Raw genomic sequence first — 57,671 nt, 5'->3', positions numbered from 1 at the left:
ACACATGCTGGCGATTGACGACAGTCTCGACATGCCCATCATGCTCTACAACTTTCCTGCACGCACGGGTACAGCAATCAGCGATCGCGTGCTCGAAGAACTGCTTGAGCGCCGGAATTTTGTCGCCATGAAGGAGAGTACCGGCGACATCGCGCATCTGCACCACCTTGCCACGCATTTCAAGGACAAGCTTGTGCTGAGTTGCGGCATGGACGACCAGGCGCTCGAATTCTTCGTCTGGGGAGCCCAGAGCTGGGTGGCCGGCGCGGCTAACTTTCTTCCTGAAGTACACGTTGAACTGCTCGAAGCCTGTGCCAAACGGGGCGACTTTGCAACCGGCCGCAAGCTAATGACCCAACTGTTGCCCGTGCTGGAATTGCTCGAACGAAGCGGTAAGTTTATCCAGTATGTCCGCTATGGATGCGAGCTGGCGGGCAAGCCGGTAGGCAACGCTCGCGCGCCGCTTGGAACGCTGACGGATGATGAGCGTCGCGACTTCGCGAAGCTGGTGCAGCCGCTGCTGCGCAACGGACGTTGATTTGCATGGCCTCGAAGCTTGAATTTGCTCGTCTTCCTGCCCCTGACGGTGTCAACGGCTGGTGGGAGAGTCTGCCTTCGCCACCCGCTGCGAAGCTGTTGCGCGGCGAGCGGCGATTCGATTTTGTGGTGGTCGGCGGGGGCATTACCGGACTTTGTGCGGCGCGGCGTCTGGCCGAACTGGCGCCGGAGGCGTCCGTTGCGCTAGTCGAGGCGGACCGCATCGGCCGCTCGACCGCGGGCCGCAATTCGGGTTTTTTCGTTGACCTGCCGCACGACATCAGCAGCGAGAGCTACTCAAGAAGCGTCGACGCCGACAAGGCAGACGTGCGGATGCAACGGCACGGGATTGACTACGTAAGGTCGGTGGTTCGTGAGCATGGCATTCAGTGCGATTGGCGCGACGACGGCAAATTCCACGCGTCGGTGAACAGACGTGGTAAGGAAGCGCTCAAGCATTTCGCAGATGGATTGCAACGCATCGGCGAGAATTTCGAGTGGCTCGACGAGGCTGGAATCGCGAAAGTCACGGGCACGTCGTTCTACCACGGCGCGATATTTACTCCCGGGTGCAGCACTGTGCAGCCGGCGGCATTGATGCGTGGTTTGTCGAGCACCATGCAGCCGAATGTCGAGGTGTTCGAGCTCAGTCCCGTCAGACGGCTGGAGCATATGTCTTCGGAGAAACTGCTCTCGTTCGCTGAAGGAACAATACGCGCCGGCAACGTGGTTCTTTGCACCAATGCCTATGCGGCAACCTTCGGTGACCATCCGAACGGTCTGCTCCCCGTGTACACCTTCGCTTCGTTGAGCCGCGTCATGACATCGGCCGAGGTCGAGGCATTAGGCGGTATCGATTCGTGGGCGTTGATACCGGCGGACCCGATGGGTACCACCATCCGGCGTCTCAGCACCAACCGCATCTGTATCCGCAATCACTTTGCCTTTAGACCGGGACTGGAAGTTTCGCAGGCGGATTTGCGCAAAGCAAGACATCTGCATCAGCGTTCCTTCGAGCGCCGCTTCCCGATGTTAAAGAACGTCGAGCTGGAATACACGTGGGGCGGTGCGCTATGCCTGTCCGCAAACAGCGGAGCGTTGTTCGGGAAGAGGGACGATGGCCTGTATCAGGCGATTGGTTGCAATGGACTGGGATTGAGCCGCGGTTCTGCGTCAGGAAAGGTTATTGCTGAATACGCGTTGGGAATGACGAACGACATGACTGAGCAGCTTCTGAACCAGACGAAACCGCGCCCGCTACCCGTACGCCCGATTGCCGACGTAGCAGTGTCAGCTGCCATATGGGTCAAGGAATTCTCGGCTGGTGCCGAACTTTAATTGAGTGAGGATAGATAATGGCGACATTTGAAGAGTGGCAACAACGAGCTGACGAACTCTCGCTGGACGGCCGCGCCTTTATCGGGGGGAAGCGCTCCCCGGCCGTTTCCGGTGAGAGCTTCCGGACCTTGAATCCGTCTAATGGCGAGGCGCTTGCCGATATCGCTCACTGTGACGGTAAAGATGTTGACCGCGCAGTCTGCGCGGCGAGAGAGGCTTTTGAATCAGGTGTCTGGTCGAAGGCGACGCCGGCGCACCGGAAGTCTGTGCTGCTGCGGCTTGCCCAGCTGATTGAAGAGAACACCGACGAGCTGGCCGTGCTCGAAGCGCTCGAAGCGGGCAAGCCGGTTTCGGAGTGCATGGGACTCGACATTCCGGAATCGGCCGCTTGCATCCGCTGGCATGCCGAAGTCACTGACAAGCGATACGACGCGCTCTCTCCCTCGGGTGCGAGTGTCGTAAGCATGATCACACGGGAGCCGATCGGCGTCGTGGGCGCCGTACTTCCGTGGAATTTTCCTGTGCTGATGCTCGCGTGGAAAATCGGGCCCGCACTGTCGGTCGGCAACAGCGTGATCGTCAAGCCTGCTGAGCAAACGTCGCTTGCGACACTGCGCGTCGCAGATCTTGCGCTGGAGGCAGGCATTCCCGCTGGCGTGTTCAGTGTCGTAACAGGATTCGGAGAGACTGCCGGACAGGCTATCGGCCGCCATCCCGACGTTGATCTCATCGCCTTCACCGGTTCCACCGAGACCGGCAAGCTTTTCCTCCGGTATTCGGCCGATACGAACCTCAAGCGGGTGATTCTCGAATGCGGCGGGAAGAACCCCCAGCTTGTACTCCCCGATGTGGCCAATCTGGACGCCGTAGCAGAACAGGCAGTCGCAGCTGCTTTCTGGAACATGGGTGAAAATTGCAGCGCGGGTTCGCGTCTGCTGGTCCACGCCGGCCAGAAAGAGGTTTTGCTGGAGAAGATCAAAGGCGTTCTTGAAACGTGGAAGACCGGGAACCCTCTGGACCCGAACGTGAAGCTAGGCGCGCTGATCGAGCAAAAGCACTACGAAAAGGTGCTTGGCCACATCGAAAAGGCCCGTGCCGAAGGCGCACGACTTGTGTGCGGCGGGAATGCCATGTTCGCTGAGACGGGTGGCTGGTACATCGAGCCGACCATCTTCGATAACGTGACGCCTGAAATGAGCATTGCGCGGGACGAGGTATTCGGTCCGGTGCTTTGCGTTATCGCATACGATCACGTGGACGAAGCCATCCAGATCGCCAACAATACCTGCTACGGATTGGCTGCTTCGTTGTGGACCGATAATGTCAACCACGCGCACAAGGTCGCGGCCAGAATTCGCGCGGGCACCGTAACCATCAACTGTTTCGGCGAAGGTGACCTGTCGACTCCGTTTGGCGGGTTTAAGCAATCGGGCTTCGGCGGTCGTGATAAGTCGGTCTACGCACACGACCAGTATTGCGAACTGAAAACCACCTGGCTGAAGCTCGACTGACAGCAAAGCTTGGGGCACTGTAGTGATGCCCCAAGCACATCACGGACATCCTGGCGTTGCGGCGCCGGGATATTTCAGGGAGTGACAGGGCATATGCGGCTTGGCTTTATTGGAACCGGCACCATTACTCACGCAATCGTCACCGGGTTGCTTCGGGTCGGCGCATCTTTCGAAAGTATCTGCCTGTCGCCGCGCAATGCGCAGACGGCAGCCATGCTTGCCACGCTCGACTCGCGTATTGCCGTTTGCCGAACCAATCAGGAAGTGCTGGATACCTGTGACGTAGCGTGTCTCGCTGTGGTGCCGCAGATCGCATCGGATGTGCTGGGCGCTCTCACCTTCGAGGCGCGCCACCATATCATCAGCTTTATGGCAGGAATCCCGATTGCAGATGTGCAGCGGATGACTGGCAAAGCTACCGGGGTTGTCCGTGCGATACCTTTGCCTGCAGTTGCGGCTGCAAAGGGAAGTACCGCGATTTGTCCTCCGGACGAAGTGGTACGCCGGCTATTCTCGTGGGTGGGCGCCGCAGTCGAAGTGGACGACGAAAGTAAGTTCGATGCCTTGTCCGCCGTTACAGCGACCATGGCGAGCTTTTATGCCGTGCTTGAAACGCAGGCGGCATGGCTGGTCAAACAGGGTGTCGACTATAGCTCGGCGAGAGCGTATCTCGCAGCGTATTGTATGGGGCTTGCCATCGGTGCGGTCGAGGGCGGGCAACCGTATTCCACGCTGGTGCAGCAGTCCATGACGCCTGGAGGGATCAACGAGCAACTGCACGAGGAACTCTCGCGCCGGGGTTCCTACACCCACTATAGCGATGCACTCGACCGTGTTTTGACCCGCATCGCAGGACAGAAGTAGCGTCGCGGCGTTTCGTGGTGAGCGAGGCGTGCCGCTGAGGGCGCTGGCCAAGGCGGGTTGACCGCAATTGCCGATAAGAACAGATACGCCCAAAATGTTGGGACTACAGTAACCGAGCGCCAACGGCGGTAACGAGTCGCGACTATTGTCGGAGTAAAGTCTAAATAACGCCGCTGCCGGTTCGCGGTCTGCCCTGGTTTGGCCGCACTCAAGGTGAAGAACATGCAGAAGAAGCAACTGTTTGCTGACAGGCTACTGGCTCAAATGCCCTCGTTACGCGCATTGAAGTGCTTCGTAACGGCGGCGCGCTATGAGAGCTTCACGCAGGCGGCGGAAGTTCTGTGTGTGACGCAGGCGGCCATCAGCAGGCAAATCAAGGAACTTGAGGATACCCTGGATGTTGCGCTATTCGAGCGGACAGGCCGGCACATCGCGTTGACCGACGCAGGCCGCATTCTGTACAACGCGTCATACCTGTCGATCATGAATATCGCCGAGGCAGCCGAGGTTGTGCGGCGCTCAGACAAACTCACGTTGAACATCTGCGTTTCTCACACTTTCTCCGCACTGTGGCTGTCTTCGCGGTTGCCGCGTTTCCGGCGAAAGTATCCGGAAATCAGACTCAATATCACGGTGACCGAGCACTTCATGGAACTGGATGAGCTCATGCAGCCGGACGTCATCATCACCAAGAACCCGCCACGGGAACCCGAGTACGAAGTGGCGCCCCTGTTTCACGATGTCGTGTATCCCGTGTGCAGCCGTGCGTTCTTCGAAACTCACTTTCAAAGCAGGGAACTTAAGCCCCTGGACCTCCTCAAGCACCCCACACTCCATCTGTCTTTACTGGGGCGGGCACAGGTTTGCGAGCACGTCGACTGGCGTGTGTGGCGAAACTGGTTTCAGCAGGGCGATGGTTCTGAAAGGTATGCGCAGGGCGAGCATTTTGAAAGTAACGACTACCGGCTTCTGGTTTCTTTGGCGGAAGCCGGTGAAGGGACGCTTCTCGGCTGGCATCATCTGGTTCATCGCCAGATTGACCAGGGAACGCTGGTTCGCCCCGTGCAGGACGCACTGGTATTTCACGACAGGCATCATTACGTCATTACGCACAAAAACGCCAGGAGCCGGCCGGAATATATCAAGTTCCGCGAATGGATTGGCGAGGAGGTCGGCGAGATGATGAGAGACTGGCCCAATGTCCCCGCCGGTGCGACGCAATAGACTCTTCATGCGTCGAATCGCAGTCCATGGACCTGACGCGGGTGTCCCGCAACCCGAGTCTGAAATGCAGGGCATGACAACCTCACCGCGCACTGGATCTCCGGATGGGAGAGCATCGCCTGTCCGGTTCGGAATCGTATTGCTTCCGAATTTCACGCTCACCGCGTTCTCCGGATTTGTCGATCTGCTACGTCTGGCCAGTGACGAAGGGGACCTTAGCAAGCCCGTTCGGTGTGCGTGGAGCATCATTGGCGAATCGCTGACTCCGGTCCGCGCAAGCTGTGGCATCCAGGTCAGTCCGTGGACTACCTTCGAGGAAGCTGGCGAGCTGGACTATCTGGTCGTGGTCGGCGGGTTACTGCACTCAGGTCCATCGGCAAGTGAGGCAACGCTACGCTTTATTCGTGAGACTGCGTGTACTTCAGCGACACTGGTCGGAATATGCACAGGCGCGTTCGCCTTGATGCGGGCCGAAGTGATGGACGGTTATCGCATCTGCGTGAGCTGGTTTCACTATTGGGACTTTATCGAACGCTTTCCTCAAGCCGATGAGCGCAATCTTGTTGCAGACAGGCTGTTTGTCATTGACCGGCGACGCATCACCTGTTCGGGAGGGCGCGCATCAATTGACGTGGCCGCCGCTATCCTGCTGCGACATATGTATGCCACCATCGTAAAGAAGGCGCTGCGAATCCTGCTGGTTGACGACGCGGAAAAGGGGAATGCACCACAACCCCATCCTCCTGGCCTTGAACCGTCGACTCATCCTAAGGTAAAGCGCGCGATCCTTTTGATGGAGCAGCACATCGGGCAACCTCTCAGCCTTGGCGAACTCGCGCATCGACTTGATGTGTCGGTTCGCCAGCTTGAACGTTTATTCAGCAGTGAGGTGGGCGAAGCGCCGCTGTCCTATGGACGACAACTCCGTATTCGAACAGCAGCGTGGCTCCTGACCAGTTCAGACAGGACGGTGACCGACATTGCGTCCTCCTGTGGATTCTCAGATGCATCGCATCTGGGGCGGGAATTCCGGAAAGCATTTGGGGAATCGCCCAACGCCTACAGATTGCGCGGCGCGCATGCCGAGCCGGATGACAGTGGGTGCGCCGCTTCCCGCGATTCATCGCGCAGGGAGCGGCGCATCTCCCAACTCAAGACATAGTCACTGCGGCTTCATTTAAACCATCAAAACCGGTAAGTCGCGCCAACCTGGAAAAACCGCCCCAGGTCCGTATACAACGACTGATCGTACCCGGTGATATCCGGCGAAGCCTGCCACTCGACGTCAAACGGCGGCTTGCGATCGAACAGGTTCGAAATGCCACCGTAGATAGTCCAGTGCTTGATGCCGCGATAGCTTGCCATCAGGTTGAACTGGCTATACGACGCCACAGAACCCGTGCCGCCATCGCCAAACTCCGCCGCCACCGCGTTCGTGTACGGCCCCGTGTATTGCCAGGTCAACGAGGTCGTCAGGTCGTGGAAATCCCAGGACAGTGTCGTATTGCCTTTCCAACGCGGATCGCTTGCGCCGAACGGTTGCAGGAAGGCGAGGTTGTTGCCCGCGAAGTCCTGCGGTGCCGAACCCGGGCTGCGAAGCTTGAAGTGCCACATGTAGGCCCAGTCGCCCGTCAGCGTGAACGTGCCGTAGGTGGTGCGAACCGCCTTGCGGAAGTTCATGTCGAAGCCGTCGGTATCGAGCGAGCCGAGGTTGACGAACGGCTGCACGATATAGCGGATCGTACCGTCAGGATTGCGAACCACGGTCGACGGGTTGTTTGCCTGCAGCACTGCGTTTGGATCTGCCGTGCCGATCACACCGTCGATGTGCACTTTGTAGAACGCCGCGCCGATATCGGTGAGCGCATCGGGAGACAACTGGAAGCCGATGTTGTAGTTCTTCGTGTGCTCAGGCTGCAGATTCGGATTGCCGGTGGTCTGCTCGGTGGTGAAGTGCTTGGTCGGCTTGCCGCTCGGATCGTACGGATCGACCAGGTTCTGGTGACCGAGATAGACCGCCTGCGAGTTTTCAACGCCCGTCGGCGCACGGAAGCCACGGCTGTACGACGCGTAGGTCGTCAGCATCCGCACCGGCTGGAAGCGCAGTGCAAAGCTTGGCGAGAAGGCGCCGCCGAAGTCGCTGTAGTGGTCGTAGCGGCTGGCTTGCGTGAATGTCAGGTTCTTGAGGATCGGAATATCGACCTGGTAGAACACCGCTGCCACATTGCGCGAGCTGTCGACGGTCTGTACGTTTGCCGGTGCGGAGATGCCCTGTGCCGCGAGCGTCTGCGGGTTGATCACCGACGACTCATGGCGGAATTCCGTGCCGAGGCCTAACCCGACGTTACCGGTGGGCAGCGTAAACAGGTTCGACGTCGAGGTCTTGGCGGTGACGCTATCCACCTTCGAAATCGCCTGCTGATTGTCGTCCGTGAACACGCCATTCAGGCCGTTAGGCGTCGAGCTGGGATTCGAGAAGTTATACGTGCCGTTCATCAGCATGTTCTCGACGCCCGCCACGTTCAGGCGGTTCGTGTACGTCGTATCCACCGTGCTCTGGGAATGGCCGTAGTCGGCCGACCAGTCCCAGTTCCCCAGCTTGGCCGTGTTGAACGAACCTTTGACGCCGGTCGATGCCATCCAGAACGTCGACACCGTGTCCGCCACGCCGACGTTGTTCGGGAACGACAGATTGATCGGCGTCGGCACGCCAAACGGGTTGAACGGGTTCGACGCCGGCACGGTTCGCGAAAGCGGCGCGACGGAGCCTGCGGAAGGGTTGAATACGTTCGAATTGGCGGTGAGCGCAGCCGGGCCCTGCAACTGCACGTTCTCGTCGCGGCTTACCCAGAAGCCCGCGTAGGCCTCCGTGTTGTCGTCAACCCGGAAGGTGCCGCGTACCTTTGCATTCAGGCGCGTCACAGCCGGTGTCAGAGAGGTGGCGGCGGCGGTGTTGTACGTGCACGAAGCACCGTTCGTATTTGCCGGGGTGCTGCCCGGCGGGCAGGGACTAAGCGCCGTGTTGCCCCCAGGCGTGCCCCAGAACGACTGCTGGCCGGGGCCGAACGGCGCAGCATGGCCGCCCGCATATTGCGAGTAATCCTGCGACGACGTCATGTCGCGATCGGCAAGCGTCGAGCCGCTGTCGCGGTAGTAGCTTGCGGCGGCCGTGACGTTGAAGCGATCGGAGTTAAGGTCACCGAAGCCGCCCAGCACGCTGAAGCTGCCCTGGCCATTGCCGGGGTGCTGCGCCTTGCCCAATTGAGTGTCGAGCTGCAGACCCTGGAAATTCTTCTTGGTAATGATGTTGACGACACCGGCGATTGCATCGGAACCGTAAATCGAAACCGCACCTGTCTTTACGATGTCGATGTGATCGACGATGCTGAGGGGAATCGTGTTGACGTCGAAGAAGGTGTCAGTGAAGTTCACCGCTTGCGCGTAGTTGGCGACCCGTTGTCCGTCGACCAGCACCAGCGTGTACTTTTCGCTCAGGCCGCGCAGTGCGATGCCGGCTCCGCCCGGTGCCGAGCTGTTCATCGTGGACTGCGACCAGCTGCTGGCCGAGTTGGCCGCGGTGCCGCGCAGGAAGTCGGACACGGTGGTGTAGCCGCTCTGCTGGATATCCTTTGCCGTAATGGTCTGGACTTCAATATTGCCCACTTTGTCCGATGTGCGGATCAGCGAGCCCGTGACCTCAAATTTCTTGAGCTGCTTGACTCCCCCGGTGACCGCCGAATCGGCTGTAGCGGCGGGCGCCGTGGCGCTGTCCCGCGTACTGGCCTGAGCGACTGCCGTGGATGATGCGGCCGCAACCCCTGCTGCTGACGGTTGGCTCTGAGCGAATGCGGAGGTACCCACCGCAGCTGTCAAAGCCATTTCGGCCCAGACTATTTTTCGGATGGCCGATCCTAAATCCTTTCTTTTCATGCTTCTCTCTCTCGCCACTAACGCCAAGTTGTTATACGAAGAGACCTGGCTAGCCCCTTCGTTTGCGGCACCCCACCGCATGGATCCGAGTGCTCCGTTTTTCCTCGAACCTCAGACAACGATCACCTAGGTCGTTGATTTTTAGTAAATTTACAAAATGAGTAGTTATACTAATTAATAAGATTGGAGCCATTCTTAAAGCGGCAGAAATTCCGGGTTATATGAACGGAAGCCTCACATCAGCTCAATTTCCGCTTTGGCATCTTGTTAATTAGTACAGCGAAAATACATTTGTGCGTCTGGGAAACCCAAAACCCGGCATTTGGCACCATGACAAACTGCTCGGGTCAACGTCCGCGTGCCAGCGAACGCCTTTGAGTCCCCTTCATCCCGCTTCTTGCAACCGCGCCTGGCACTGCCCGCCAGGCGTCCCGCTCGTGCTGCCCAAGCGCGGTCGTAAGATTGCCTTTCATTTCGTGTACGGAAACATATCAGCACAGAAATGTTTCGTCAAAATTTGTTTGATATGGGTAACAAAAATGTGTGGAATTCGTAATTTGAGTTGCCAGGGTTTTTACTAGCATCGACGCGGTTTATCAGTCCCGGCGGCTCGCGGCCCCCCAGTCGACGGTTGTGCAAAAGGACGCGCACCCGCCTTGCGACTTGTTCTGCCGCGGCTGTCTTTTGGGCTTGCGTCGGCTCGGGTGTTGGGCGAATGGGCAAAAAAAGACCTGCTCGCCCAAGGGAAGGCGGCAGGTCGAGAACTGACAAGTGTACTTATCGGGGAAGATAAGTGATGCAAGTGTAATGTAAACGAAAATTAAATGTAAACATTCTTGTCGTCGTAACTGCAGAGCAACGCGCGGCGGCGCATCAACAGGGCGTACCGTCTCGATCCCACGGTGGCACATCGCCGAACGCATCGACGAGGAAATCGATGGCTGCGCGTATCCTGGCACTCAGGTGCCGGCGACTCGGATATAGCGCGAGCACGTCGATATCGGGCAAGCGATACTCAGGCAGCACCTGAACCAGCGTGCCGGCACGCAGGTCGTTGCCGACCAGAAACGTGGGTTGCCAGATCACGCCTTGCCCGCCGAGCGCTGCAGCCCGCGCCGTATCGCCATTGTTGGTACGCATGTGATAGTCCACCTTTACGGCGTGAGCCGTGCTCTCGCGGTCGATCAGTTGCCACTCGTCCCCGGTGGCGGCGTACGAATAGCCGATGCATCGATGCTCGAGCAGATCCGTCGGCGAAACGGGGTATCCGTAACGTGCGAGATAGACCGGCGATGCACACAGGATGTTTCGTGAGGTAGCCAGCTTGCGCGCCGCGTGACTGGTCGAACCGGTGCCTGAGATGCGAATGGCGAGATCGTATCCTTCCTCGACAATATCGACCACGCGGTCATTCAGCGAAACGTCGAGTTCCACTTCGGGGTACTTCCGCATGAACCCGGGCCATAGCGGCGCGAGATGCAGAATCCCGAAGGTCACCGGTGCATTGATGCGCAGCCGTCCACGGGGTTCGACCGACGCCAATGACACAAGCCCCTCAGTCTCGGCGACGTCGTCAAGGATGGACTTGCAGCGCGAGTAAAGAGTCTCGCCGCCCTCGGTGAGCGAAAGCCTGCGGGAGGTGCGATTCAGCAGGCGTGTGCCGAGATGCGCTTCCAACTCGTTCACATAGCGGGTCACGTTGGCGGGCGAGGTCTCCAGCGCATCGGCTGCACGTGTGAAGCTGCCGCGATTCACCACGGTCACGAAGACTTCATAGGCACGCAAGCGATCCATGTGTTTTCCCGATCATTCACAAATGCTGAATGATATACCCATGTTTTGAGCCTTTCTCAGTCTTAGGCTGAAGCATATATTGCGTCTCATGGGCCAAGGCATCGGGCACTGGCCGAAAAAACTGAAACAGGAGATTGAACATGCAACGCTTGACAGGAAAAGTCGCCATCGTGACCGGTGCCAGTGCGGGAATTGGCCGTGCCACCGCAAAACTGTTCGCCGCGGAAGGCGCAAAGGTAGTGCTCGCGGCGCGCCGCGAAGCCGAGCTTGAAACGCTCGTTGCCGAAATCGTCAGCGAAGGCGGTGAGGCTGCGTTTCTCGCGGGTGACGTGCAGTCAGAGGACTTCGCGAAAGCGCTCGTCGCGTTGGCCGTCACCCGTTTCGGACGCCTTGATATCGCCTATAACAACGCCGGCACCCTGGGCGAAATGGGGCCGAGCACAGGCGTGTCGGAGGCAGGCTGGTCGGCCGCGCTGGCGACCAATCTGACGAGCGCTTTTCTGGGCGCGAAGCACCAGATCCCCGAGATGCTGAAACAGGGTGGGGGATCAATCATCTTTACGTCGACGTTCATCGGCTACTCATTCGCTTTCCCTGGCACGGCGGCATACGCTGCGAGCAAGGCCGGCTTGATTGGCCTGACGCAGGCGCTTGCGGCGGAGTATGGGCCGCAAGGTGTGCGGGTCAACGCCATTTTGCCCGGCGCCGTCGACACGCCGATGTATCGCGACATGAACGACACCGCCGAGTCGCAGGCCTTCGTGACCGGGTTGCATGCGCTCAAGCGCGTTGCACGGCCGGAAGAACTCGCCCGCTCAGTGCTTTATCTGGCGTCCGATGATTCGTCCTTCGTGACCGGTACCGCCTCGCTAGTCGATGGCGGCGCATCGATTACGCGCACGTGAAATCCGCGGCGAGCAGCGAGATGGTAAGGGCGCACCTGCTAGATAAAAACAGGCTAGAGTTCCGTTTTGACTGGACACGTTTGTCCGCAATCGTGGAGCGTCCCTTTGGAAAGTCTCAATGTCCTTACCGACTTCCTGCATGAGTATCTGCAATGCTGATCGCCTTCGGAGGACTGCCAGGAACCGGAAAGACAACGGTTGCGCAAGCACTCGCTCGCAAGCTCGCCGCGGTGTATCTGCGTATCGATACATTGGAGCAGGCATTCATTGCGTCCGGGAACGGGAAGACGGATATTGGACCGGCGGGCTATCTGGCCGGATATGCCGTTGCGAGAGATAACTTGCGTCTGGGATTGACCGTCGTCGCGGACTCGGTCAATTCGTTGCACATTACGCGTCGCGCCTGGAGGAATATCGCGCTTGAGGCAGGTGTGCGGATCCTTGAGATTGAGTTGATCTGTTCCGATGCAACGACGCACCGTTTAAGGGTCGAGGGGCGGCGAGCCGATATCCCCGGTCACACGCTACCGACATGGAAGAACGTGCTCGACCGTCAATATGATCCATGGGAAGCGGAGCATCTGGTGGTCGATACGGCTAACGTTTCGGTTGAGCAGGCTGTGGAAACGATCATGCGTCAGCTATAGAGGCGAGCGTCATCCACCGCTCACGGCGTCCACCGGTAAACCACCACACTAGAGCCGTTGTAGTTATCCTTCGTGATCACATACTCTCCATCGGACCTCATATACGCCCTGAGCCCATACATCGAATCCACGTCGTTGCCCACATCCACCGTCGCCGGACTGGAGTCGATCAGCGTAGTGTCCAGCTGGCCTGTGGTGAGATTGAATGCATCCACATTCGGTACCGTGTGCACATAGCCGACAAAAAGATAATTTCCGGCCGCAGTAATCGACTTGGGATTGGCGCTGGTGAGGTTGATAACCGGATCAGGCTTGGTGGTATTGCCGGCGCTCCAGCCGTGATACACCTCGATCCTCGACTTTATCGCCGTCCAGTCCGGACTCCCGTCAATGCCCTGTGCGAGGATCATGGTGTCGCTGTCCGCCAGGTAGACGATGCGCGTCAATGGCCGGATGCTCTCCGGAATGGAGATGGTGGTTGCTGCTCCCCACAGCGGTTTTCCTTCGCCATCGAAGCCGGTGAGCGGGTAGTGGAAGATGTGATTCGTCCGGTTCAGACCGGCCCACACGCCTCCTCTGCTATCGATGCAGAATCCGCCCGTGACCGGTCGTGTCGTATCGAACGCGCGACCCGGAAGCGAGGCGTCCGGTATGGCAATGTAGCCGTTCGCCGCGTTGAAGTGGAAGAAGTAAAAGGCGGCGGGATTCTGGCCGGACGCCACGAGAATGCGATTCCCGCCGACCGTGACGAGTTGGCCGAAGTGCTCGTCGCGCTCCGTATCGTTCATGTTCAGGCGTGGATCGGACGGATACTCGAACGGATCGACGGTGTTCGCAACGAAGGTGCCGCCGGCGCTGCCTGTGTAGATGTTGGTGCCGCCATAGAAGTAGGCGGCGTCTGTGGACGGATCCGGCGCTGCGACCCCCTCGAAGTTGAGGGACTGGAGCTTCCACTGCAGGGTGCCGGCACTGTTGTACGCGTGAATGTCGGTGCCGCCGTTGCGGCCGAGGTCCCAGCTTCCACCCCACGGGTTGTTGAGCACATACAGATTGCCGGCCGAGTCTTTGCCGATACCCACGATGCGGGTAAAGCGCTTGTCGCCAACCTGGCCTTTGATGCCGCTGGTAGTGTCGAGATAGCCGCCCTGTATGCCGAAGGTGCCGGCCAGTGTCGGCGTGCCCGAGATGTTGTAAAGCTTGATGTTCATGTCGGGGCCTTCGTCGCCCACCATGAGCCGGCCGGACGCCGCATCGAAATAAAGCGCGGACGGCCGCGAGGCTGCGGGCATCTGGATGGTGTCGAGCGGGGCGCCGGCCGCACTGAATTCGACGATTGCCGCGGCGTTCTTCTGGGCGACCCAGATATTTCCCGCGCCATCCAGCGCAAGCGCGCCGGGACTCGAGATCTTGATGTCCTGCTGCCAGACGCCATCGGTGGTGAAGACCCGGACGCGATTGTCAAAAAAGTCGCTCGCGTAGAGGAGTGAGCCCGCCGTTGCGAGTCCTGTGATGACATCGGCCTTGCTCACGGCATTCCACACGCTGACGTCGATGACCAGGTCGCGCTTCTGGGTGGCCCGGTTGTATCTTCCCACCGCAGCGCTGCCGTAAGGGGTGCCGGACTGCAACGCGGCGAAGATCGAAGTGGCATTGCCCGTAATGGCGCCACCCTGAAACTCGTTGTGAATGCCGATGGAACCGATGCTGACGCCGTTCTGGTAGATCGCGACTCCGCCCTCGTTTTCGTCCCAGAAAGATGCCGTATAGATAACACCCTCGGGCGCGACCCACATTGAACGCGCCGTGTTGCCCACATGCGCGGCAAGGGTTCCATATGTGTTCGCGATCCAGTCGGTGGTGTATTGCGCCTGACAGGCCGGTGCAATTGCCGCACTTACCGCAATCAATGCGCCAAGAAATGCGGCATGAATTGTTTTTCTGATCATGAGTGGTGCCCTCGGAATGGCAGTCACTCAAAATGTAACTCGTCTACCTCTGTAATGATCAGACAATTAAATTAAAAAAAATGGAGCACGAACGAATAGGCCGCTATTTGAGTGGATAGACCGCACCCAACAGGTTTTTCTCTCGTCGAAATATGCGGTGCGAATGCATCGCATATCGGCAGTCTCGGTAAATGGAACTGAGCTTGCAATTCTTCGGCAAGCTTTACCGGATATCAGGACTTTATGCGGGCCGCTCGTCTTTAGGCAACAAGGCGCCAATCATGAAACCTCGCGGCGTGCGATTCATGACAATGCGGCCGCGATGCTTGGCCGCGGTGAAATTGACAAACGCGAGACCTAGCCCGAATCCGCTCTCGTCGTCGATCACGCCCGAGGGCAGCCGGACGAAGCGTTCCGCAACCCGATCCGATTCCTTGGCGGGGATGCCCGGCCCTTCGTCCTCGACGCCTATCAGGATGCCCTCCGGCGTATCGGCCAGAATGCAGCGCACGGTTGCGGCTTCGGGGCCGTATTTCAGCGCGTTGTCGAGCAGGTTGGTGACGAGGCGGCTCAGTAGCAGCCGGTCGGCGAAATAGGCGAATGTTGCTTCAGGCGCCTCGACGTGGATCTGACACCCTTTGCTGACCGCCTTCTCCCAGAGCTGGTCGACCGCATCGATCACCATCTCGTTCAAGTCCACCATTTCGAACTGGCGCCATTCCGATTGCGCGCGAGCCAGATGAAGAAAGCCGTCCGCGAGTTCCAGTGCGTGGGTGGCGTGCGTGGCAATACGCTCGAGGAGCGGGGGCAGCGTCCCGTGTTCTGTGCGATACAGCGCAAGCAACGCCAGAATGGAGGTTTGTGGCGAGCGCATGTCATGAGAGAGAAAGTCCATGGCATCGTCGCGCTGGCGCAAACTAATGTAGGAGGCCGAATGGTAGCGAATGCGCGCGATCAGCTCGATTGCATCCGGCAGCTTGACCAGATAGTCGTTGGCTCCGGCAACGAATGCGTCGCTCTTGACGGTAGGCTGTTCCCGCGACGAAAGCACCACCACCGGCACGTTGGCGAGCGCAGGCGTCGCGCGATAGTTGCGCACCAGATCCAGTCCGTCCATGCCGGGCATGATCAGGTCCTGCAGAATCACAGTCGGCTTGACGCGGCAAGCCATCGCCAGCGCCTCGCGCCAGTCCGTGCAAACGTGCAGATGAACGCCGCTTTCGCTTTCCAGGGCACGTCTGATCACCTCGCCGACAATCGGTTGATCATCGACCAGGAGCACGGTTGCCGCGGGGGCCATGGAAGTCGGGGCTGTAGTCATGGTGACGATAGACAATCGGATATTGAGGCGAGCTGCTCGGTCACATCGGCACGCTCAACGCATGCGTCTGTCACCCATTTGGGCTATCGCCCGGGCGCGGCAGGAGCGGATCGTGTGTGGACCGGCTCGTCGCGTCGATATCCGCCACGGCGAGTGGTGCGAGTGGCTCGACACAGAGCAGGTGTGAGACGTCCACTGATGCGTCAAAATCGGGTGACTAAAAAGTCGATGCCGAGATTGCGCGGTTGATGTTTCGCGGCGGGCGGCCAATTTTAAGATAATCCGCGCCGGCCGGGAGATGGCGATTGTTAAGGATTGTCAACTATCGGAGGCGATTGCCAGGACGGTTGCCTTAAATGTCAAATGCCGCGATGTATTGTCATCGGGCTGAAAGCGGTGAGTGCGCTTGCTTTGTTTTCGGCAGTCGCCGGACTCGGATGTTGGCGAGAGAAGCGGCCGATAGGCAAGGTTTTAATTTTATTAGTTGCCTATCGCCGAAATTGGTCTGAACAATTCCTCTCGTTTCATTGAAGAAACTCAAGCTCAGAATTGTCAATTCAATAAGCCATTCTTTTTCAGCGCTGCATTCATTGCCGCGTAGACCCGGGCCTACGAATTTCCTTGTCCGGCATCGCGGCATGCGAACCCGCGTCGCGTTGTCTTTGGTTCTTCGGCGACCTCGCTCACGTCGCGCCACCACCGCTGGCCACGGTGCGGCGCGGCCAGGTCCAGCCGCTCGCCCATACGGGGTGTCGCGAGCAGGATGCCGCGTGCTGCGGCGAGTCCCATCACGCGTTCGAACGGTTCCTGCCAGCGGTGCATTGCCAGATCGAAGGTGCCGTTATGAACCGGCACGAGCCAGCGGCCGCGCAAATCCACATGGGCCTGCACCGTCTGGTCAGGCTGCATGTGGACGTAGGGCCATTGCGCGTCGTACGCACCGGTTTCCAGCAGCGTCACGTCGAACGGGCCGAGCCGCTCGCCGATGCTCTTGAAACCGTCGAAGTAACCCGTGTCGCCGCTGAAGAACACCCGCAGGTCGCCATCGACGATGACCCACGAGGCCCACAAGGTACTGTTTCCGTCGAACAGGCTGCGGCCGGAAAAATGCTGCGCGGGTGTGGCGGTAAACGACAGGCCGTCGATTTCAATGCCTTGCCACCAGTCGAACTGATGCACCTTGGAGGCGTCGATGCCCCACTCGACCAGCCGGTCGCCCACGCCCAGCGGCGTCAGAAATACGCCGGTCGTCTCGGCTAACGCAAGCACCGTCTCGCGGTCCAGGTGGTCGTAATGGTCGTGCGAGAGGATCACGCCACGCAGCGGCGGCAAGTCGGCAAGCGCAATCGGCGGCGCATGAAAACGCTTCGGACCGAGGTTGCGGAACGGCGATGCGCGTTCCGCGAACACCGGGTCGGTCAGCCAGAACTGGCCGCGCAGCTTGAGCAGCATGGTGGAATGCCCGAGCCGGTACAGGCTGCGCTCGGGCGCGGCGTCGAGCTGTTCGCGCGTCAGCGCATCGACGGGCAGGGCGCCTGCCGGCACGGTGTCGTCCGGCTTGTTGAGCAGCATGTTCCACATGATGCCCAGGGTCTTGCCGAGTCCTTCGACGGGACGCGGCTTGACGTTGCGAAAGCGCTCGCCGTCGTGCTGCTCCGATGCACTGAACGAGTCACGCCCGCGCCGGGCGGCGGTGAGGCCCAGAGTACGGCGAATAGAAGCGCCAAACGATGCCATGGGAGACGTCCCGATACGAAAAGTAGACTGTTCAGTGTAGTTTATCCTGAAAAAAAGTAAACTGCCTGGTGTAAAATTTATTCATGGACGACACTAGCCAATCCCTTCGCCTGACCGATCGCAAGCGCGCTGCCGTGATCGGCGCGGCCATCGAGGAATTTCTCGCCGCCGGCTTCGACGCCACCAGCATGGACCGCGTTGCCGCCCGCGCGGGTGTCTCCAAGCGCACCGTCTATAACCATTTCCCGAGCAAGGAAGCGCTGTTCGCCGCGATTCTGCGGCAGTTGTGGGACTCGAGCGACGCGGGCAAGGCGCCCCCTTACTCGGTCAGCAAGCCGTTGCGCGGGCAGTTGCTGCAGTTGCTGACGAAGAAGCTGAGCCTGCTGAACGACGAGGCGTTTCTCTCGCTTGCACGCGTGGCGATCGCGGCCGGCATTCATTCGCCGGAGCGCGCGCGCGATATGGTGGCGCGCATGGGCGAGCGCGAAGAAGACCTGACCGTGTGGATCCGCGCAGCGGCTGCCGATGGCCGTCTCAGGACGGCCGATCCAGCCTTCGCATCGCTGCAATTGCAAGGCATGGTGAAAGCCTTCGCATTCTGGCCGCAGGTGACGATGGGCCAGCCGCCCCTGACGAAAGAGCAGCAGAAGCACGTGGCGGAATCGGCGGCGGATATGTTCCTCGCGCGCTACGCGTCATAAACGGGCGGCGACGCGGCCGCGCCGTGGCTCAAGCGATTTACGCTGCCCGTTCCGGAAAAATCAGCCTGACCAGCAGGCCGCCATCCGGCGCGTTGGCGACGCACAGCGTGCCGCCGTTGCGGCGTGCCAGCCTGCGCACAATCGCGAGTCCCAGGCCGCAGTGGGCATCCCCGCCGCGAGCGTCGTCGAGGCGCACGAACGGTTGCAGCGCGTGCTCCATCTGATCGTCGGGAATGCCTGGGCCGTGGTCGCGCAGCGTCATGACCCATTTGCCGTGCTGCGTGGACGTGGTGATTTCGACGGGCGGTTCGCCATAGGTCATGGCGTTTTCCAGCAGGTTGACGAGGATGCGGTCGAGATCGACCAGCGGCAGGCGGAAGGCGCCGCCGGCCCGCAGGTCCAGTTTTACCAGCGAGTCCTCGGTGTCCTCGTCATGCGGCACGCTGCCGTATTGGCTTTGGCAGAAGGCGTCGACCGGGACCAGCGGGGAGCCGTCGGCGCGGTCGCGCACGAAATCCAGAAACTGCCTGACGATCCTGCCGAGCGATTCCACGTCGCCGATAAAGCCGACCCGCTCGGCGCCGGCGGGCAGCAGATCGGCCCGGACCTGCATCCGGGTGAGCGGGGTGCGCAAATCGTGAGCGACGCCCGCCAGCATCATGGCGCGTTCCTGTTCGTATTCGCTGATCTGCTGAATCATTTCGTTAAAGCTGACGATCAGCTCCGCCACTTCGCGCGGGCCGCTCACCTTGACGACGGGCGTGCTCACGCCAATGCGAAATTCCCGTGCCGCCTTGGCGAGCCTGCGTAGCGGCCGCTGCGCCTGCCACGCCCCGAGGAACGCGACGAGGATCGCAAGAGCAAGCATCAGGCCCAACGCGCTGTGCAAGCGGCCCTGGGTCAGGGTGGCGTCCGGTATGCGGATCCAGTTCTGGTCGCCGGCATAGCGCACCCAGACCGTGCCCGTGTCGGCTGCCAGCACGACCCGGCTGCCCGGAGGCAGACTTTCGCGCAGCGCGTTCTCGTACAGTCCGTGGGTCTCCCGCAGCGAGGGTGGCCCGTTGCCCGGCGTCGCATCGTTTGCGTTCAGGTAATTCACGCCGAGTGCCGAAGCAATATGCCTTGCCGCTTCGATGCCGTCGCGGCGGGCTTCTTCCACCACTTCGATGCCGCGAGATTCATGTTCGGCATGCAACTGATTGGCTTCGCGGCCGAGTACGAACAGCGAGGCAATGTAGGCCAGCACGAGCAGGCTGGTCGTCATCAGTGCTGCGCGCCCGAAGATCGTGTTAAAGGGGTTTCTCATCGTCGCTGTCACTCGGCACGAACATATAACCGACACCGCGCACGGTCTGGATCACGCATGGCTGCGAGGGGTCTTCCTCCAGCAGTCTGCGCAGGCGCCATACCGCGAGGTCCATGCCGCGCTCGGTGATGTCCACATCGGGGCCGTAGAGCAGGTCGAGCAGCCTGGCGCGTGACAGGGTTTCCATCGGATGTGTCACGAGCACTTCTAGCAGGGCGTAGTTCGTTCCGGTCAGCTTGACCCGTTTGTCGTCGCTATACAGGGCGCGCGCCGCGATGTCGAGACGGAACTTGCCGAACCGGTAGGTTCCCTGGCGCGCCGCGGCCGGCAGCGGTACCGGGTTCGAGTGGCGGCGCAGCACCGCCTTGATACGCGCCAGCAGTTCGAGCGGCATGAAGGGCTTGCCGAGATAGTCGTCGGCGCCGAACTCCAGTCCCACCACCCGATCCACATCTTCTGCAAGCGAGGTCAGCATGATGACCGGAATCCCGTCGCCCGCCTCGCGCAGTTGCCTGAGAGCGGTCAGTCCGTCGACGCCGGGCATCATCACATCGAGCACCACGATCGACGGCCGCTCGAGCGCCAACCGGTTTGCCAGATTGGTCGCGTTGTGCAACACCGAAAACTCGATGCCGCGTTGCTGGAAAAACGTTCTAAGTAGATCGCGCAATCCGGCATCGTCATCTACAAGCAGAACCTGAATTGTTTCACTATCCACGAACACACTCCTATCAGGTCCATTTGACATGTGAGCGCGCGAACAGGTCGCCCGGCGCGTGGTTCAGTGCTGCGTCAGACACTGAAAAGTCATGCCGACAATCCTACCGAGATTCAGTCGGGCGTTGTGTCTGCGCCTTAGCAGGTCTTTGCGAAAGACTCCTGTAAGCGTGGCGTGAATAAACAAGGCGGCTTGATACGCATCCAGATCGGCGGATAGCTGCTCGCGTGAAATGGCATGGCGCAGGGCCTGTTCGATCTGCATCTCGGCAAGCCGGCTGGATGCCCGCACGCGCCGCCAGAATGGAGCCGTCTCATCGCCGGACTCGCATCGCGCAAACACGATGCCGTAAAGGTGCCGCGTCTGCGGGTCGAGCAGTGCACGACGCAGACGCCATTCAAGTTCGGCGCGCAACGTGCCCAATGGATTGGGGTCGTCCGCCGGTGAGGAAACGTAAAACGGATCGAGCGGTAGAGCGGATCTTTGAACAATAGCGTCGAATACGGCATCTTTATTTCGGAAATGCCCATAGATCGCCCCGCGTGTCACACCGGCCGCATCAGCAATTTCATCCAGGGTGGTTTGCGTCACGCCGTGAATGAAAAACACGGCTTCCGCTGCATCGAGTATCGTTGCGCGCGTGCCCAGCGCTTGCGCTTTCGTCCGCCTCATATCTCTCGTCCGATGTCGGTTGCGTCTGGATGTCCCGCGACACACCGACCGCCCATTAGATCTGATGGCCCGATCATAGCTGCCGCAACAGGCGGCTGGCATTAGCACGTTTTTCGGATTATTTCAAAGTGAAATTTATCGAGCCGCGAATTCATTTATGGTTGCCGGTGCGTTCGAATTTCATTTAAGGTTGCCGCTGCGTTCGGATTTCGTTAAGGCCGTCGGCGCGTTCCGCTCGCCGGCCAGGATTAACGTGTATGCTCCCGGTGCGATCCAATGTTGCCGGGTCCAGCAGTCCTTGTGGTGCTCACCTGTTTGCGGATGCCATCGAGGTATTCGATGGTCTCCGAAGTTTTGTATACGTATACGGCTAAACGGAGTTCACTTGAGCAACCTGTCTCCACTCGGTCGACTCGCTCTCCATGTTGTGAAGATGAGCAGTCCTACCAGGGAAGCGTACCTCTCCCGGTCGACCTTAATGTCACGTGCACCCGGCGGCAGCCGCACGCCGGCGCCGCCTTCCTGGCGCGTCGTGCGAGCCGGTTGTGCGCTCGCTGCATCGCTTTTCGTGGCGGCATGCGCCGTTGGTCCCGACTATCGCAAGCCCGCGCAGGAGATTCCGGCCACCTTCAAGGAGGGGGCCGACTGGCAGCGCGCGCAGGCGAATCCGCAGGGTTCGATTTCAAGCACCTGGTGGCTCGACTACCACGACGATACGCTGTCCCACCTTGTGGACCAGTCGCTGAAAGCCAATCAGTCCATCGTCGCGGCTGAAGCGGCCTACCGGCTCGCCAAGGCCACGGTCGACGCCAATGTCTCGACCCTGTTCCCCACTGTAGGGGCTGGGCTGTCCGGATCGCGTAGCGGCTCGGGTCCCAGCGCCGCCACGACTTACCCGGGCACCATCACCAACCTGGCCACCGCGGATGTCTCGGCGAGCTGGGAGCTCGACCTGTGGGGGCAATTCCGGCGCGAGATCGAGTCGGCCAAAGCCAGCGCCCAGGCGAGCGACGCCCAGCTCGCCGGCGAGCGCCTTTCGATTGCGGCCAGTGTCGCCTCCGACTACTTCGCCTTGCGCCAGGCCGATATCGACATCAATCTGCTCAAGCAGCAACAGCAGATAGACGCCCGCATTCTCGAGATGACCCAGGCCGGCTTTCGCCAGGGCATCAACTCGAGCGACGACGTGCTGACGGCCCAGGACAACCTGGAAGTCGTGATTGCCGACCTGCAAACCACCGAGATTTCGCGCGAACAGGACGAGCATGCGATCGCGGTGCTGATCGGCACGCCGCCGGCCAGCTTTACGCTGCCGCCGCAGAACGACTATGCCTTCGCCACGCCTTCCGTGCCGCTGGGATTCCCGTCACAACTGCTGGAGCGGCGCTATGACGTGGTGAGCGCGGAGCGCACGGCCGCCGCGGCCAACGCCAAGATCGGCGTCGCCGAGGCGGCGTTCTTCCCGACGCTGACGCTCTCCGCGGAAGGGGGTTTCGAGCACAATACGCTCGCGCACCTGTTCTCGCTGCCGAGCCGCTTCTGGACGCTCGGCCCGGATCTCGCCGCGACGATCTTCGACGGCGGCGCGCGCAGCGCGGCCGTCCACGAGGCCGAGGCGACCTACGACGAACAGGTTGCAACCTATCGTCAAACCGTGCTGACGGCATTCCAGAACGTCGAGGACAGCCTGTCTTCGTATAACCACCTGCAATCGCAGGAGCAGTCGTTCGCCAGCATCTACCAGCGCAACCAGCAGCTTTTCTCCAGCCAGCAGGCCCAGTTGCAGGCCGGCACCGCGAGCGAGCAAAACGTGCTGAACCAGCAGCTCACGCTGCTGGAGGCCGAGCAAAACCTCAAGGACACGCAGGCGCTGCTGACGCAGAGCAGCGTGACGCTGGTCAAGAATCTGGGCGGCGGCTGGCAGTGGGATGACACCAAAGGGGCCGCAGTAAGCACCAGCGCGACCTCCGCGCAGCGGCCATCGGAACAAACATCAGGAGTCCTGTCGCAATGAAAGATCGCCATACACGTGATCGCTCGCGCGAATGGAATGTCCAGTACGCCTGCGCTTATGTGCAGCAACTGGCATCGGGGCATCGGGAATCGGGAAAAAACGGAGTCTCCATGAAGTCAATACCCTTGCTGGGCGTAGGCCTGTTCGCCATGTTTGCCCTGTATGGTTGCGGCGGGCACAGCCAGCCGCCCGCGCCGCCGCCGGCCCAGGTGGGGGTGCTTACTGTCCAGCCGCAGACCACTGCGCTGACGAGAGATCTGGTCGGGCGTCTTTCGCCTTATCTGAGCGCCAACGTCACGGCGCGCGTTTCCGGTGTTCTCACCAAACGCGTCTATAAGGAAGGCAGTGACGTTAAGGCCGGCCAGGTGCTGTTCGAGATCGACCCCTCTTACTATCAGGCGCAGCTCAACAACGACCTGGGCGTCCTCGGCGAAGACGAGGCGACGTATCAGAACGACAAGGTCAACGCGGCGCGTTATCACAAGCTCCTGCCGGTCGGCTCCGTGTCGCAACAGACCGTCGACAACGCCGATGCAACGGTTCGCTCCGATGCTGCCAAGGTCAAGGCCGATCAGGCGCTGGTGGACAGCGCGCGGGTCAACCTCGGCTACACGAAGGTGACCTCGCCGATTAGCGGCATTGCCAGCCAGCAGCAGGTCACCGTCGGCGCCGTGGTGGGCAGCAGCACGGCCGACGCCGGTTCGGGCGGAACCTTGCTCACGACTGTCAACCAGGTCGATCCGCTTTACGTGAATTTCACGATCAGTGCGGCCGATCTGCTGACGCTGCGCGAAGCAAGCGCCCGCGGCAACGTCGCGCTTTCCCAGCCGGACAAGACGACCGTGCAACTCGTCCTGCCCAACGGCAGCAAGTACAACCAGCTGGGCACGCTGGATTTCTCGGACGTCACCGTGAACGCCACCACCGGCGCCGTGAACCTGCGCGCGCTTGTGGCCAACCCGCAGCACACGCTGCTGCCGGGCATGTACGTGACGATGAACGTCAACCTCGGCCAGCAGAGCAACATCTTCCTCGTGCCGCAGCAGGCGCTGCAACGCGACACGGTAGGCGCCTACGCACTCGTTGTCGGTGCGGACAGCAAGGTTGCGCGCAAGGACGTCACGGCAACCGACAGCGCCGGCAACAACTGGATCGTCACCGGCGGCCTTGCGGCCGGAGACCAGGTGATCGTCTCGGGTCTGCAAGGCGCGCACGAGGGTGCTCAGGTCAAGGCAAGCCCGTGGCAGGCTCCCGCCGCTCCGCAAGGTGGTTCCGCCACGGCAGCAGTTGCTCAGAACTCCGGCAACGCACAATAAGGACGCCGTCCCATGCCAAAGTTTTTTATCGATCGCCCAGTCTTTGCCTGGGTGATCCCGATCCTGATCTGCCTGATAGGGGTGATTGCGATGCTGAATCTCGGCATCGACTCCTATCCGGACATCGCACCGCCTGAAGTGACCGTCACGGCAACCTACCCTGGCGCCAGCGCGGCGACCATGGAATCGACCGTCACTCAGGTGATCGAGCAGCAGTTGACCGGCATCGACAACCTGCTGTACTTCAACTCGGCCTCCAATTCCAACGGCACGGTCACCATCACGTTGAGCTTCGCTACCGGCACCAATCCGGATACGGCGGAAGTGCAGGTGCAGAACAAGGTTGCTCTTGCGCAGCCGCTGTTGCCGGCCGAGGTGACTCAGCAAGGCGTGGTGGTTGCCAAGGCGAGCCCGGACATTCTGATGTTCATCTCGCTGCAGTCGAGCAACCCTGCCATCGACGCCCCGCGTCTGAGCGACATTGTTGCCTCGCAGATCCAGCCGGTGATTGCGCGGGTGAACGGCGTGGGCAACACCTTCATGCTGGGTTCGGAATACGCCGTGCGTATCTGGCTGAATCCGGACAAGCTGCAGGGCTACGGCTTGTCGACGACGCAGGTGCTCAACGCCGTCAGTGCACAGAACGCGCAGTTCGCGACGGGTTCGCTCGGCGCCGATCCGGCGGTCAAGGGCCAGGTGTTCACCGCGACCGTGTCGGGCGACTCGCTGTTCTCCTCGATCAAGCAGTTCAACGACATCATTCTGCTCACCAACAACAACGGCACGGTGGTCAGGCTGAGCGACGTGGCGCGTATCAGCTTCGGCGCGCAGAGCTATGGCTCGGCTGCTGTCTATAAGGGCAAAGCGGCAGGCGGCATGGGCGTCTACCTGCTGCCGGGCGCCAACGCACTGGCTGTGGCCAAGGCGGTGAAGGCGGAAATGGCCGTGCTCGCCAAGGATCTGCCGCCGGGCGTCACCTGGAATGTGCCTTACGATACGACGCCGTTCATTACCGCGTCGATCACCGACGTGGTCCGCACGCTGATCGAAGCTATCGCGCTCGTGTTCGTGGTGATGCTGATCTTTCTGCAGAACCTGCGCGCCACGATCATTCCGACGCTCGTCATTCCGGTTGCGTTGCTGGGCACGTTTATCGGCCTTTCGCTGCTGCATTACACGCTCAACCAGCTTACGCTGTTCGGGATGGTGCTCGCCATCGGCATTGTGGTGGACGATGCGATCGTCGTGATCGAGAACGTCGAGCGCATCATGACCGAGGAGAATCTCCAGCCTCGGGAGGCGACCCGCAAGGCGATGGGCCAGATTACCGGCGCCATTATCGCGATCACCGTCGTGCTGTCGGCCGTGTTCATTCCTTCGGCCTTGCAGCCGGGCGCGACCGGCATCATCTACGCGCAGTTCGCGCTGACGATTGCAGTCTCGATGGCGATGTCGGCGTTCCTCGCCATGTCGTTCACGCCGGCGCTGTGTGCCGCGATTCTCAAGCCGACCGACCACCACAAGAAAAACATCGTGTTCCGCTGGTTCGACAGCGGCTTCGATCGGGTCAACAAGACCTACTTCAGGCAGATCGGCGGTGCGGTTCGTCATGCGCCGCGCTGGATGATTGTGTTCGTGCTGCTGGCGGTGCTGGCGGGTTTCCTGTACACGCGCTTGCCAACCAGCTTCGTGCCGGACGAAGACCAGGGCTTCATTCTCGCCCTCGTCAATCTGCCGACTGGCGCCACGCTCCAGCGTACGGATGCGGCGATGACCGCGATGTCGAACCGGCTCGAGCATAGTGCCATCGCCAAGGACATCGACAGCGTGTTCCAGGTCGAAGGCTTCAGCTTCGTGGGCAGCAGCGAAAACGTGGGCATGGCGTTTATCAAGCTGACCGACTGGGGCGTACGCTCGCAAACCGCGATGCAGCTGATTCCCCAGGTCAACCGGATTCTGCATGGCATGCCGGAGGCGCAGGTCTTCGCGGTGAACTTGCCGACGATCCGCGGCTTGAGCCAGTTCGGCGGCGTCGACATGTATCTGCAGGCTCGTGCGGGTCAGTCGCGCGCGGAACTGGCGCGTGCGGAAGGCCTCCTGCTCAGCAATGCCGCCAAGGATTCGACGCTGTACGGCATTCGTCCCAATTCGCTGCCTGAGGCGCCGCAGTTGCAGATCTCCGTCGACCGCGTCCAGGCGCAGGCCATGGGGCTCTCGCTCACGGATGTCTACAACTCCATCCAGATGGAGCTCGCGCCGTACTATGTGAATCAGTTCACCTACGGCGGCCGTGTCAAGCGCGTGTATCTCCAGGCCGATGCGCCGTACCGGATGGACCTGGACGCGTTCCAGCACATCTATACGCCAAGCGGCATTACCAGCGCGTCGTCGGGCACGACCAGCAGCGCCTCAAGTACCACCAATACCAGTGGCTACCTGACTCAGGTCAACTCCTCGGCAACCGATACCTCGCTCAGTCCGTACAACATGGTGCCGCTGTCGAGCGTGGTGAAGGCGCATTGGGATGTCGGCCCGGTGGCGCTGCCGCGCTATAACGGCTACTCCGCCATCGAAATCGTGGGCAACCCTGCGCCGGGTTATTCCACGGGGCAGGCCATGGCGACGGTCCAGCACATTATCGACACGCAGTTGCCAGCAGGTTTCGCCGCGGACTGGACGGGTCAGTCCTACCAGGAAATCATCGCGGGTAACTCGGCGACGCTGCTGATGGTCCTGTCGATCGTGGTGGTGTTCCTGTGTCTCGCGGCCTTGTACGAAAGCTGGTCGATTCCGGTCGCCGTGCTGCTGGTGGTGCCGCTTGGCATGCTCGGCATGCTGACGTTCTGTCTGCTGACCGGCGTGCCGAACGACATCTACTTCAAGATCGGTCTCGTGACCGTGATCGGTCTGGCGGCCAAGAACGCCATTCTGATCGTGGAGTTCGCCGTGGAAGGCCAGGCTCACGGCATGACGCTGTACGACGCCGTGCTGACCGCGGGCAAGCAGCGCTTGCGGCCAATTCTGATGACCTCGATGGCCTTCATTCTTGGGGTGTTGCCGCTGGTGCTCTCGACCGGCGCCGGTGCATCCTCCCGGCATGAGATCGGCACGGGGGTGATTGGCGGGATGCTGTTTGCGACCTTCTTCGGCCTGCTGCTGATCCCGGTGTTCTATGTGGTCGTGCGGCGTATGCTGGGTGACAAGCTTGACGAAGTCACGCACAAGATTCACCCCGCCCGCGATGAAGGTGCGAACGACGCAAGCACGTAAGTTCGTCGCTTTAAACGAAACTCACGGCAATGCCGCCGGCCCACTACGGGTCGGCGGCATTTTTCTTGAGTGGACGTCGCGGCGTGCCTTTCAGAACCGATAGGTCAAACCGATCTGGGCGACCGGATACAGCTTGTAGCGGTCCGCTTTGTTGTCCAGATTCTGTTCTTCCTGGTCGATATTGGCCTGAGTCGTGAAGAGCGTGTAGATCTGCGGCACGCTATACGACACACGCGGACGGCCATAAGCCACGCCGAGATCAAGCGTCAGACCAAAGCCTTTGGTGACCGGCTTGTGGCCATAGCCGATGCCGAGATACGGCATCACCCGCGGTAGCGTCGCGGTGGCGGATGGCGCGGGGCCGACTGCCGGCACATAGTCGTTGCCAATCTTGTAGTTGCCGTCCGCGTTGGGGACGGCGTGCGCCTGCAACTGGTCGTCATTGATTAGCGCACCGGTGGTCACGCGAAAGCCGCTCGACGAAAACGGAAACAGATCCAGGTACAGGCCGCCTTGCAACAGTCTGAGGTGGCCGTCGTATTGATTGCCGTCCACGTTCACCGAGTGCGAAAAGCCAAGGCCTTCGAGTTCGGCGTGCACCCCAGCCCACGAGTTGAGCGGCATTGCCGCGCCGACACCCGCGCCAAGCGAGCCACCCTGAACATACACTTCTTGCGAATGTGCGGCGCCTGCCGCGAGCATCGCGATTGCTGCGACCAGAGCCGCAATTTTGACCTGTTTCACCGCACCTTCTCCGTAAAGGGATCCACTCGTGGAGCAGACTTTACGGTTTGATCGAGCGGTTCAAATGCGCGAACAAGAGGGCATTCACGCAGCAGTTCGCAATTGTGAGCCGTTAGTTCGCGAAACCGGAATTTTATGCGGGTAAGTATTGCCGTATCGTCAGATGATTCGGTTTACTGAATAGATTTGAGCCGTTTTTTAAGGCCTATTCGTGAGATTGCCTGTCTCGCCTCGCTTCGATAATCGCTTCACCCATTGACCTGTTCGTGTTGCGCACGGAGCCGCGGGGCGGGTCGATTCATCTGATAAAAGAGGCGTGCGATGCGCCTCGTTTGCAAAGGGCGTAACCGTGTGCACGCCGGCATTTTTATAGAGTGGAGCAGGCATGTCTTGGTATCAGGCGTCACGGTCAATCGCTGCGGCGGCGCTCGTCGCAGCAACGGCCTTGTTGAGCGCGTGCGGCGGCGGAGGAAGCGGGTCGGGGAGCGCCGCGAGCAGCGCGGCTTCGAATCAGTTGAAGCTCTCCACGGCGGTGCAAAGCGAACCGGTTGCGCGCTATGCGGCGGCGTTTGGAATATTGTCCGGTCCGGGCGTCGCGGCCATCTATACATCGGTTGTGCAATCGCTGGTGAGCAGCGTGAGCGCGAGCACCGCCACGGCGACGACGGTGTGTCCTGCCAGCGGCTCGATCGTGGTCGCCACGCAAAATGCCGGTACGTCCGGGTTGCAAGGCGGTGAAACGGCAACAGTCAACTTCAATCAATGCGTGGGCCAGGTGAGCGCGCCCGGCGTGTCGAGCAGCGCCACGGTCAGCGGTTCGGTGACGGTGCAGGTGCAAAGCGCGCAAGGGGTGGTGGGTGACGATACGGCGAACTGGTCGTACACGGCGGTCGAGAGCGCCAACAACCTGACCTTGGTTTCGTCGAACGGCACCACGGTGCTAAACGGCACGGCTACCTTCACGATGAGCTATGACGCCGCAACCGGCGTGACGACGACCACCGCGAGTTCGCCGAGCGTGACGCTCAATATCACGCATGCGGCGACCTCGGGAAACGTGAGCGGCACGATCTCGATTACTTCGCTTAGCTACTCTCGTGTGCACGACTCCGACCCTTCCGGCGACACGGTGTCGACGAGCGGCGGGATCAGTGTGCAGGCGAGCGATGCGGTGATCGCATTCAACGTCACGACGCCGACGCCGGTCACCATCAGCAACGGTGTGGTGCAGGGCGGTGTGATTCAACTGTCGGGTGACAACGCGGTGGAGAGCATCACGCCCGGCGGCAACTCGACGGTCAATATATCGGTCACGGCGAATGGACAGACGGGCACCTATTCGGAAACCCTGGATAGCTTGCGTCAGTTGACGGGTAGCTGATTCGCAAGGGAGGGGGACGGCGGGCGCCGCGCAGCTTGCGGCGGCCCGCCAGTATCCCTGCATGGGTCAGCGCATCAGCGGCGCGCCGAGATCAGCAACATCATCGGCCGCTCGCGCTCTTCGGCGAGCTCCGGGTGGGCCGCGACCTGCTCTCCGGTGGGGCCCCATTCCTCGACGTGCGCAATGCTGAAACCCGTGTGGATCAGCAGATTGAGCAGTGTGCCGACCGTGCGGTGCTGCTTGACGACCCCGTCGGCTAGCCAGTTCGTCACACGCGCGCCTTCCTGCTGATAACTGTCGACGGGCCAGGTCTTGTGCCCGTCAGCACCGATGATCCAGCCCGGATGCCGCGAGGCCATATAGATCGGATGCTCGATCGAGAAGATGAGTGAGGCGTCTCGCCGCAGTGCCCGATGAACGGTTTTGAGCAGGCCCGCCAGATTGACGATGTAGTGAAAGGCGAGCGAGCTATAGGCCAGATCAAAACCAGCCTCCGGCAGTTCGAGTGCTTCGAGGTCCGCTTTGGCATAGGTAATCGCGCTATCCGCCGAGGATGCTTGCGCTTGCGTCAGCATCTTCTCCGAAACGTCGAGCCCAAGCACCGTCGCCGCGCCCTGTTCGCGCGCCCAGCGGCAAAACCAGCCGAAGCCGCAGCCGAGATCGGCCACGTCAAGGCCGTGCAGGGCGGGAAGCAAGGCACGCAGCGCGGGCCATTCCGCAGCGCCTGCCAGGCCGTGCACCGAACGCCCGAGCTGGCTGTATCCCGCGAAGAAGCCGGGATCGTCGTAGATATTCTGGGTCATTTTCGCCGCTGCTCCCGCAGCTATTTCATTGGAGCGCGCCTACGCCGGCGCGGTGTACGCATTACAGCACCCGGACATACCGGGCGCAATCCAGCGCAATCCGGCGCAATCCGGCGCAATCCGGCGACGCGGCACGATCGTCTCCAAGGGCTTGTGCTGTGTAAAGAGAGTCTCTATAATTCGCGCCTCTAAAGGCTCGTAGCTCAGTTGGTTAGAGCACCACCTTGACATGGTGGGGGTCGTTGGTTCGAATCCAATCGAGCCTACCAACGCATATCCGGCGCAGATAGAAGCTGTTCCATTGAGGCTTCAATGGCTTCAGTCTCTGTCTGCTGTCGTGTCTCGCTTCACTCTCCCGTTTCGTGTTTCCTCTTAGCGCTTCCGCCCAACGCGCGGTAAAGTCGGGTTCCCGCTGATCTGTTTGCAACTGTCCCATCACAGTCTCGCAACCCAGCCGCAAGGGACTCCTGGCGAAGAGCCCGCGGCTTTTAAGGAAGCTGGCGCACATGAAAAAGCTCATCAACGATGTTTCCGCAGTTGTCCCTGAGATGCTGGACGGACTCGCTGCGCTCAATCCCGGTCTTTCGCTGCTGCAGGGCGGCACGATCGTCGTGCGAGCCGACGGCGAAGCGGCAGCGCGGCGCGGTGAAGTCGCGCTGATTTCCGGCGGCGGCGCCGGCCACGAGCCGGCGCACGGTGGTTACGTGGGGCCCGGCATGCTAAGTGCGGCGGTGGCGGGAGAAGTGTTTACGTCGCCCTCGACGGATGCCGTGCTCGATGCGATCCGCGCTGTAGCCGGTCCCGCCGGCGTCCTGCTGATCGTGAAGAACTACACGGGGGATCGCTTCAACTTCGGTCTTGCAGCGGAGATTGCGCGCGCGGAAGGCATCGCGGTGGAGACGGTGATCGTCGCCGACGACGTGGCGCTCGCCGCGAGCGGCGACCACGCCGGACGCCGAGGTCTCGCGGGCACGGTACTGGTCCACAAGATTGCCGGGGCGGCCGCCGCGCAGGGCCATCCGCTCAACGAGGTGGCGAGGGCCGCCAGGGACGCGGCTGCGCAGCTCGGCACGATGGGCGTTGCGCTGACGCCGTGCACGGTGCCGGCGGCAGGCAAGGCCGGGTTCGAGCTGGCCGATGGCGAAATCGAATGGGGCCTGGGGATTCACGGCGAGCCCGGCGTTGAACGCGGCGCGCTCGAACCCGCGGATGCGATCGTGGCACGTCTGCTGACGAAGATCGTAGACGACCTTGCACTGCAAGCGGGCGAACGCGTGGCATTGCTGGTGAACAACCTGGGCGGCACGCCGCCTAGCGAATTGAATATCGTCGCCGCTTCGGCGCTGCGCTACCTTGCCGGGCGCAGCATCGCGGTGGAGCGCGCCTGGGCCGGCACCTTCCTGAGCGCGCTGGAAATGGCAGGCGTTTCGCTCACGCTATTGCGCCTCGACGATCAGCGCCTCGCGTGGCTCGATGCCGCCGCTCATACGTCCGCATGGCCGGCCTTGAGCGGCCGTGTGGCGCCCGCACAGATCAAGGATGCGCCGGCCGCGCCAGACGAGATACATGCTGCGCAACTGGGCCGCGACTCGGCGTTGCGCCGGGTGATCGAAGCGGTCTGTGCCTGCCTGATCGATGCAGAAGCGCTCTTGACCGAGATGGATCAGCGCGTGGGCGACGGCGATCTGGGTATCAGCCTTGCCCGCGGCGCACGCGGCATCCTGCACGAACTGGACCGCTATCCTGGCGAGGCGGCGCCGGGCGCCGTACTGCGGGCGCTGTCCGCAACCGTGCGGCGCGTCGTCGGCGGCACCTCGGGGCCGCTCTATGCAGTCATGCTGCTGCGCGCCGGCAGCGTGCTCGATCAGGCGGGCGGTGCAGATGCGCAGCGCTGGGCCGATGCGTTCAGCGCTGGTGTCGCCGCGCTGATGGAGCTCGGCGGTGCGCATGCGGGCGACCGCACCATGGTGGATGCGTTGCTGCCGGCGGCCGACGCTTTGCAAGCCGCCCTGGCGCGCGCAGTCGACGCAGATGGCGCGTTGCAGGCCGCGGTGGACGCCGCGACATCCGGCGCCGCGCAGACCGCGGCGATGAAGCCGCGCCTGGGCCGCTCCAGCTACGTGGGTGGCCGCGCGCTCGGTTTTGCGGATCCAGGCGCGCATGCCGTGGCATTGTGGCTCGCTGCCATTCGTGCGGCTTTACGTGCCTGAGCGGTCCTGCCTCTGAATTGCTGAATTCGCCTGAATGCGGCTGGCGCCCGGATTGCTTCGCGCGAGGTGCCAGCCGCATTCAGGCGGCGCGGCTCTTCAACTCAACCAGGAATCATCTCCGGAATTTCAGCCACGAGGGCGTCGATTGCGCAACGGGTTTTACGCGGCAAATAGCGGGTCTGCGGCCACACCGCGTGAATGTCCTGAGGCCGTCCGCCGCAGCGTTCCCTGACGTAGGCCAGTTCACCGCTTTGGACATGGCGCGCGAGCAGCCAGCAAGGCAACTGCACCAATCCAAAACCCGCAATCCCGGCATCGGCAATGGCCTGAACATCGTCGAGGCTCAATTGCGGCGTAATGCGCAACTCCTGCGCGTGGCCCTCGCTGTTCAGCGCATGCCAGGGCACGATGACACCGCCGCGCGAATACGCGATGCTCGCATGCCCATCAAGGTCTTCGAGGTCCACGGGTACGCCGTATTTCGCCAGATACGACGGCGCGGCGCCGATGCTCATATGCTGCTCGCCGAGGTGGCGTGCGGCGAGACTCGTGCTGTCGTGCAGTTCGCCGATGCGCACCGCGAGGTCGAAACCTTCCTCGATGAGATCCACCGCCCGATCCGTAAATGAAATGTCGATCTGCAGTTCCTTGTTCTGGCGCGCGAGTTCGAACAGGATCGGCGCGACGCAGTGATGGCCGAAAGCAATCGGCACGCTGACGCGCAGACGGCCGCGCGGCTCGGTGCGCTCGCTCTCGAGGTCGGCTTCGGCCTCTTCGAGTTCGGCGAGAGCCCGCACGCAGCGGTCGTAATACGCCTGACCGGCCTCGGTCAGCGTCTGGCTGCGCGTGGTGCGGTTGATGAGGCGCGCGCCGAGCCGCGCTTCGAGCCGCGTGATCACTTTCCCCACCGCCGAGCGCGTGAGATGCAGGCGCTCGGCCGCCAGCGTGAAGCTGCCGGCTTCGACGACCTGGACGAAGGTTGTCACGCCATCAAGCCTGTCAGTCATATTGGGTCCATAGGGGAATAATTCACGGGAAAAAGCCTCATCAATCGGGAAGCCTGTTCCCGATATATTAATCCTTGAAGTTGCGCGAATCGAGTGGCAGGTGCTTTGGTGAAGCCCGCCGGCGACGCGCGACTGGACTCCATCCACTTCAGGCGATATCCATGACGCTTTCCCGCTCTCCAAAAAACGCGCTCGCCCTCGCGGCGGTGTGCCTGACCTCACTAATGTTCGGCCTTGAGATATCGAGTGTGCCGACCATCCTGCCCACCTTGCAAACCGTGCTGCACGGCGATTTCAAGTCGATGCAGTGGATCATGAATGCCTACACGATTGCGTGCACCACCGTTCTGATGGCGACCGGCGCGCTGGCCGATCGCTTCGGGCGGCGCCGCATGTACCTCGCGACCATCGTGCTGTTCGCAATCACCTCGCTGTTGTGCGGGCTCGCGCAAAGCGTGTCCGTTCTGATCGTGAGCCGCTTTTTGCAGGGCATCGGCGGCGGCGCGATGCTGATCTGCCAGGTGGCGGTGCTGTCGCATCAGTTCCAGGAGGGACGTGAACGCAGCCGCGCGTTTGCCGCGTGGGGGATTATCTTCGGCATTGGTCTGGGCTTCGGCCCGATCATCGGCGGCCTGATCGTTGCGGTATCGAACTGGCAGTGGGTGTTCCTGATCCACCTGTTCGTCTCGATCGTCGCGCTGGGCCTGGTGCTCGCCGGTGTTCAGGAATCGCGCGACCCGCACGCGCAACATCTCGATGTGCCTGGGGTGGTCACGCTTTCGGTGGCGTGCTTCGGCCTCGTCTACTACATCACCCAGGGGCCGGACCTCGGCTTTGGCAGCGTTTCCGCCATGGCGATCATCGCGGTGGCGGCTTTGAGCTTCATCGCGTTTCTGCTTGTCGAAAAACGCAGCCCCCGGCCAATGTTCGACTTTTCGGTGTTACGTATCCGCAGTTTCTCGGGCGCGCTGTTCGGCTCGATGGGGATGAACTTCAGCTTCTGGCCGTTCATGATTTATCTGCCGATCTATTTTCATGGCGCACTCGGTTATGCGAGCGTCAGCGCGGGGCTCTCACTGCTCGCTTATACGCTGCCTACGCTTGTGGTTCCGCCGCTGGCCGAGCGGCTCGTGCTGCGCTTCGAGGCGCGCCGGGTGATTCCGCTTGGCATGTTCACGATTGGCCTTGGCTTCATCCTGATGAAATTCGGCAGCAGCGCGGAGCATGCCGATTGGCTCACAATGCTGCCGGGTTGCCTGTTGTGCGGAATCGGTCTCGGCCTGACGAACACACCGGTGACCAACACTGCCACCGGCGCGGTTTCGCCGGACCGCGCGGGCATGGCCTCGGGAATCGACATGAGTGCGCGGCTGATCAGCCTCGCCATCAACATCGCCGTGATGGGGTTCATCCTGCTCGAAGGCGTGCTGTCTTACCTGAAGCGTTTGTTGCCGGAGGCTGTGGACAGCGGACACTTGCGTCTATTCGCCGAGCAGGTGGCGGCCGGCGATATGAGTTCGCCAGGCCACAGCAGTCCGGCGCCAACGTCGCTCATGGCGCTGGACCCGCATGGCTCGATCGCTCATGCAGCGCTGGTGCACGGCTTTGGGCTGGTGATGCTGTATGGTGCCCTGGGTGCGTGGCTGCTGGCCATGCTTAGCGCGTTGACTTTCGGACCGCGCGCCCAGCCACGCGCGGCGGCGAACTACGTCGGATAGGTCTTCGCTCACGCCTCGGATTTGCTGGCGTAGGGCAGCATCGCGGTGCGCAGGAGCCGTCGCAGGTCGACTGGCCTGGCGCGCCGCGCTTTCGTTGGTTTTCCTAGCGCGAACAGACGCTCATCGCTTCAACGAATGCATCCTGTTGTGCGGGATTCTGAAAGAACGCTTCCAGACTGACGTGCTCGTCGTTGGCAAACTGCTGAAGACAGAGCCTCACGTTCGCGTTGGCGCTCGACGCCGCGAAATGGAGCGCCGTTGCAAGCAAGGCAAGCAGCACCAGCGTGATCGCGATGCCGACAGTCCAGTGCCGTTGTTCCTCTGCCTTGAGGGCGCGCAATCGCGCAACCTCGCAGGCGCTTATGCCCGATGCCGAAAGCTCTTTCATATAGGTTCCATTTTGATTAGCAAGACAACTATTTACCGCGCGTGATAGCAAGCCAGCGGAAACCGGCTTACTCAAGCGATTTTCTTACGTTGTGCATGTTGGAGACAGCGGATTCGAATAGATCAGCACCGACTTTTCTGCGCAATGCTTTAGCGATCTCTGCGCTGGCGTCATTGATGGGGCGCTCAAGCGCCTTGCCCGTGCGGGTGGGATAGACGCTCCATTCCCTGCCGTCTGTCTCGCCCTGACGGCGCTCGACCAGTTCCTTTTCGCAAAGATTGTCGATAAGACGGGTCGCGGTGGGGCGCGCAATGCCCAGTACATCAGCGACCTGGCTGCTCAGACAACCGGGCGAGGCCAGTACGACGCGCAGCACGAAGCCCTGCGCCGGCGTCAAGCCAAAGCGCGCATAAGCGGCCGTCCATTCCCGTTCGACCTGGCGAGCCAGTGCGACCGAGTTGAAGTAGAGACAGTGATCGAACATGACGCCTATTAAAGCGCAAGATGATTAGCAAGGCAACTAATATTTTCCGCGCTGTATGGCGGGCGTGCGGTTATGCGGCAGCGATACGCTTGTTTGCGCGATGCGAACTTTCAACGCGCAACCGCGTTAAGATCGAATGCACGCAGGTGATCCGGTTCTCGCGGGGCCGGCTCGTTGCGCTCCAGACATAAACCGAATCTATGCCAAATGCCTACACCTTCCATCTTCGTGACTGACGCACCGAGCCCGGATGAGATCGCGCTCATCGGCGATGGTCTTACCGAGTTCAACCTGCAGCACACCGGCTGCGACGACAATCTCCCGCTTGCGGTGCTGGTCAAGGATCCGGACACGCAGCGGGTGATCGGTGGCCTCACCGGCCGTACGTCGTTGGGGCTGATGTTTGTCGACTTGTTCTTCCTGCCGGCTCGATTGCGCGGCTCAGGAATCGGCAGCGAGATTTTGCATGCCGCCGAGGCTGAGGCCCGCAATCGCGGGTGTCGCGCAGCGGTCCTCTATACGATCAGTTTTCAGGCGCCTGACTTCTACAGGCGGCACGGTTGGCAGTCCTTCGGCGAGGTCGCATGCGACCCGCCCGGCACGAGCCGGGTATTCATGACAAAAGCGCTGGTGTAAAGGTTCTGGCTGCGGCGCTCAAGGCGATCGCCCAGCAGCGTCTGATCCCCTTGTTGGCTTTCCTCCCGGCCCATTGAACCCCGAGCTTCATCCCTAGCGCTTGGCGTTACCGTTGTAATAGCGCAGATCGCTGCTGGTCAGCAGTTGCTGCATATAGGGGCCGTGCCGTGTCAGCGCGGCGCTCTCCAGACATTCTTTCTTTCCGCGCAGCCTGTCGGCTGAACTCAGATCGGGATGGGTCTCGGCGGACGGTGCGTCCTCGGCGCTCGGCCAATGCTGGCAGAACAGACTAAGCGGCTCGCAGGCGTGGCGGTAACGGGGATGGACCGGCTCGCGTTCCGGCATGTTGATAATGGCTCGGCGTCCGAAACGTTCGACCACCGCGGCATACAGAATCTTCTCCAGAAAGTCGTCATCCTTCACGCGGATCGTGGACAACATCTGCAGAAAATCCGGAGTTGCCCTCGCGATGAAAAATTGCGTGGAGAGCGTTTTCGTTTCGCGAATCCCGTAACGTGAGCCGAGCGGCCTGAGCACGCTGGCCAGCGTGGCGCGCAGACGCCGCCCCAGTTGCGGCGAGCGTTTCCATGCCGGCACGCAATCGGTGCTCCATGATGACGCGGCGATCATGGCATGCGGATTTTCGGCAAGCTGTTCCAGATATCGCTTGATGACGTTCTGGTCGAAGATCCACGTGTCTGCTTCGAGATGAACGACATAGTCCGCCTTAAAGCGGGTCACGGCGGCACTGACGGATGCCAGCAACAGATCGGCGGCGCCGACGGTCAGTGGACGGGGTTCGCGTCTCACCAGCACGTCTTCGATGTAACGCGTGTAGCCGGCGCCGGAGCAGGCATGCACCACCGGCCACTTGTGAGCCCAGTTCAGCTTGATGATCTCCATGGAGATGCGCGCGCAATCAGTACGATTGAACGAGGTCAGGCACACGACGACTTGCATGGTTGGAATGGGTGGTCAGAGAATAAGCTGGACGACCCGGGGCAAGCAGCTTGCCTCACGGTCAGATCTAACGGCGGATCGGGTGTGTCTCCATTGAATTGGTTTCTGCTGTGCGCCGGTACGAGCGGCGGGCCCCGCACCCCGTCCGGCATTCAGGCGTAGACCTGGCGCGGTCAGCGCCGGCCGGCCGATTTCCCCGGCATAGTGCACGAAGACGGGCCGGATGCGCGGGGCCGACTTTTACGGAACGTTTCACGCACGGGCCGGAAAAACGCCGCACCGGAGAGCGAACGCATGCGCCGAACCGGCATGGGTGCTCGCTCAGCGGCCGAAGCCCGATTCTGCCCGCTAAGGTCTTGCGGGAAGCCAAAAGAAATGCTTCGAAACCAAATCGTCCAGACGGCGTGTCGTCGACTGCCACGCCTTGGCGATCTTTCGGGCAGAAAGGCGTTGCAAGACTTCGAAACCTGGGATCTACCGATTCTGTGGCAATATCCGGTCGAATTTACTTTGGCTGGATTGAGTGTATGGGCAACGATCAGGCGCATCAGGTCAATCGCACCGATTCGACTGGGGGCGGCGTGCCTGGCATCCAATCCGCCGGCAGGACAGCGGCCTTTGTGATGTCGCCGGCGCTGGGCGACACCCTGAACCTGCTGATCGTCGCTCACAACCTCGTGCGCGGCGGCTGGCGCGTCGATGTGTTTGGCGACCATGCCTATGCGCTTGCCGCATGGTTCCCCCATCTCAGCATCGCGCCTGCGCTGACGCCGGGCGAGGCTCGTGAGCTGCTTGCCCGCTACCCGTACGTGATCCAGATGCACCGGGACAGGCCACTCGCGCAACTGGGCGACTGGCATGCCGGCTTTATCAATTTGCATGAAGCCGAGTTTGCGCAGAACACGGATTGCATGGCGAAGCGCTTCGCCGATTTTGCCCGCAAACGCTTTGACCTCCACGATGTCGAGACGTCGAACGGCATGCTTGCGCCTGCTGGGCTGAGCTTTCGCAAGCACGCCTCGCGCGTGGCGATCCATCCCGAGGCCAGCACGCCCGATAAACGCTGGATACCCGAGCGCTTTCTCGAGTTGTCCCGCCGCCTGCATGCGAGCGGTCTGCAAGTGGAATTCGTCCTCGACGCGCGTGAACGCTCCAGGTGGGAGGAGCTTGCGGGCGACTTGCCGCCGCTGCGTTCATTTCCTTCTTCGTCTCAGCTCGCCGCATGGCTTTATGAATCCGGCTGGTTTATCGGTAACGATTCGGGCGTGGGACATCTCGCGTCGGCGCTAGGCATTCCGACTCTCACGCTGTTTCGCCGGCGCCGGGTGGCGCAGCGCTGGCGTCCGGGCTTTACGGTCGGGGACATTGTGCTGCCGTCGTGGTGGGTGCCGACGGCCGCTTTGAAAGAGCGCTGGTGGCGCGAAAGCATTGGCGTCGGGCGCGTTTTGAAGGCGTTTCGCGCCCTTCGTTTGCGGGTCAGCGGACACCCTACGCCGGCTGACAGATCAGAGAGGTTCGATGCATGAAGGCGAAGCTTGAAAGCGCCGTATCGATTGCCGTTGTGATGCCGGTGGCGATCGGCGATACGCTGCTGCTCATGGTGCTTGTCAATAATCTGATCCGCAATGGCTATCGGCCGACGGTCTTTAGCTGGGTGGTGAAGGACCTGAGCGACTGGTTCCCTGGTGTGGATGTGCGCGACGAGCACGAGGAGTCCGGACCGTTCGACCTGGTAATTCAGCTACGCGCGACGACGGCCGGGGTCTCGCGCGCCGTCGAGGGCGAGGTGTGCGAGCTGGTGAGCTTCGAAGCCTTCCAGGGCGGGCGCCATATGATCGACAAGGTGGCCGCGGTGGCGCACGAGGTATTCGGACTTGCCGACGTCACGCGGCATAACGGTATCACCGTGCCGCACTGGATCCGGTTTCGCGCAAATGAACGCCGCGTGGCCATCCATCCGACGGGCAGCCACATCGAGAAAATGTGGCCGCGCAAGAAGTTCGTCGCGTTGGTGCGCAAACTCGTGCAGCGCGATTTTCAGCCTACCTTGCTGGTAGCTCCGTGCGAGCGCCAGGCATGGGCGATGGGTCAGGACGAGGAGCAGTGGCTTCGTTCGTTCGGCCGGCTGGCGGAGGTGGCGGCGTGGATCGCCGAGTCGGGCTGGTTTATCGGCAACGATTCGGGTCTCGGGCATCTCGCGTCGGCACTCGGCGTGCCGACCGTCTCGCTGTTCATGCGTCGCGGCCTCGCGCACACCTGGCGGCCCAACTGGGGGCGCGGCGAGATTGTGCTGCCCTACAACCTGTTTGTGATCGGCGCACTGAAGGAGCGCTTCTGGAAACTGGCGTTGACCGGAAGCCGCGTCTTGCGTTCGTTCGACCGCTTGCGTCTCGAAGAGCAGCCGCGCTGGCGCTAGTGCCCGGCGCCAGACATCGAGGCGGCCGCGCCAGTTTTACAAGCGAGGCGTCAAACTGGCCGGCCAGGCGTTCCGCGGTCTCGCGGCATCGGGCCGTCATATCTGCCCCATAAGCACCAGGACGATCACCACGATCACAACAATGCCGATCGTGCCGGTTGGCGCATAGCCCCACGCGCGGCTGTGCGGCCACGCGGGAAAGGCGCCGATGAGCAGCAGGATCAGAACGATCAGAAGAATGGTTCCCAACATAACGCCTCCGAATACGCGTGATTGATGGTGACGGGAGCCTATGGCCCCGCGCCTGGCAGTCACTGCCGCAATTCGCATGCCTGTGCGGGCTGAGGAGGGGAAGCGTTCATGGGAATGCATGACCGGCCGGGCGCGGGCTGCGCCGCGCGCTCGGGCCACAGGCGCAGATTCAACCGGCGGGATTGTCGTCGTCGGGTTGAACGGGGGTGCCTTCGGCCGGTGCGCCGATCACGCTGATCTGGAAAATCGGCGTCCCCGCCAGCGATTGCAGGCTCGGATCTTCGGGGTATTGCACGAGCAGCGGCAGGATCACCGAGCCGCCGATCACCGCGCGCCGGCTGTTGTCCGCCGGACGCAGGCCCCAGACGTCCTGATAGACCAGCGGCACGAGTTGCTGGCCGCGCGTGGTGTTGCCCAGGTACAGCATGACGTGGCCGCCGATATAGATCAGCGTGCGCATCGGCACCCCATGCTTCACGAGGTAGTCGAGGCGCTCGGCCGGTGTGGCGGTGGACAGGTCGGTCATGCGTCCGGCGCTCATCTGCGTCGACGAATGACGCGGCAACCAGATGCCGAATGCCGCGAAGATGCTTTGCGTCTCGGATGAACAGTCGTTATAGAAGTCCGTATTGCCCCAGCCATACGGACGTCCGATCAAGGCCTTCAGCAGCAGCGCCAGGTGACGTGGGGTGGCGCTGAGCGGTGCAGTCGCGACCTGTGTATCGTTTAGTTGTGCGATGCGCACGATGGCGTTGCCGTTGGCGTCGCGGACCGGGACCATGACGCTGCGCTGGACCGGATTGTCGCCGGGTGCGACCGGCAGCAAGGTGCCGGCAGGCGCATCGAAGCGAAAGACACCCTGACTGTCGCGCACCGGCGCCGACGCGGCGATCACCGCGGTAAGCCCGTTGCGTGCCGCGCTGCGCCAGATGTCGACAAACGCGGAATTCACCATGCCGACCTTGTCGCTGCGTACCCAGCCTTGCACATCCGGCGTTTGCACGTAGTACCAGCCGCCGTCGCGGCTGCTGCCCAGAACATAGAGCGGTGTGCCGGGGCGCGCTGCCGAGACCTGCAGGTTATCGAACGGGTAGCCTTCGCCGGCGAGGCGGCGGTCGTAGAACGACGGGTCTCTCGTCGGCAGTTCGCGGATCAGTGCGTTGTCCGTCGCAATTGCGCGGTGCGCGGCGGAATAGCCCGGCGCCTGCTCGAACTGGCCGACGTTCATGTTTTGCTCGATCGCATCGATCCAGGCTTGCGTATGAGGCCGGAAGTTCTGGCCGTAGCCGAGCTCGCGAGCGGACTTGCCGGTGTTGTCGAACTCCGCAATGCGGTGGCGTTGCAGCGCGGCGATATCGGCTCCGCCGTCCCGGTAGACGTGCGTGCCGACAAAGCTCGGGTTCCACGGCGAAGGATCGTCGGCGGCGGGGCCGAAGTAGCGGGCACGCAGCGCTTCGTAGTGGGTCTGCTGGTCTGCCGGGCTCAGAAACGGCTGATCGTAGCCGGTGCCTGCAGGGTCGAGCCAATGATCGACGTTCTGGTCGTAGGCATCCATTGGGAACAGGCCGACCGGATCGATGCGCGTCTGGCCGGCGGAGGGCGATGGCGGGGACGGCGGCGTGGCGCAGGCCGCAAGGGCGATGCAAAGCACGGCGGCGGGCAGGCGCCGGCGGGTGACGGCGGAAAGGCGCCACGCATGCGGCAGGGCTGGCCGGCGCAGCTTCAGAACGGCGGCTTCGATACGGGGCAATGCGGCAAACGGCATGGTGCTCGACAGTGGGTGGCCAAGGTGCAGATGATAGATGGTCTGCGTGTCGAGTTGGTGGATTCCTAGGCGCGCCGTTGCGGCGGTATGCGCCACCATGTCAGCAGCACCAGCAGGGCGAAGGCCACATAGGCAAGGGTGAACACCCAGGCGGGCAGATCGTAGAACAGAAGCCGGCTCACCCAGCGCTGGATGCAGCCCTGCGAGCCGGCCGCGCCGGTGCGCAGCCAGTCTTCCAGCACGGTCAATGGACAGGCGATATCCAGCACGGACAGCAGCGACACCACGCCGATGGCGCACAGGTGGATCAGGCGGAAGCTGCGGTTGCGCACCCAGTTCCAGCGCAGCCCCGAGCCGATCCAGATGGCAGGCAGCCCGCAGACGATGAAGGCGGCGAGCAGGGCATGCACGGTGAGTACCGCATCGGCCAGGGCAATCATGGCGTCCTCACACGGTGAGCGGCAAACGCTCGCCCGCAAGCGTGCGAACCCGGCCCGCTGCCGCCTGTTGTACCTGTTGCGGCTGTTGCGTTAATTGCGCTTATTGCGCTTATTGCGCCTGGGGCGCCGGCGGTGCATCGGCGCCCGGATGGTCACCGTGCGGCGCGCGGTTCGCCGCAGCAATATCTTCAGCGAGGCTGGTGCGCAGCGTCGCGATCGCCTGATCCGGATTGGCCGGCTTCAGTTGCTCGCGCGCCAGCGAGTCATAAACGTAGTGCCGCACCATCGGGTCCTGGGTCTTGTTCAACACATCATGATAGACCGCAATGATCTCGCTTTCGCGCCCCGTCATCGCGTACAGCCGGCGCAGTTGTTCGAGATCGTTGACGGCTGCAAAGCCTGGGCCGTGCGGCGGCATGGCGTCGAAGTGCGGCGGCTGACCGTGTTCCGGCGGGGGCGGCGGCGGGGCATCCTGGGCGATTGCAGATGCAGCGGCGGTGCCGAGCAAGACAGTCAAGGCAGCGGTCAACACGGCGTTCAACGCCGCGCTCGGAATGGTCTTTTTCATGTCGTTGATCCCATGGGGTCAGGGCCGGCGCGATAGTGTGCCGATCACTTCAACACGATAGTCGAGATGCTGTTTTGTAGGGTTACTGAAGTCTGTCCGTAACTTACGGACCCTTGCACGCTGCGGCTCTGGGCGCGGATGCTCAGAGACCGGCCGACGCGGCTGCCGCGACGCGGTTGCGCCCGGAGGTCTTGGCGACATAGAGCGCGGCGTCGGCGCGCCGCATGAAGGCATCGAGCGAGGTGTCGCCGCTCTGGGATGCCGTACCGCAGCCGATGCTGACAGTCACCGCAGGAATGCGCCGTTTGCTGTCGACGCCGTGGCTCAGCTCGATGTCGCGACGAATCGCTTCGGCGACGTTGAGCGCGCCGCGCTCATCGGTATCGGGCAAGACAGCCACGAACTCTTCGCCGCCGTAACGCGCAGCCGTGTCGCCGGGGCGCTTCAGGTGGCGCGCGAGCGCGGCGGCGATACGCTGCAGCGCCAGGTCGCCCAGCGCGTGGCCGTGCTGGTCGTTGTACCGCTTGAAATGGTCCGCGTCGATGAACAGCACCGACAGCTCGCGCCCGGTCCGTTGCATCCTTTGCCATTCGGCCAGCAGCACTTTGTCGAGGGCGCGCCGGTTGTTCAGGCCGGTGAGCGAATCCGTCTGCGCCATGTGCTCGAGCCGCGACTGCATGGCGCCACGGTCGCGCAGGGCAAAGGCCAGCAGCCAGATCACCACGATAAACGTGCCGCACACGAGCAGCGCGGCGGCGCCGACAATTTCGGAGCGGCGTTGCCACTCGGCCAGCACGTCCTGTTCGGCCGGCGCGACCACCGCGATCAAGGGCGTGCCGGCGATGCGCGTGAACGTGTAGAGGCGGGTAATGCCATCGATAGGCGAGGGGGCGGAAAACGAGCCGCTCTGGCCTTGCAGGAGCCGCAGGAAAGGCGCCGATCGAACCGCGAGAAACTGCTGCGAGTTCGTGATCTGCGGGCTGCGCGCCACGATCGTGCCGTCGGCGCGCACGATCATGCCGACGCCATGGGTGCTGACCTCGAGCTTGTCGAGAAGCTGCTGGAAATAGTCGAGATTGACGGCGATCACGGCAACCCCGGCAAACGAGCCGTCCGCATTGTCGATCCTGCGGCTCAGCGCGATCGAGCTTGCGCCGCCTCGCAACCGCGAGTGGTAAGGCTTGGAGAAGTAGAGGCCGACATCGCGGCGCTGCTGGTGCACGTAAAAGTAATCGCGATCCGCGACATTGGCCTGGGGCGGCGTGCCCGCACCGTATTCGACGACGTTGCCGTTGGCGTCCAGCGCTGACACCGCGCTGATGTACTGCGCCGTAGTGGTGCGGTCGAACAGCACCTTATGACGGATATCTGCGTCGAGTTGCATCACGAGCGGGTCGCGCAAACCCGCCGCGACCGCCTGCAGGGAGAGGTCGGCGAGTTCGAAATTGTGCTGGACGTCGTTGCTCAGGATGGATATCACTCCGCGCGAGGTATCGCGCGCATGGTCGAGTGCGTCCTGTCTTCCGGTGGCCAGCGTGACCAGGGTAAGCGCGAAGGCACCCAGCGCCAGCAGGCTGCCTAGCGCGCCGACCGCCAGTGGATGGCGTCCCGCCAGCACGGCAACCCGGGACAGGCGAGCCCCGAGATACCTGCGCAGACGTTGTAAGCCCCGCACGGGCGGGGGAGGGGCGCGATCACTGGTTTGCATAAGGTCTGGTGGGCCGGCTCATTGCGAGCGCTTTACCTGTCACGGCTCGGCAAGGGATTTGAAATGCCGGGTAGCGGGGCGGGCCGAGTATATCGGCGAAATCTTACAGAATCTTCCGGCTCCAGTCGGGGGCAAAGTTTGTGCGCGGCGTGTCCGCTCAGACGGTGCGCGATCGTGAATGACGCGGCTGCGCACCGCTGAGCTCGTCATGGGTCAGAACGTCTCCCAGTTGTCGGAGCCGGTGGCCTCTGCGAGCGCCGCGACCGGTTTGGCGACGGCAGCCGGCGCGCGCTTTGCAGCCGGACGGGCGAGCGGCGCGCGTGCCTTGGCCGGGGTGGCGGCGGTGCGCGGCGCGGCTACGGCTGCCGATTTGCTCTCGGTGACCTTGAACACGGACACCGCGCGCTTTTGCTGTGCGGCCTGCTGTTCGAGCGATTGCGCCGCCGCCGATGCTTCTTCGACGAGGGCCGCGTTCTGCTGCGTGACTTCGTCCATCTGACCGACGGCCTGATTCACCTGCTCGATGCCACGACTTTGCTCGTCCGAGGCCGCGGAGATTTCCGCGTTGATGTCGGCGACCCGTTTGATCGCCTGCTGGACTTCGGCCATCGTGCGGCCCACTTCTTCAGCCTGCGCCGAGCCGTTGTGAATCGTCGCCACCGAGCTCTGGATCAGATCCTTGATCTCCTTTGCCGCGCTGGAGGAGCGTTGCGCGAGGCTGCGCACTTCGCCGGCCACCACCGCGAAGCCGCGGCCCTGTTCACCTGCGCGTGCCGCTTCCACCGCGGCGTTCAAGGCGAGGATGTTGGTCTGGAACGCGATGCCTTCAATCAGCGTGGTGATGTCGGCAATCTTCGCCGAGCTCGCCGTGATGTCGCCCATGGTCACCAGCATGCGTTCCACGACTGCATTGCCCTTGTCCGCCACGCCCGAGGCATTGCCGGCCAGCGTGGTGGCCTGGCGGGCGTTTTCGGAGTTCTGTTTGACGGTGGCGGTGAGCTGCTCCATGCTGGCCGCGGTTTCTTCCAGCGAGGCAGCCTGCTCCTCAGTGCGCGAAGACAGGTCCATGTTGCCGGCAGCAATCTCGCTGGAGGCCACCATGATCGATTCGCTCGAGGTCTTGATGCCGCGGACGATGTCGGCAAGATGCGTGTCCATCTGCTTGAGCGCGCCGAGCAGATTGCCGAATTCGTCTTTCGAATGAATCGTGAGTTCGTTTTCAAGCTGACCTTCGGCGATGCGCTGCGCCACCTCGACCGCCGAGCCCAGCGGCGTGATGATGGCCTTCAACAGATAGATCGACGCGGCGACCGCCACGATCAGGCCCAGCACGATTGCACCGATCGCGATCCACAGCAGCGTGTGATACGTGTCCGTGCCCTGGTCGGCCATCTGCTTGACCTGGGTGCCGTTGATGTCGATGTCCTGGTCGACGGTGTCGGAGAGCGAGTTGCCCACTTCGCGCATCTTGTCGAGAGACGGGGCGGCGGCGTCGAGATTGCCGCTGTCGAGGGCGGTGAGCGCCGTATCGGTCAGCGATTTGAAATCGGCGTATTGCGCGGCGATCCGATCAGCGATTTTGCGCTCGTCGTCGTCAGAGACCTTGGCCGGGTAGTAGTCGGTCCATGACGTGTTGAGCTTTTTCTCCAGATCGCGAATGCGGTCGCTTGCCTGCTTGATATCGTTAGGGTCGTGAATGGTCATCAGGCGGCTTAACGTCAGACGAATTTTCAGCGCGTTCGACTGCGTGGCCGCAAGGTCTTCGATCGGCACCGTGCTATCGGTGTACATCGAGCTCATATCCGAGCTCAGGGTCGCGAGTCCGCGAACGCCCATCAGCCCGATGCCGATCATCAAGACGATGCACGCGCCGAGCGCGAGAATGATCTTGAACTTGATTGTGTTCGTCAGCTTGTTCATTCAGATACCTGTACACGATGAGGAGAATCGATCACTGCGGAGGGCGGTTGCGTGTGGGGTTTTGTCTGACGAGAACCTCACGCCACGCAGGGGTGTAGCTGTGTAAACGACACGCGGTATCCGTTCTTGAGGTATGCACGGCACATTTGCTCAATCTCGTGAAAAAGAATTGCCGATTCCTTTCATTGCATTAACGAAAGTGCAGCATTGACCCTCACGCCGGCTCTGTCCCCTTGGCTGGCGCATCGGATGCAGAAGGCGCATGATGGAGTCTGTGCCGGAACGATTCGCAGGCACTTGCGAGACCAACCGGTGCGCAGTCATCGGCCCACGGGCCATCGTTGCCGCGTGGTTGGCCTGTACTTATCCGCCCAGGAGGAACAAGCATGGAACGACCGGACGCCACCAATCCGTTTGGCGAATTCACCAAATTGCTCGAGCAGTTCAAGCTGCCTGGCTTCGACGTGCCCGCCATCATGGAAGCGCGACGCAAAGACGTTGAAGCGCTGGTAACGGCTAATCAGGCCGCCCTGCAGGGCATGCAGTCGCTCGCGCAGAAGCAGGCCGAGATGCTGCGTTCGACGCTGGGCGAACTGCAGGCGCTGGCCGGCCAGTTCTCCGCGACCGGCGGCGCACCCACGCAAACGGCCGAACTGGTGCAGCAAACCTTGCATAAGGCGTTGGCTGACATGCAGCAACTCGCGCAGGCGGCGTATCAGTCGCAAGCGGAGTCGTACGCTGTAATCGCCAAACGCGTCGAAGAGAACGTGCAGGAGCTCAAGACCCTTTTGCAACCGAAGAAGTAGCACAACAATGGTGCCGACCCGTGCGTGCATGCAGCGCGTCAGGGTCGAGCCCGATGCCGGCATCTGCCGTGACAACCGGTGAGCGCCGGCATTTTTTATTTCAGCACGGGCATGCGCAAACCGGTCTTGAGTAAGCCGCGAGTTTGCGCACATCGGATTGCGACGGTGTCGTGACAGCGTGCCGCTTTTATTCCTTTCAATTCTTCATACGAAAATAAACTTCGTAGAACGAAAAGTATGAAGGAAGCCAGATTTGGCTGGTTTATTCAGTGTGTGCTTAATACACCAAAAACATCTGCTCATCACAGTGGTTTTTTTGCTGCATCCCTAATTTTTCTTTATGCAGTTTGCTTAAAACGCTCAAGCGGCAGTAAATCTGCGCGAAGACGCCGCCAGTCATGGTGCTGGTTTTTATATTCAAACAGCACGTGCCGCCAAGCCCGTTTGGAACGTATGCCAAACGATTGCGAGGCGCCTTTTCACTGGCTAAAGTTTCGCCTTGCCACTCCGTAGACGCATTCACGCAACCTCTGCAGGCGTGATTGAAGTACCGGTAGCCGCCGGTCGGGGAGTGCGCCCCTTATTTGTCGTTCGCGATCGGCAAGGTGGATCACGAGCGTTTTCACCTCGAAGGAATTCACTTGAAAACGATGCTTCATGCCGGCATTGCTTGCGCAATGCTCGGGGCAAGCTTTGCGCTTTGTTTGCCAGCACAGGCCACACTCGGCCAGAACGTCAGCAGTATCGGCAACGACCAGGCGCTCATGCACGCCACGGCCCACAGCGCGACTTCGCAGGCTGCGTACACGGTCCATCTGATCACGCTGCCCTCGGGCACGGTGGTGCGCGAGTATGTCGCGCCGGGCGGCACGGTGTTCGGCGTGGCGTGGGAAGGGCCAACCTTGCCCGATCTGAAGACGACGCTGGGCGCCGCCTTCGATCAGTACGTCGCCGCCACGGCGACGCGACGCGCCACGCCGCTCGCTGTATCGAACAGCGATCTGGTGGTGTTCTCGGGAGGTCATTTGCGGGCCTTCGCGGGGCACGCCTATTTGCCGCAAGCGGTGCCTGCGGGTGTCGATATCAATGTCATTCAATAACGGAGCGATCATGCGTCCTTCAGATTCGTTCCTCAAGTTCCTCGGCGCTGCCGTTCTCGCGTTGCTGCTTGCCGCATGCGGCGGCGGTGGTGGCGGCGGGGGCAGCAGTTCCACCGCCAGCACCTCGAATGCGTCGTCGCCCGCGCAGTCGGCCACCACTACGGCGACGTCCACGACAGTGGGCGCTGCCAATGCCGTGACCGTGACAGTCGACGCCGGCGTGACCGACGTGCCGAACATGCCCTTCGTCAGCGTCACCGTCTGTACGCCCGGTACGACACAGTGCCAAACCATCAATCACGTGCTGGTCGATACCGGGTCGTGGGGATTGCGTGTGTTCGCGTCGCAACTGCCGTCTTCAGTGACGCTTCCGCAAGAGCAGGATGCCTCGGCCAATCAACTGGCCGAATGCATGCAGTTTTTCGATGGTTATACGTGGGGTTCAGTGCGGCTCGCCGACGTGCAGATCGGTGGCGAAAAAGCCGCCTCGCTGCCGGTCCAGGTGATCGATCCAAACTACAGCGCAGTGCCTTCGGATTGCAGCAGCGTGGGCGCGTCGCGCAACACGCCCACCGCGCTGGCCGCCAACGGCGTGCTCGGCATTGGCGTGTTCAAGCACGACTGCGGGGCCAACTGCGCGCAGCAGGCGGTGCCGGCAACCTACTACGGTTGTGCGGGAACGACCTGCACGTCGCTGGCGGTGGCCGAGAATCTGCAGGTGGCGAATCCGATTCCCTACTTCACGACCGACAACAACGGCTCGGTCCTGATGCTGCCGGCGGTGACGGCGAACAGCGAAGCGTCGCTGACGGGACAACTGGTATTCGGCATCGGCACGCAGAGCAATAACGGCCTGGGGAGCGCCCAGGTGATCGGCGTCAGCCCGACCAACGGAACGTTTTCGACCGTGCAAAATGGCACGACCTATACGAAGAGCATCATGGACAGCGGCTCGACCGGCCTGTTCTTCCAGACCAGCGCACTGCCCACCTGTGCCAGCCCGAATAACTCGTACTACTGTCCGTCCGCGACTACGCAGTTGAGCGCGGTGATCGAAGGCGTGAACGGCATCAACAGTTCGGTCTCGTTCAATGTGGGCAACGCCACGACGCTGTCGCAGACCTATGGCGGCAACGCGGTGATGCCGCTGCTCGCCGGGCCGGCGTTCGTTACCTCGACCATCTTCGACTGGGGCTTGCCGTTCTTCTACGGCCGCAATGTGTATGCGGCTGTCGAGCAGCAAACGACACCGGGCGGCGCCGGGCCGTATGTTGCCTATTGATTTGCGCTAGCTGGAACAGCGATGGAACAGGCAACCTTCTTTAGGAAGGTTGCCTTCAACGAGACTTTTCAATCAGCGGATTGATGACGCGAGCGACAAAATCCGGCGTGATCGAACTCGTACATTGATACGCCCCGGGTGTGCCTTCATAGCGCGGACACCAGTTGAAGTTGCCTGAATCGAACGCGAACCGGGTGTCGTTAAAGCAGCTGTTGCAGGTGTGAAAATTGATGATGCGCCAAGGCGTATGAAACTCGGTCTTGGGATGAGAAAAACCGCTGATCATCACGACCGGCGTGCCGACTGCCCATGCTAGCCATGAGAGTCCGCTGCCCAGTCCGATGAAGAAATCCGCATGCAGCAAGAGGCTTGCGCGCTCCTGCAACGGCAGGTTGCCGGTGAAGTCTTCGGCCCCCGCAGGCATCGAATTGAGTTTGCCCGAGCGGCGGCAATCCCGTTCGCGGTCGATGCACAGCACGCGATAGCCCTGCTGCTGCAGGTACGCGACCAGCCTGGGCCAGCCACCCGGATTGTTCCAGTACTTGCACTGGCCACCGGCCTGAACGGCGATGCAGACATAGCGCTCCCTGATCCTGCGGGTGGCGTCGGCAACCACCAGCGTGGGGCGGCGCTCCACGGCAGGCACACCCAGGATATACGATGCGACATCCTGCAGACTGCTCACGCGCGGGTCGGTCGGCTGGTGGTCGCGGTCCTCGTATGGCGAGAACAGGCCGAGATAGTAGGTCGCGTAAAACGTGCCGAGCGAAGCAACGGTGGCATTGCTCGCGACGAAGTGCAAGTCCGGATAGCCGGCCCTGAAGAGCTCATGGAGATGCAGCGGTACCTGCACATGCATCTCGCAGCGATGCTCGCGGCGCAACGCCTCGACAGCGGGCATCCACGCGATGAAGTCGCCAAGCGCAGTCTGGCCCGCCCGCACGAAGACACGCTGGCCTGCTGCATCGAACGCATGCGAAAACACAAGTCGCTCGCCGTCGAACACTTGCAGCATGAAGCGCACGAAGTACTTGCGCCGGCTGGCCAGGATAACGCCGGCTTCGGGCACGTCGTCGAGCAGGGTGTTGTGCGTGTCGAGGTCTGACATGACAACGCGCCAGCCGCTAACGGGGACCTGCACGCGGCAGCCGTAGTTGAAGTCGTACCGAATGCCCTCGGGACCCTGCAACGCCGGTGTGCCGACATCCGCAAAAGACGCATCATGAGGGCCGTGTTGCAGGTTGGGAGAGGAGGGCGCGGTCATTGTGTTCGCTCAACGAGGCCGCCGATTATTGCACGTAAGTCATCCTGAAAAAACGGGTGGAGGGAGCCTCACTTCTTACGCTGCACACCAGTCTCGCCATATTTGCCGATAGGCCGTTTCAACGTGATGCGCAAAGCGCGCCCCGTCCATCAGCGGCGATTGCTCCATGCGCGGCCGCAGCCCTTGCCGCAGGTCCGCGAGACGCGGCAGGTCTCCCGCCAGTTCGGCGGCAATGCGCACGAACGCCTCGTCTGAATCCGCGGCAAGTTCGCTGATACCGAGATTCATCAACTGACTCAGCCCACCGCGTCCGACAGCCGTTGCGCCGATCCGCGTGACGACCGGCACACCCATCCACAGCGAGTCGAGGCTCGTGGTGTGGCCGTTGTACGGAAACGTATCCAGCCCCAGGTCGATCTGGTGATAGGTGCGCAGATAATCGGCGCGCGGCTGGAACGGCACGAAGCCGACCCGCAGCGCGTCGATGCCGTGCCGTTCCATGCGCCGCGCGAGATCCTGGTGGGCGCTGCCGGCCGGCGCCATGAGCAGCAGGCGCGAGCGCGGCACTTCACGCAGCACCATGCTCCACATGGACAATGTGCGATCGGTGAGCTTGCACGGATTATTCAGGCATCCGAAGGTAAGGTGATCTGCTGTCAGCGCCGGCAGCGCGTTCACGGCCGGTTGATCGGTCAACGGGTCGTAGCACCAGAACGAGTCGGGCAAGCGCAGCGAGCGTTCCGTGTAGTGGTTATCGGGCGCGGCCGAGGCGTGCAAAGCGGACGGGTTTGCCGGCTCCAGTACAGGATCCAGATGAGGATCGGTCAGGCGGTAGTCGATTGCCTCGATCCCGGTAGTGCCGGGGTAGGCGAGCCAGGCCACCTGAACCGGCGCCGGTTTGCGGGCGAACAGCAGGGGACGGCCGTCGGCCATGTGCATGGCCAGATCGACGAGGATATCGATGCCGTCTGCGCGAATCTGCTGCGCGAGGCGTTCGTCGTCGAGTTCGCGCACGTCGCGCCATACGTCGGCATAGTCTGCAAGACGCTGGGTATAGGCGTCGGGACGCTCGACGCTCGCATAGCAGTAGATCTCGAACTGCGCGTGATCGTGATGCGAGAAAAACGGCACCGTAAACAGCGACTGACAATGATCGCGAAAGTCCGCCCCGACATAACCGATACGCAGCCGCCGCCCGGCGCTGCGGTCGTTGGTATGCGCTTGACGTGTGGTGCGCAGCGGCGCTTCGTGCTGCGCCGACCAGCGGCGGCATTCCTCAAGGACCGCTTCGCCGTGCTCGGCCTGAAACGTCAGCGCGTAGGCGAGGTTGCTGTGTGCGACCACGTTGCCTGGATCGCATTTCACCGCGCGGCGATAGTGAGCGATGCCTTCGTCGAGCACGCCGCAGTCCTTCAGCACATTGCCCAGGTTGTTGTGCGAGGCCGAATGATGCGGGTCGATACACAGCGCGGCTTCGAACAGCTTCTCCGCATCGGCGGTGCGGCGCAGCGTGCGCATCAGATTGCCCGCGTTGTTATATGCCGCCACAAAACCGGGCCGGGCGCGGATCGCCGCGTCGAATGCCTCCGCGGCCGCTTTATATTCGCCGAGCTCCTTGCTGACGTTACCGAGGTTGTTGTGCGCGTCCGCATGTTGCGGGTCGAGTGCGATCGCGTTGCGGTATTGCGCCTGTGCCTCGCGGCGCCGGCCGAGGGCGTGCAGCGCATTGCCGAGGTTGTAGGCGGCTTCGGGGAAGCGCGGCTCCAGTTCGAGCGTGCGAGTGAGGAGCGCCGCGGCTTGTTCGAACTGGCGGCGCTCGCATAGGGCCACGCCGAGGTTGAGCAGGCAGGTGGGCGAGTCCGGCGCGGCGCGCAGCGCCTCGCTCAGCCGTTCAATGGCAGCGTCGATGTGCCCTTGTGCCTGCAACAGCGTGCCGAGGTTGGTCAATGCGCTGGCGTGGTCCGGCTGGATTGCGAGGGCGCGGCGGTAAGCGGCTTCGGCACGCTCCGGCGCGCCGAGCTGACGCTGGCAGTTGCCCAGGTTGTTCAGGGCGTCCACCTGTGCCGGGTCGAGCGCGGCCGCCGATTCGTAAGCCGCTGCCGCAGCCCGCGGGTCGCCGCTCGACTGCAGCGCGCTGCCGAGCGCGAACCAGAGATCGGCCGACGTGGCGTCGAAGGCCAGCAGCCGCCGGTAGGTAGCAACGGCATCCGCGAAGCGCCCCAGCGCCGAGAGTATCTGGCCGCGCGCGAAGTGGTAGCGGGATTCCTGCGGCGTTAGCGCGAGCGCGCGGTCGAGCCAGACGAGCGCGTCGTCATAGGCCGCGCATTGCAGCCCTAGCACGCCGAGGCGAAACATCACGTCGGCATTGGCCGGGTCCCCGGCGAGGACGGTTTCATAGAGCGAGCGTGCGCCCGCGAGGTCGCCGGCGAGATGGCGTTCTTTGGCCAACGCCAGACACTGGTCGGTCCGCATCGAGGTCCTGCCTTGTTCCGAAGGGGTAGGGATGAGTGCGGAGCGCGCTGGCCGAGCCTGCGGCTGTCCGGTCGAACGAGCAGAATAGCCGCCGCTTCACTACCAATGTTTACCAAATGTCACTAGAGATTACGAGGCGGTAACGTCGGCAGGACCGGCGGCGGAAGCGGGCGGGGCCGGGATGGCGTCGGGCGCGGGTGCCGGTTCCGACCCGGGAGCCGGCGTTGCAGCGGACCCGGCATCCGGCCCGGAAACCGGCCCGCAAGCCGGCCCGGAAGCCGGCCCGGTATCTGGCCCGCAAGCCGGCGGCGCAGGTTGCGCCTCCGGAGCTGCAGCCAGAGGCGTTGCAGGTTGCGCCGCAATCACCCGATGCACCAGCCGCAGCTTCTCGACCACCCGCGGGGCGAGCGTGAACGGATAGCCGTCCGGCATCCCGAGGCTGCGGTTCAGGCTGTTCAGCGCATAGGTCAGAGGAAACCAGCGCTTCATGAGGTTATCGAAGCTGGCGTCTTCCACCGGTGTCTGGTCGATCAGCGTCGGCCCTGCCGGGTCGCGCGGGATCAGCGCGACGCCGTATGAGGTGGCGGTGTCGAGCACGTCGACGATCAGCAGGTAATGCGCCCAGGTTTCCGCCCAGTCTTCCCACGGATGCATCGTGGCGTAGGCGCTGACGTGCGACTCTGCCCAGTTGGCGGGCGCGCCGTCGCGGTAGTAGGTGTCGAGCGCCTCGGCATAGTCGGCGCTCTCGTCGCCGAACAGCGCGCGAAACGGCTCCAGCCATTGTGTGCCGGCGACCAGGCGGTCGAAATAATAATGTCCGGTCTCGTGCCGGAAGTGCCCGAGCAGTGTCCGGTAGGGCTCGTGCATGGCGGTGCGGGTGCGTTCCCGGTAGGCGTCATCGGCTTCCGCGATGTTCAGCGTAATCAGGCCGTTGTCGTGCCCGGTCAGCACCTTCTCGCCATCCTCGTTCTCTTCGAGGAACTCGAATTCCAGCCCGGTTTGCGGATCGTCGTGGCGCGACGCCACCTTGATGCCCAGGGCCGTCAGCGTGTAGAGCAGGCGCCTTTTGGCGACCTCGAGGCGGTACCAGTAGAGCCGGTTGTCCGGCGCCGCGAGGTTCGGGATGGTGCGCGTCAACTGGCAGGAGCGGCACAGCGTGTCGGGCTGGTCGGCCGGGATCATCCAGTTGCAGACGTTCTCGACCGCGTAGTTGTGGCATTGGCGATACAGCGCGCCGCCCGTCTGTGGATGCAGGCTGCGCCAGCGGCCGTCGCCCGCGTCTTCGAAGGCGCTCAGCTCGCCCAGTTCGGGCACATAGCCCAATAACGCGTCGCAACGCTCGCAGCGGACGTTTTCGTAGAACACGAGCTGCTCGCAGCGGTTGCAGTTGAAGGTGCGCATGGCTTGGACCTCAAACGTGGGCTGAAGCGGGGCCGGCATGGCGGGCCGAGGGGTGCGGCATTCACCGCAATCTTCATGCCGCATTTGCCAGACGTCACTGGTTTAACGCACATTACGTGCATGATGGGGCATGTGGACTGCGCCGCTTTGGTGCGTGCCACCCGGATAAGGCTGCTATAAGGCTGCTGCGGGTCACCCTCAGCGGCCGGCGGATGTGGTGGAGCGTGCCGGCGGGCGACTTTGACCGCACCCGGGCGCAACCTGCAAGGACATGCGGGTACCGGTGCTTCGGGTGGGTGCACGGTTCACCACGGTTCACATCTGTGTCACAAGGTTTGTTTTCCGGCCGCAAGGCCGGGCTCGGCAAGTTTATCTACCAACGGCATGAAGCTTGCTTTTTGGCGGGCTGCCAACCTTCGCCCAGGAGTCCGGTGTGTCTATACGTGTCGCGTTGAACCATGTCACACATTATCGTTATGACCGCCTTGTCGGGTTGTCGCCGCAGGTTGTGCGGCTGCGGCCCGCGCCCCATTGCCGTACCCCGATCGTGTCGTATTCGATGCGGGTCGAACCGGCCGGGCATTTCATCAACTGGCAGCAGGATGCCTTCGCCAACTACCAGGCGCGGCTGGTATTTCCCGAGAAGACCCGCGAGTTCAAGATCACGGTGGATCTGGTGGCCGAAATGGCCGTCTACAACCCGTTCGACTTCTTCCTCGAGCCGTCCGCCGAGAAATACCCGTTCGAGTACCCCCCCGGCCTCGCCGCCGAGCTCGCGCCTTATCTGGTCAAGCGCGAGCCGACGCCGCGCTTTGCCGAATTCGTGGCGAGCATCGACCGCTCGCCCAAGATCACTGCGGATTTTCTGGTCGAGCTGAACCAGCGTCTGCAACGCGAGATCCGCTACCTGATCCGCATGGAGCCGGGCGTGCAGACGCCCGAAGAAACACTCACCAGCGCTGCCGGCTCGTGCCGCGATTCGGGCTGGCTGCTGGTCGAGACGCTGCGCCAGTTGGGGCTGGCGGCGCGCTTCGTGTCCGGTTATCTTCTGCAGCTGGCGCCTGACACCAAATCGCTCGACGGCCCAAGCGGCACGGAAGTCGACTTCACCGACCTGCACGCATGGTGCGAGGTCTATCTGCCGGGCGCCGGATGGATCGGCCTCGATCCGACCTCTGGCCTGCTGGCGGGCGAGGGGCATATTCCGGTCGCCTGCACGCCGGAGCCGGGCAGCGCCGCGCCGATCTCGGGCGAGGTCGACGAATCCGACGTCGAGTTCGAACACACGATGTCGATCGAGCGGGTGCTCGAAACTCCGCGCGTCACCAAGCCCTATACCGAGGAAGTCTGGTCCGACGTGCTGCGGATGGGCGCCCACGTGGACCGGGACCTGGAGGCCATGGACGTGCGCCTGACGATGGGCGGCGAGCCGACCTTCGTCTCGGTGCGCGATCGCGACGCCGCCGAATGGAACACCGACGCGCTTGGGCCGACCAAGCGCAGCTATGCGGTCGCGCTGATGGACAAGCTGCGCTCGCGCTACGGCGCGAACGGTTTCCTGCACATCGGCCAGGGCAAGTGGTATCCGGGCGAGCAGTTGCCGCGCTGGGCGCTCTCGCTGTACTGGCGTGCCGACGGCGAGCCGTGCTGGCAGGACCACACGCTGTTCGCCGATGAACGTCAGCCGGGCAGCCATACCGCCGAAGATGCGCGGCGCTTCCTCACTCATCTGACCGGCAAGCTCTCGCTCGATACGCAGTTCATCAAGGCCGGCTACGAGGACACGTGGTACTACCTGTGGCGCGAGCGCCGCCTGCCGGTCAACGTCGATCCGTTCGATTCGCGTCTGGACGATGAGATGGAGCGGGTGCGTTTGCGGCGCGTCTACGATAGCGGGCTGGCTTCAGTCACGGGCTACGTGCTGCCGCTCTCGCGCGAACGCGACCTGCCCTTGCAGGGGCCGCGCTGGGTCACCGGGCCGTGGTACTTCCGCGGCGACCGGATGTACCTGATCCCCGGCGATTCGCCGATGGGCTACCGCCTGCCGCTCGATGCACTGCCGTGGGTTTCGGAGACGGACTATCCGTACCAGCACGCGCACGATCCGTTCGCCCCGCCCGCGCCGCTGCGCAGCGCGGCGCAGTTGCGCATGCAGTATGAAGGCGGCACGGGTGGGGCAGGCCACGCTCATGGCG

46 protein-coding genes and 1 tRNA gene (1 of these 47 running past the window's edge) are annotated in these 57,671 nt (G+C 62.1%); 23 read left to right on the top strand and 24 right to left on the bottom strand.

The features are described 5' to 3' along the window. The 6 genes from FFS45_RS22460 to FFS45_RS22435 form a co-directional block, all read left to right on the top strand. A protein-coding gene (locus FFS45_RS22460; protein WP_137956870.1) for a dihydrodipicolinate synthase family protein crosses the window boundary here: on the top strand, nt 1-538 show its 3' portion. The gene continues 353 nt to the left of window position 1, outside the view; 538 of the gene's 891 nt are visible here — the last part of the coding sequence; its start codon lies beyond the left edge, outside the window; the stop codon is at nt 536-538. Between the two features lie 5 nt (nt 539-543). After that, nucleotides 544-1,875, top strand: a complete 1,332-nt coding sequence (locus tag FFS45_RS22455; RefSeq protein ID WP_137956825.1) for an FAD-binding oxidoreductase — start codon at nt 544-546, stop codon at nt 1,873-1,875. Nucleotides 1,876-1,892: 17 nt separating this feature from the next. Then, nucleotides 1,893-3,386, top strand: a complete 1,494-nt coding sequence (locus tag FFS45_RS22450) for an aldehyde dehydrogenase (protein ID WP_137956824.1) — start codon at nt 1,893-1,895, stop codon at nt 3,384-3,386. Nucleotides 3,387-3,479: 93 nt separating this feature from the next. After that, nucleotides 3,480-4,250 carry a pyrroline-5-carboxylate reductase gene (locus FFS45_RS22445; protein ID WP_137956823.1) on the top strand — a complete coding sequence of 257 codons (771 nt, stop codon included), beginning with the start codon at nt 3,480-3,482 and terminating at the stop codon, nt 4,248-4,250. 222 nt (nt 4,251-4,472) lie between these two features. Then, on the top strand, nt 4,473-5,474 hold the full coding sequence (locus FFS45_RS22440; protein WP_137956822.1) for a LysR substrate-binding domain-containing protein: 1,002 nt from the start codon (nt 4,473-4,475) through the stop codon (nt 5,472-5,474). Nucleotides 5,475-5,547: 73 nt separating this feature from the next. After that, nucleotides 5,548-6,636, top strand: a complete 1,089-nt coding sequence (locus FFS45_RS22435) for a GlxA family transcriptional regulator (RefSeq protein WP_171029718.1) — start codon at nt 5,548-5,550, stop codon at nt 6,634-6,636. Between the two features lie 23 nt (nt 6,637-6,659). Here the strand turns inward: FFS45_RS22435 and FFS45_RS22430 are convergent, their stop codons facing one another. Both FFS45_RS22430 and FFS45_RS22425 read right to left on the bottom strand, forming a co-directional pair. Beyond that, nucleotides 6,660-9,404 (bottom strand): TonB-dependent receptor, encoded by a 2,745-nt coding sequence (locus FFS45_RS22430; protein WP_137956820.1) that lies wholly within the window; start codon nt 9,402-9,404, stop codon nt 6,660-6,662. A gap of 873 nt (nt 9,405-10,277) precedes the next feature. Further along, nucleotides 10,278-11,198, bottom strand: coding sequence for a LysR family transcriptional regulator (locus FFS45_RS22425; protein WP_137956819.1), 921 nt, complete (start codon nt 11,196-11,198; stop codon nt 10,278-10,280). Nucleotides 11,199-11,338: 140 nt separating this feature from the next. Between FFS45_RS22425 and FFS45_RS22420 the strand changes: the two genes are divergently transcribed. Both FFS45_RS22420 and FFS45_RS22415 read left to right on the top strand, forming a co-directional pair. Further along, on the top strand, nt 11,339-12,103 hold the full coding sequence (locus FFS45_RS22420; protein ID WP_137956818.1) for an SDR family oxidoreductase: 765 nt from the start codon (nt 11,339-11,341) through the stop codon (nt 12,101-12,103). 152 nt (nt 12,104-12,255) lie between these two features. After that, nucleotides 12,256-12,750: an AAA family ATPase gene (locus FFS45_RS22415; RefSeq protein ID WP_137956817.1), complete on the top strand. Its 495-nt coding sequence runs from the start codon at nt 12,256-12,258 to the stop codon at nt 12,748-12,750. 20 nt (nt 12,751-12,770) lie between these two features. Here FFS45_RS22415 and FFS45_RS22410 read toward each other — a convergent pair whose 3' ends face one another. From FFS45_RS22410 to FFS45_RS22400, 3 genes are all read right to left on the bottom strand, one after another. Then, entirely contained in the window at nt 12,771-14,696 is a 1,926-nt protein-coding gene (locus tag FFS45_RS22410) for an SMP-30/gluconolaconase/LRE-like region family protein (protein ID WP_137956816.1), read from the bottom strand. A gap of 241 nt (nt 14,697-14,937) precedes the next feature. Beyond that, nucleotides 14,938-15,996 carry a hybrid sensor histidine kinase/response regulator gene (locus FFS45_RS22405; protein WP_249362889.1) on the bottom strand — a complete coding sequence of 353 codons (1,059 nt, stop codon included), beginning with the start codon at nt 15,994-15,996 and terminating at the stop codon, nt 14,938-14,940. A 630-nt stretch (nt 15,997-16,626) separates the two neighbouring features. After that, entirely contained in the window at nt 16,627-17,754 is a 1,128-nt protein-coding gene (locus FFS45_RS22400; RefSeq protein WP_137956814.1) for an MBL fold metallo-hydrolase, read from the bottom strand. A gap of 83 nt (nt 17,755-17,837) precedes the next feature. Between FFS45_RS22400 and FFS45_RS22395 the strand changes: the two genes are divergently transcribed. After that, a complete protein-coding gene (locus tag FFS45_RS22395) occupies nt 17,838-18,455 on the top strand; it encodes a TetR/AcrR family transcriptional regulator (RefSeq protein ID WP_137956813.1) in 618 nt (205 codons plus the stop codon). A 37-nt stretch (nt 18,456-18,492) separates the two neighbouring features. Here FFS45_RS22395 and FFS45_RS22390 read toward each other — a convergent pair whose 3' ends face one another. From FFS45_RS22390 to FFS45_RS42775, 3 genes are all read right to left on the bottom strand, one after another. Next, entirely contained in the window at nt 18,493-19,761 is a 1,269-nt protein-coding gene (locus FFS45_RS22390; protein ID WP_137956812.1) for an ATP-binding protein, read from the bottom strand. Then, a complete protein-coding gene (locus FFS45_RS22385; RefSeq protein ID WP_249362888.1) occupies nt 19,745-20,479 on the bottom strand; it encodes a response regulator in 735 nt (244 codons plus the stop codon). Before FFS45_RS22385 ends, FFS45_RS22390 begins: the two co-directional genes overlap by 17 nt. A gap of 63 nt (nt 20,480-20,542) precedes the next feature. After that, on the bottom strand, nt 20,543-21,151 hold the full coding sequence (locus FFS45_RS42775) for a TetR family transcriptional regulator (RefSeq protein WP_171029716.1): 609 nt from the start codon (nt 21,149-21,151) through the stop codon (nt 20,543-20,545). Between the two features lie 478 nt (nt 21,152-21,629). Between FFS45_RS42775 and FFS45_RS22375 the strand changes: the two genes are divergently transcribed. The 3 genes from FFS45_RS22375 to FFS45_RS22365 all read left to right on the top strand — a co-directional run bounded on the left by FFS45_RS22375 (nt 21,630) and on the right by FFS45_RS22365 (nt 27,751). Beyond that, entirely contained in the window at nt 21,630-23,165 is a 1,536-nt protein-coding gene (locus FFS45_RS22375) for an efflux transporter outer membrane subunit (RefSeq protein ID WP_171029715.1), read from the top strand. Nucleotides 23,166-23,275: 110 nt separating this feature from the next. Beyond that, nucleotides 23,276-24,481, top strand: coding sequence for an efflux RND transporter periplasmic adaptor subunit (locus FFS45_RS22370; RefSeq protein WP_137956809.1), 1,206 nt, complete (start codon nt 23,276-23,278; stop codon nt 24,479-24,481). 12 nt (nt 24,482-24,493) lie between these two features. Then, on the top strand, nt 24,494-27,751 hold the full coding sequence (locus FFS45_RS22365) for an efflux RND transporter permease subunit (RefSeq protein WP_137956808.1): 3,258 nt from the start codon (nt 24,494-24,496) through the stop codon (nt 27,749-27,751). Between the two features lie 90 nt (nt 27,752-27,841). Here FFS45_RS22365 and FFS45_RS22360 read toward each other — a convergent pair whose 3' ends face one another. Beyond that, the gene (locus tag FFS45_RS22360; protein WP_137956807.1) at nt 27,842-28,495 is read right to left on the bottom strand and encodes a hypothetical protein; all 654 of its coding nucleotides are present in this window, start codon (nt 28,493-28,495) and stop codon (nt 27,842-27,844) included. 385 nt (nt 28,496-28,880) lie between these two features. On the opposite strand from FFS45_RS22360, the gene FFS45_RS22355 reads away from it, so the two are divergent. Beyond that, complete coding sequence (locus tag FFS45_RS22355) at nt 28,881-29,876, top strand: hypothetical protein (RefSeq protein ID WP_137956806.1); 996 nt, start codon at nt 28,881-28,883, stop codon at nt 29,874-29,876. 74 nt (nt 29,877-29,950) lie between these two features. Here FFS45_RS22355 and FFS45_RS22350 read toward each other — a convergent pair whose 3' ends face one another. Next, nucleotides 29,951-30,679: a class I SAM-dependent methyltransferase gene (locus tag FFS45_RS22350; protein WP_137956805.1), complete on the bottom strand. Its 729-nt coding sequence runs from the start codon at nt 30,677-30,679 to the stop codon at nt 29,951-29,953. 192 nt (nt 30,680-30,871) lie between these two features. Here FFS45_RS22350 and FFS45_RS22345 point away from each other — a divergent pair. Continuing rightward, nucleotides 30,872-30,948: transfer RNA gene (locus tag FFS45_RS22345), tRNA-Val, on the top strand. A 237-nt stretch (nt 30,949-31,185) separates the two neighbouring features. Further along, a complete protein-coding gene (dhaL, locus tag FFS45_RS22340; RefSeq protein WP_137956804.1) occupies nt 31,186-32,889 on the top strand; it encodes a dihydroxyacetone kinase subunit DhaL in 1,704 nt (567 codons plus the stop codon). A 101-nt stretch (nt 32,890-32,990) separates the two neighbouring features. Here dhaL and FFS45_RS22335 read toward each other — a convergent pair whose 3' ends face one another. Further along, nucleotides 32,991-33,896 (bottom strand): LysR family transcriptional regulator, encoded by a 906-nt coding sequence (locus tag FFS45_RS22335; RefSeq protein ID WP_137956803.1) that lies wholly within the window; start codon nt 33,894-33,896, stop codon nt 32,991-32,993. 161 nt (nt 33,897-34,057) lie between these two features. Between FFS45_RS22335 and FFS45_RS22330 the strand changes: the two genes are divergently transcribed. After that, nucleotides 34,058-35,614: an MFS transporter gene (locus tag FFS45_RS22330; protein ID WP_137956802.1), complete on the top strand. Its 1,557-nt coding sequence runs from the start codon at nt 34,058-34,060 to the stop codon at nt 35,612-35,614. 103 nt (nt 35,615-35,717) lie between these two features. Here the strand turns inward: FFS45_RS22330 and FFS45_RS22325 are convergent, their stop codons facing one another. Both FFS45_RS22325 and FFS45_RS22320 read right to left on the bottom strand, forming a co-directional pair. Further along, nucleotides 35,718-36,002, bottom strand: a complete 285-nt coding sequence (locus tag FFS45_RS22325; protein WP_137956801.1) for a hypothetical protein — start codon at nt 36,000-36,002, stop codon at nt 35,718-35,720. Nucleotides 36,003-36,069: 67 nt separating this feature from the next. Beyond that, on the bottom strand, nt 36,070-36,486 hold the full coding sequence (locus tag FFS45_RS22320; protein WP_137956800.1) for a MarR family winged helix-turn-helix transcriptional regulator: 417 nt from the start codon (nt 36,484-36,486) through the stop codon (nt 36,070-36,072). Between the two features lie 207 nt (nt 36,487-36,693). Between FFS45_RS22320 and FFS45_RS22315 the strand changes: the two genes are divergently transcribed. Then, nucleotides 36,694-37,122, top strand: a complete 429-nt coding sequence (locus tag FFS45_RS22315) for a GNAT family N-acetyltransferase (RefSeq protein ID WP_137956799.1) — start codon at nt 36,694-36,696, stop codon at nt 37,120-37,122. 93 nt (nt 37,123-37,215) lie between these two features. On the opposite strand, the gene FFS45_RS22310 is transcribed toward FFS45_RS22315, so the two are convergent. Further along, complete coding sequence (locus FFS45_RS22310) at nt 37,216-38,082, bottom strand: hypothetical protein (protein ID WP_137956798.1); 867 nt, start codon at nt 38,080-38,082, stop codon at nt 37,216-37,218. Nucleotides 38,083-38,609: 527 nt separating this feature from the next. On the opposite strand from FFS45_RS22310, the gene FFS45_RS22305 reads away from it, so the two are divergent. Together FFS45_RS22305 and FFS45_RS22300 are read left to right on the top strand one after the other, a co-directional pair. Beyond that, nucleotides 38,610-39,608 carry a glycosyltransferase family 9 protein gene (locus FFS45_RS22305; RefSeq protein WP_249362887.1) on the top strand — a complete coding sequence of 333 codons (999 nt, stop codon included), beginning with the start codon at nt 38,610-38,612 and terminating at the stop codon, nt 39,606-39,608. After that, nucleotides 39,605-40,498 carry a glycosyltransferase family 9 protein gene (locus tag FFS45_RS22300; RefSeq protein ID WP_137956797.1) on the top strand — a complete coding sequence of 298 codons (894 nt, stop codon included), beginning with the start codon at nt 39,605-39,607 and terminating at the stop codon, nt 40,496-40,498. Before FFS45_RS22305 ends, FFS45_RS22300 begins: the two co-directional genes overlap by 4 nt. Before the next feature lie 96 nt (nt 40,499-40,594). Here FFS45_RS22300 and FFS45_RS22295 read toward each other — a convergent pair whose 3' ends face one another. The 6 genes from FFS45_RS22295 to FFS45_RS22270 form a co-directional block, all read right to left on the bottom strand. Then, nucleotides 40,595-40,750 carry a DUF3309 family protein gene (locus tag FFS45_RS22295; RefSeq protein WP_137956796.1) on the bottom strand — a complete coding sequence of 52 codons (156 nt, stop codon included), beginning with the start codon at nt 40,748-40,750 and terminating at the stop codon, nt 40,595-40,597. A gap of 169 nt (nt 40,751-40,919) precedes the next feature. Next, entirely contained in the window at nt 40,920-42,614 is a 1,695-nt protein-coding gene (locus FFS45_RS22290; protein ID WP_249362886.1) for an SH3 domain-containing C40 family peptidase, read from the bottom strand. After that, complete coding sequence (locus FFS45_RS22285) at nt 42,581-42,955, bottom strand: DUF2784 domain-containing protein (RefSeq protein WP_137956795.1); 375 nt, start codon at nt 42,953-42,955, stop codon at nt 42,581-42,583. The genes FFS45_RS22290 and FFS45_RS22285 overlap by 34 nt, the downstream gene beginning before the upstream one ends. Before the next feature lie 109 nt (nt 42,956-43,064). Continuing rightward, nucleotides 43,065-43,523 (bottom strand): hypothetical protein, encoded by a 459-nt coding sequence (locus tag FFS45_RS22280; RefSeq protein ID WP_137956794.1) that lies wholly within the window; start codon nt 43,521-43,523, stop codon nt 43,065-43,067. 142 nt (nt 43,524-43,665) lie between these two features. Continuing rightward, complete coding sequence (locus tag FFS45_RS22275) at nt 43,666-45,231, bottom strand: sensor domain-containing diguanylate cyclase (protein WP_137956793.1); 1,566 nt, start codon at nt 45,229-45,231, stop codon at nt 43,666-43,668. Between the two features lie 213 nt (nt 45,232-45,444). Next, nucleotides 45,445-47,151: a methyl-accepting chemotaxis protein gene (locus FFS45_RS22270; RefSeq protein ID WP_137956792.1), complete on the bottom strand. Its 1,707-nt coding sequence runs from the start codon at nt 47,149-47,151 to the stop codon at nt 45,445-45,447. A 386-nt stretch (nt 47,152-47,537) separates the two neighbouring features. On the opposite strand from FFS45_RS22270, the gene FFS45_RS22265 reads away from it, so the two are divergent. Continuing rightward, nucleotides 47,538-47,957, top strand: coding sequence for a phasin family protein (locus FFS45_RS22265; protein ID WP_137956791.1), 420 nt, complete (start codon nt 47,538-47,540; stop codon nt 47,955-47,957). Between the two features lie 277 nt (nt 47,958-48,234). Here the strand turns inward: FFS45_RS22265 and FFS45_RS22260 are convergent, their stop codons facing one another. After that, on the bottom strand, nt 48,235-48,480 hold the full coding sequence (locus tag FFS45_RS22260; RefSeq protein ID WP_137956790.1) for a hypothetical protein: 246 nt from the start codon (nt 48,478-48,480) through the stop codon (nt 48,235-48,237). 127 nt (nt 48,481-48,607) lie between these two features. Here FFS45_RS22260 and FFS45_RS22255 point away from each other — a divergent pair, with 127 nt between their 5' ends. Together FFS45_RS22255 and FFS45_RS22250 are read left to right on the top strand one after the other, a co-directional pair. Beyond that, nucleotides 48,608-49,057 carry a DUF2844 domain-containing protein gene (locus FFS45_RS22255; protein WP_137956867.1) on the top strand — a complete coding sequence of 150 codons (450 nt, stop codon included), beginning with the start codon at nt 48,608-48,610 and terminating at the stop codon, nt 49,055-49,057. 10 nt (nt 49,058-49,067) lie between these two features. Then, nucleotides 49,068-50,339, top strand: coding sequence for a DUF3443 domain-containing protein (locus FFS45_RS22250; protein ID WP_137956789.1), 1,272 nt, complete (start codon nt 49,068-49,070; stop codon nt 50,337-50,339). 55 nt (nt 50,340-50,394) lie between these two features. Here the strand turns inward: FFS45_RS22250 and FFS45_RS22245 are convergent, their stop codons facing one another. The 3 genes from FFS45_RS22245 to FFS45_RS22235 form a co-directional block, all read right to left on the bottom strand. After that, complete coding sequence (locus tag FFS45_RS22245; RefSeq protein ID WP_137956788.1) at nt 50,395-51,603, bottom strand: autotransporter strand-loop-strand O-heptosyltransferase; 1,209 nt, start codon at nt 51,601-51,603, stop codon at nt 50,395-50,397. A gap of 75 nt (nt 51,604-51,678) precedes the next feature. Next, nucleotides 51,679-54,075 carry a tetratricopeptide repeat protein gene (locus FFS45_RS22240; RefSeq protein WP_137956787.1) on the bottom strand — a complete coding sequence of 799 codons (2,397 nt, stop codon included), beginning with the start codon at nt 54,073-54,075 and terminating at the stop codon, nt 51,679-51,681. 129 nt (nt 54,076-54,204) lie between these two features. Beyond that, on the bottom strand, nt 54,205-55,476 hold the full coding sequence (locus tag FFS45_RS22235; RefSeq protein ID WP_249362885.1) for a putative zinc-binding metallopeptidase: 1,272 nt from the start codon (nt 55,474-55,476) through the stop codon (nt 54,205-54,207). Nucleotides 55,477-55,909: 433 nt separating this feature from the next. Here FFS45_RS22235 and FFS45_RS22230 point away from each other — a divergent pair. Beyond that, a partial coding sequence (locus FFS45_RS22230) for a transglutaminase family protein (RefSeq protein WP_137956786.1) occupies nt 55,910-57,671 on the top strand: 1,762 nt, incomplete at its 3' end.

Source organism: Burkholderia sp. 4M9327F10 (assembly GCF_005503145.1).
In the GTDB taxonomy this organism is placed as follows: domain Bacteria; phylum Pseudomonadota; class Gammaproteobacteria; order Burkholderiales; family Burkholderiaceae; genus Paraburkholderia.
Note: the sequence above shows the minus strand (reverse complement) of the source record. Positions and strands in the feature narration are given on the sequence as shown.

Bases quoted from the DNA above. Each gene is read 5' to 3' on its own strand.
- FFS45_RS22455 (WP_137956825.1), top strand. From the start codon at position 544: ATGGCCTCGAAGCTTGAATTTGCTCGTCTTCCTGCCCCTGACGGTGTC.
- FFS45_RS22450 (WP_137956824.1), top strand. From the start codon at position 1,893: ATGGCGACATTTGAAGAGTGGCAACAACGAGCTGACGAACTCTCGCTG.
- FFS45_RS22445 (WP_137956823.1), top strand. From the start codon at position 3,480: ATGCGGCTTGGCTTTATTGGAACCGGCACCATTACTCACGCAATCGTC.
- FFS45_RS22440 (WP_137956822.1), top strand. From the start codon at position 4,473: ATGCAGAAGAAGCAACTGTTTGCTGACAGGCTACTGGCTCAAATGCCC.
- FFS45_RS22435 (WP_171029718.1), top strand. From the start codon at position 5,548: ATGACAACCTCACCGCGCACTGGATCTCCGGATGGGAGAGCATCGCCT.
- FFS45_RS22430 (WP_137956820.1), bottom strand. From the start codon at position 9,404: ATGAAAAGAAAGGATTTAGGATCGGCCATCCGAAAAATAGTCTGGGCC.
- FFS45_RS22425 (WP_137956819.1), bottom strand. From the start codon at position 11,198: ATGGATCGCTTGCGTGCCTATGAAGTCTTCGTGACCGTGGTGAATCGC.
- FFS45_RS22420 (WP_137956818.1), top strand. From the start codon at position 11,339: ATGCAACGCTTGACAGGAAAAGTCGCCATCGTGACCGGTGCCAGTGCG.
- FFS45_RS22415 (WP_137956817.1), top strand. From the start codon at position 12,256: ATGCTGATCGCCTTCGGAGGACTGCCAGGAACCGGAAAGACAACGGTT.
- FFS45_RS22410 (WP_137956816.1), bottom strand. From the start codon at position 14,696: ATGATCAGAAAAACAATTCATGCCGCATTTCTTGGCGCATTGATTGCG.
- FFS45_RS22405 (WP_249362889.1), bottom strand. From the start codon at position 15,996: ATGGCCCCCGCGGCAACCGTGCTCCTGGTCGATGATCAACCGATTGTC.
- FFS45_RS22400 (WP_137956814.1), bottom strand. From the start codon at position 17,754: ATGGCATCGTTTGGCGCTTCTATTCGCCGTACTCTGGGCCTCACCGCC.
- FFS45_RS22395 (WP_137956813.1), top strand. From the start codon at position 17,838: ATGGACGACACTAGCCAATCCCTTCGCCTGACCGATCGCAAGCGCGCT.
- FFS45_RS22390 (WP_137956812.1), bottom strand. From the start codon at position 19,761: ATGAGAAACCCCTTTAACACGATCTTCGGGCGCGCAGCACTGATGACG.
- FFS45_RS42775 (WP_171029716.1), bottom strand. From the start codon at position 21,151: ATGAGGCGGACGAAAGCGCAAGCGCTGGGCACGCGCGCAACGATACTC.
- FFS45_RS22375 (WP_171029715.1), top strand. From the start codon at position 21,630: ATGTCACGTGCACCCGGCGGCAGCCGCACGCCGGCGCCGCCTTCCTGG.
- FFS45_RS22370 (WP_137956809.1), top strand. From the start codon at position 23,276: ATGAAGTCAATACCCTTGCTGGGCGTAGGCCTGTTCGCCATGTTTGCC.
- FFS45_RS22365 (WP_137956808.1), top strand. From the start codon at position 24,494: ATGCCAAAGTTTTTTATCGATCGCCCAGTCTTTGCCTGGGTGATCCCG.
- FFS45_RS22355 (WP_137956806.1), top strand. From the start codon at position 28,881: ATGTCTTGGTATCAGGCGTCACGGTCAATCGCTGCGGCGGCGCTCGTC.
- FFS45_RS22350 (WP_137956805.1), bottom strand. From the start codon at position 30,679: ATGACCCAGAATATCTACGACGATCCCGGCTTCTTCGCGGGATACAGC.
- dhaL (WP_137956804.1), top strand. From the start codon at position 31,186: ATGAAAAAGCTCATCAACGATGTTTCCGCAGTTGTCCCTGAGATGCTG.
- FFS45_RS22335 (WP_137956803.1), bottom strand. From the start codon at position 33,896: ATGACTGACAGGCTTGATGGCGTGACAACCTTCGTCCAGGTCGTCGAA.
- FFS45_RS22330 (WP_137956802.1), top strand. From the start codon at position 34,058: ATGACGCTTTCCCGCTCTCCAAAAAACGCGCTCGCCCTCGCGGCGGTG.
- FFS45_RS22325 (WP_137956801.1), bottom strand. From the start codon at position 36,002: ATGAAAGAGCTTTCGGCATCGGGCATAAGCGCCTGCGAGGTTGCGCGA.
- FFS45_RS22320 (WP_137956800.1), bottom strand. From the start codon at position 36,486: ATGTTCGATCACTGTCTCTACTTCAACTCGGTCGCACTGGCTCGCCAG.
- FFS45_RS22315 (WP_137956799.1), top strand. From the start codon at position 36,694: ATGCCTACACCTTCCATCTTCGTGACTGACGCACCGAGCCCGGATGAG.
- FFS45_RS22310 (WP_137956798.1), bottom strand. From the start codon at position 38,082: ATGCAAGTCGTCGTGTGCCTGACCTCGTTCAATCGTACTGATTGCGCG.
- FFS45_RS22305 (WP_249362887.1), top strand. From the start codon at position 38,610: ATGGGCAACGATCAGGCGCATCAGGTCAATCGCACCGATTCGACTGGG.
- FFS45_RS22300 (WP_137956797.1), top strand. From the start codon at position 39,605: ATGAAGGCGAAGCTTGAAAGCGCCGTATCGATTGCCGTTGTGATGCCG.
- FFS45_RS22295 (WP_137956796.1), bottom strand. From the start codon at position 40,750: ATGTTGGGAACCATTCTTCTGATCGTTCTGATCCTGCTGCTCATCGGC.
- FFS45_RS22290 (WP_249362886.1), bottom strand. From the start codon at position 42,614: ATGGTGGCGCATACCGCCGCAACGGCGCGCCTAGGAATCCACCAACTC.
- FFS45_RS22285 (WP_137956795.1), bottom strand. From the start codon at position 42,955: ATGATTGCCCTGGCCGATGCGGTACTCACCGTGCATGCCCTGCTCGCC.
- FFS45_RS22280 (WP_137956794.1), bottom strand. From the start codon at position 43,523: ATGAAAAAGACCATTCCGAGCGCGGCGTTGAACGCCGTGTTGACCGCT.
- FFS45_RS22275 (WP_137956793.1), bottom strand. From the start codon at position 45,231: ATGCAAACCAGTGATCGCGCCCCTCCCCCGCCCGTGCGGGGCTTACAA.
- FFS45_RS22270 (WP_137956792.1), bottom strand. From the start codon at position 47,151: ATGAACAAGCTGACGAACACAATCAAGTTCAAGATCATTCTCGCGCTC.
- FFS45_RS22265 (WP_137956791.1), top strand. From the start codon at position 47,538: ATGGAACGACCGGACGCCACCAATCCGTTTGGCGAATTCACCAAATTG.
- FFS45_RS22255 (WP_137956867.1), top strand. From the start codon at position 48,608: ATGCTTCATGCCGGCATTGCTTGCGCAATGCTCGGGGCAAGCTTTGCG.
- FFS45_RS22250 (WP_137956789.1), top strand. From the start codon at position 49,068: ATGCGTCCTTCAGATTCGTTCCTCAAGTTCCTCGGCGCTGCCGTTCTC.
- FFS45_RS22245 (WP_137956788.1), bottom strand. From the start codon at position 51,603: ATGACCGCGCCCTCCTCTCCCAACCTGCAACACGGCCCTCATGATGCG.
- FFS45_RS22240 (WP_137956787.1), bottom strand. From the start codon at position 54,075: ATGCGGACCGACCAGTGTCTGGCGTTGGCCAAAGAACGCCATCTCGCC.
- FFS45_RS22235 (WP_249362885.1), bottom strand. From the start codon at position 55,476: ATGCGCACCTTCAACTGCAACCGCTGCGAGCAGCTCGTGTTCTACGAA.